Source organism: Thermobifida cellulosilytica TB100, assembly GCF_001517975.1.
GTDB lineage: Bacteria > Actinomycetota > Actinomycetes > Streptosporangiales > Streptosporangiaceae > Thermobifida > Thermobifida cellulosilytica.
This window is the reverse complement of the sequence record NZ_KQ950182.1, coordinates 1-55,984: the sequence shown is the minus strand read 5'-3', so window position 1 is coordinate 55,984 and position 55,984 is coordinate 1. Positions and strand designations below refer to the sequence as shown.

General features: G+C 70.7%; 53 protein-coding genes, 1 tRNA gene and 1 riboswitch (1 of these 55 cut by a window edge). Of the genes, 18 read left to right on the top strand and 36 right to left on the bottom strand.

Annotated features, from left to right (window positions below; genetic code table 11):
• The 13 genes from AC529_RS10365 to AC529_RS10310 form a co-directional block, all read right to left on the bottom strand.
• A protein-coding gene (locus tag AC529_RS10365) for a winged helix DNA-binding domain-containing protein (protein ID WP_068756099.1) crosses the window boundary here: on the bottom strand, nucleotides 1-365 show its start. The gene continues 745 nt to the left of window position 1, outside the view; 365 of the gene's 1,110 nt are visible here — the first part of the coding sequence; its start codon is at nucleotides 363-365; the stop codon falls past the left edge of the window.
• 112 nt (nucleotides 366-477) lie between these two features.
• Nucleotides 478-2,112: a thiamine pyrophosphate-binding protein gene (locus tag AC529_RS10360; protein ID WP_068756097.1), complete on the bottom strand. Its 1,635-nt coding sequence runs from the start codon at nucleotides 2,110-2,112 to the stop codon at nucleotides 478-480.
• 15 nt (nucleotides 2,113-2,127) lie between these two features.
• Nucleotides 2,128-3,228 (bottom strand): crotonyl-CoA carboxylase/reductase, encoded by a 1,101-nt coding sequence (gene ccrA / locus AC529_RS10355; RefSeq protein WP_269745542.1) that lies wholly within the window; start codon nucleotides 3,226-3,228, stop codon nucleotides 2,128-2,130.
• A gap of 12 nt (nucleotides 3,229-3,240) precedes the next feature.
• The gene (locus tag AC529_RS20495; RefSeq protein WP_198156388.1) at nucleotides 3,241-3,387 is read right to left on the bottom strand and encodes a hypothetical protein; all 147 of its coding nucleotides are present in this window, start codon (nucleotides 3,385-3,387) and stop codon (nucleotides 3,241-3,243) included.
• A gap of 89 nt (nucleotides 3,388-3,476) precedes the next feature.
• Nucleotides 3,477-4,853: an aminotransferase class III-fold pyridoxal phosphate-dependent enzyme gene (locus AC529_RS10350; protein ID WP_068756095.1), complete on the bottom strand. Its 1,377-nt coding sequence runs from the start codon at nucleotides 4,851-4,853 to the stop codon at nucleotides 3,477-3,479.
• Nucleotides 4,854-4,860: 7 nt separating this feature from the next.
• Nucleotides 4,861-5,424, bottom strand: coding sequence for an amino acid synthesis family protein (locus AC529_RS10345; protein ID WP_232306686.1), 564 nt, complete (start codon nucleotides 5,422-5,424; stop codon nucleotides 4,861-4,863).
• Between the two features lie 249 nt (nucleotides 5,425-5,673).
• Nucleotides 5,674-7,212, bottom strand: coding sequence for an ABC transporter substrate-binding protein (locus AC529_RS10340; protein WP_157080182.1), 1,539 nt, complete (start codon nucleotides 7,210-7,212; stop codon nucleotides 5,674-5,676).
• 449 nt (nucleotides 7,213-7,661) lie between these two features.
• Nucleotides 7,662-9,143, bottom strand: coding sequence for an aldehyde dehydrogenase family protein (locus tag AC529_RS10335; RefSeq protein WP_068756091.1), 1,482 nt, complete (start codon nucleotides 9,141-9,143; stop codon nucleotides 7,662-7,664).
• A 40-nt stretch (nucleotides 9,144-9,183) separates the two neighbouring features.
• Entirely contained in the window at nucleotides 9,184-10,299 is a 1,116-nt protein-coding gene (locus AC529_RS10330) for a Zn-dependent alcohol dehydrogenase (protein WP_068756089.1), read from the bottom strand.
• A gap of 232 nt (nucleotides 10,300-10,531) precedes the next feature.
• On the bottom strand, nucleotides 10,532-11,392 hold the full coding sequence (gene purU / locus AC529_RS10325; protein ID WP_068756087.1) for a formyltetrahydrofolate deformylase: 861 nt from the start codon (nucleotides 11,390-11,392) through the stop codon (nucleotides 10,532-10,534).
• An 18-nt stretch (nucleotides 11,393-11,410) separates the two neighbouring features.
• Nucleotides 11,411-13,858, bottom strand: coding sequence for a GcvT family protein (locus tag AC529_RS10320; RefSeq protein WP_068756085.1), 2,448 nt, complete (start codon nucleotides 13,856-13,858; stop codon nucleotides 11,411-11,413).
• Between the two features lie 227 nt (nucleotides 13,859-14,085).
• On the bottom strand, nucleotides 14,086-15,195 hold the full coding sequence (locus tag AC529_RS10315; protein ID WP_068756083.1) for an ABC transporter ATP-binding protein: 1,110 nt from the start codon (nucleotides 15,193-15,195) through the stop codon (nucleotides 14,086-14,088).
• Nucleotides 15,195-16,214, bottom strand: coding sequence for an ABC transporter ATP-binding protein (locus tag AC529_RS10310; RefSeq protein WP_068756081.1), 1,020 nt, complete (start codon nucleotides 16,212-16,214; stop codon nucleotides 15,195-15,197). The genes AC529_RS10315 and AC529_RS10310 overlap by 1 nt, the downstream gene beginning before the upstream one ends.
• A gap of 208 nt (nucleotides 16,215-16,422) precedes the next feature.
• Here AC529_RS10310 and AC529_RS10305 point away from each other — a divergent pair, with 208 nt between their 5' ends.
• On the top strand, nucleotides 16,423-18,555 hold the full coding sequence (locus tag AC529_RS10305) for an acetate--CoA ligase family protein (protein WP_068756079.1): 2,133 nt from the start codon (nucleotides 16,423-16,425) through the stop codon (nucleotides 18,553-18,555).
• Between the two features lie 261 nt (nucleotides 18,556-18,816).
• Here AC529_RS10305 and AC529_RS10300 read toward each other — a convergent pair whose 3' ends face one another.
• From AC529_RS10300 to AC529_RS10280, 5 genes are all read right to left on the bottom strand, one after another.
• Nucleotides 18,817-19,608 (bottom strand): IclR family transcriptional regulator, encoded by a 792-nt coding sequence (locus tag AC529_RS10300; protein WP_198156387.1) that lies wholly within the window; start codon nucleotides 19,606-19,608, stop codon nucleotides 18,817-18,819.
• A gap of 486 nt (nucleotides 19,609-20,094) precedes the next feature.
• Nucleotides 20,095-20,982 carry an ABC transporter permease gene (locus AC529_RS10295; protein ID WP_083948110.1) on the bottom strand — a complete coding sequence of 296 codons (888 nt, stop codon included), beginning with the start codon at nucleotides 20,980-20,982 and terminating at the stop codon, nucleotides 20,095-20,097.
• Between the two features lie 6 nt (nucleotides 20,983-20,988).
• Nucleotides 20,989-21,909: an ABC transporter permease gene (locus tag AC529_RS10290; protein WP_068756073.1), complete on the bottom strand. Its 921-nt coding sequence runs from the start codon at nucleotides 21,907-21,909 to the stop codon at nucleotides 20,989-20,991.
• 56 nt (nucleotides 21,910-21,965) lie between these two features.
• Nucleotides 21,966-23,507, bottom strand: coding sequence for an ABC transporter substrate-binding protein (locus AC529_RS10285; protein ID WP_083948109.1), 1,542 nt, complete (start codon nucleotides 23,505-23,507; stop codon nucleotides 21,966-21,968).
• 121 nt (nucleotides 23,508-23,628) lie between these two features.
• Nucleotides 23,629-24,444 carry an enoyl-CoA hydratase/isomerase family protein gene (locus AC529_RS10280; RefSeq protein ID WP_068756069.1) on the bottom strand — a complete coding sequence of 272 codons (816 nt, stop codon included), beginning with the start codon at nucleotides 24,442-24,444 and terminating at the stop codon, nucleotides 23,629-23,631.
• Between the two features lie 483 nt (nucleotides 24,445-24,927).
• Between AC529_RS10280 and AC529_RS10275 the strand changes: the two genes are divergently transcribed.
• From AC529_RS10275 to AC529_RS10265, 3 genes are all read left to right on the top strand, one after another.
• Nucleotides 24,928-26,286: a dihydroorotase gene (locus tag AC529_RS10275; RefSeq protein ID WP_157080180.1), complete on the top strand. Its 1,359-nt coding sequence runs from the start codon at nucleotides 24,928-24,930 to the stop codon at nucleotides 26,284-26,286.
• Between the two features lie 61 nt (nucleotides 26,287-26,347).
• The gene (locus AC529_RS10270; RefSeq protein ID WP_083948107.1) at nucleotides 26,348-27,250 is read left to right on the top strand and encodes a carbon-nitrogen hydrolase family protein; all 903 of its coding nucleotides are present in this window, start codon (nucleotides 26,348-26,350) and stop codon (nucleotides 27,248-27,250) included.
• A gap of 26 nt (nucleotides 27,251-27,276) precedes the next feature.
• Nucleotides 27,277-28,284, top strand: coding sequence for an LLM class flavin-dependent oxidoreductase (locus AC529_RS10265; RefSeq protein ID WP_068756063.1), 1,008 nt, complete (start codon nucleotides 27,277-27,279; stop codon nucleotides 28,282-28,284).
• Between the two features lie 76 nt (nucleotides 28,285-28,360).
• Here the strand turns inward: AC529_RS10265 and AC529_RS10260 are convergent, their stop codons facing one another.
• From AC529_RS10260 to AC529_RS10250, 3 genes are all read right to left on the bottom strand, one after another.
• The gene (locus tag AC529_RS10260; RefSeq protein WP_068756061.1) at nucleotides 28,361-29,134 is read right to left on the bottom strand and encodes a thioesterase family protein; all 774 of its coding nucleotides are present in this window, start codon (nucleotides 29,132-29,134) and stop codon (nucleotides 28,361-28,363) included.
• A gap of 85 nt (nucleotides 29,135-29,219) precedes the next feature.
• Entirely contained in the window at nucleotides 29,220-30,305 is a 1,086-nt protein-coding gene (locus tag AC529_RS10255) for an acetate/propionate family kinase (protein WP_068756059.1), read from the bottom strand.
• Complete coding sequence (locus tag AC529_RS10250; protein WP_068756057.1) at nucleotides 30,305-32,683, bottom strand: phosphoketolase family protein; 2,379 nt, start codon at nucleotides 32,681-32,683, stop codon at nucleotides 30,305-30,307. Before AC529_RS10250 ends, AC529_RS10255 begins: the two co-directional genes overlap by 1 nt.
• 153 nt (nucleotides 32,684-32,836) lie before the next feature.
• Here AC529_RS10250 and AC529_RS10245 point away from each other — a divergent pair, with 153 nt between their 5' ends.
• The 3 genes from AC529_RS10245 (at nucleotide 32,837) to AC529_RS10235 (ending at nucleotide 35,075) form a co-directional block, all read left to right on the top strand.
• Nucleotides 32,837-33,676, top strand: coding sequence for an SDR family oxidoreductase (locus AC529_RS10245; RefSeq protein WP_068756055.1), 840 nt, complete (start codon nucleotides 32,837-32,839; stop codon nucleotides 33,674-33,676).
• A 138-nt stretch (nucleotides 33,677-33,814) separates the two neighbouring features.
• Nucleotides 33,815-34,429 carry a hypothetical protein gene (locus AC529_RS10240; RefSeq protein ID WP_068756052.1) on the top strand — a complete coding sequence of 205 codons (615 nt, stop codon included), beginning with the start codon at nucleotides 33,815-33,817 and terminating at the stop codon, nucleotides 34,427-34,429.
• A gap of 82 nt (nucleotides 34,430-34,511) precedes the next feature.
• Nucleotides 34,512-35,075, top strand: coding sequence for a hypothetical protein (locus tag AC529_RS10235; protein ID WP_157080179.1), 564 nt, complete (start codon nucleotides 34,512-34,514; stop codon nucleotides 35,073-35,075).
• Between the two features lie 25 nt (nucleotides 35,076-35,100).
• Here AC529_RS10235 and AC529_RS21335 read toward each other — a convergent pair whose 3' ends face one another.
• Both AC529_RS21335 and AC529_RS10230 read right to left on the bottom strand, forming a co-directional pair.
• Nucleotides 35,101-35,256, bottom strand: coding sequence for a hypothetical protein (locus tag AC529_RS21335; protein ID WP_394326444.1), 156 nt, complete (start codon nucleotides 35,254-35,256; stop codon nucleotides 35,101-35,103).
• A complete protein-coding gene (locus tag AC529_RS10230; protein ID WP_068756048.1) occupies nucleotides 35,184-35,822 on the bottom strand; it encodes an aldehyde dehydrogenase family protein in 639 nt (212 codons plus the stop codon). Before AC529_RS10230 ends, AC529_RS21335 begins: the two co-directional genes overlap by 73 nt.
• 223 nt (nucleotides 35,823-36,045) lie before the next feature.
• On the opposite strand from AC529_RS10230, the gene AC529_RS10225 reads away from it, so the two are divergent.
• Both AC529_RS10225 and AC529_RS10220 read left to right on the top strand, forming a co-directional pair.
• Complete coding sequence (locus tag AC529_RS10225; protein WP_068756046.1) at nucleotides 36,046-36,327, top strand: GlsB/YeaQ/YmgE family stress response membrane protein; 282 nt, start codon at nucleotides 36,046-36,048, stop codon at nucleotides 36,325-36,327.
• Nucleotides 36,328-36,739: 412 nt separating this feature from the next.
• A complete protein-coding gene (locus tag AC529_RS10220; protein WP_068756855.1) occupies nucleotides 36,740-37,234 on the top strand; it encodes an ATP-binding protein in 495 nt (164 codons plus the stop codon).
• A 69-nt stretch (nucleotides 37,235-37,303) separates the two neighbouring features.
• On the opposite strand, the gene AC529_RS10215 is transcribed toward AC529_RS10220, so the two are convergent.
• From AC529_RS10215 to AC529_RS10205, 3 genes are all read right to left on the bottom strand, one after another.
• Nucleotides 37,304-37,903 (bottom strand): hypothetical protein, encoded by a 600-nt coding sequence (locus AC529_RS10215; protein ID WP_068756044.1) that lies wholly within the window; start codon nucleotides 37,901-37,903, stop codon nucleotides 37,304-37,306.
• A 10-nt stretch (nucleotides 37,904-37,913) separates the two neighbouring features.
• Nucleotides 37,914-38,498: a TasA family protein gene (locus AC529_RS10210; protein WP_068756042.1), complete on the bottom strand. Its 585-nt coding sequence runs from the start codon at nucleotides 38,496-38,498 to the stop codon at nucleotides 37,914-37,916.
• 72 nt (nucleotides 38,499-38,570) lie between these two features.
• A complete protein-coding gene (locus tag AC529_RS10205; RefSeq protein ID WP_068756041.1) occupies nucleotides 38,571-39,197 on the bottom strand; it encodes a TasA family protein in 627 nt (208 codons plus the stop codon).
• Nucleotides 39,198-39,624: 427 nt separating this feature from the next.
• Between AC529_RS10205 and AC529_RS19620 the strand changes: the two genes are divergently transcribed.
• The 5 genes from AC529_RS19620 to AC529_RS10180 all read left to right on the top strand — a co-directional run bounded on the left by AC529_RS19620 (nucleotide 39,625) and on the right by AC529_RS10180 (nucleotide 44,061).
• Complete coding sequence (locus AC529_RS19620; protein WP_232306685.1) at nucleotides 39,625-40,098, top strand: hypothetical protein; 474 nt, start codon at nucleotides 39,625-39,627, stop codon at nucleotides 40,096-40,098.
• Nucleotides 40,085-40,870, top strand: coding sequence for a hypothetical protein (locus tag AC529_RS10195; protein ID WP_157080178.1), 786 nt, complete (start codon nucleotides 40,085-40,087; stop codon nucleotides 40,868-40,870). The genes AC529_RS19620 and AC529_RS10195 overlap by 14 nt, the downstream gene beginning before the upstream one ends.
• 294 nt (nucleotides 40,871-41,164) lie before the next feature.
• Entirely contained in the window at nucleotides 41,165-41,800 is a 636-nt protein-coding gene (locus AC529_RS10190) for a signal peptidase I (protein WP_232306684.1), read from the top strand.
• Nucleotides 41,801-41,846: 46 nt separating this feature from the next.
• A complete protein-coding gene (locus tag AC529_RS10185) occupies nucleotides 41,847-43,313 on the top strand; it encodes a sensor histidine kinase (protein ID WP_068756035.1) in 1,467 nt (488 codons plus the stop codon).
• 70 nt (nucleotides 43,314-43,383) lie between these two features.
• A complete protein-coding gene (locus tag AC529_RS10180) occupies nucleotides 43,384-44,061 on the top strand; it encodes a response regulator (RefSeq protein WP_068756033.1) in 678 nt (225 codons plus the stop codon).
• Between the two features lie 211 nt (nucleotides 44,062-44,272).
• Here AC529_RS10180 and AC529_RS10175 read toward each other — a convergent pair whose 3' ends face one another.
• Nucleotides 44,273-44,629, bottom strand: a complete 357-nt coding sequence (locus tag AC529_RS10175) for a hypothetical protein (protein WP_068756031.1) — start codon at nucleotides 44,627-44,629, stop codon at nucleotides 44,273-44,275.
• Nucleotides 44,630-44,653: 24 nt separating this feature from the next.
• Complete coding sequence (locus tag AC529_RS10170; protein WP_232306683.1) at nucleotides 44,654-45,106, bottom strand: hypothetical protein; 453 nt, start codon at nucleotides 45,104-45,106, stop codon at nucleotides 44,654-44,656.
• A gap of 311 nt (nucleotides 45,107-45,417) precedes the next feature.
• Between AC529_RS10170 and AC529_RS10165 the strand changes: the two genes are divergently transcribed.
• From AC529_RS10165 to AC529_RS20490, 3 genes are all read left to right on the top strand, one after another.
• Nucleotides 45,418-46,659: an LCP family protein gene (locus AC529_RS10165; RefSeq protein ID WP_068756029.1), complete on the top strand. Its 1,242-nt coding sequence runs from the start codon at nucleotides 45,418-45,420 to the stop codon at nucleotides 46,657-46,659.
• A gap of 523 nt (nucleotides 46,660-47,182) precedes the next feature.
• Nucleotides 47,183-47,608 (top strand): hypothetical protein, encoded by a 426-nt coding sequence (locus AC529_RS10160; protein WP_068756027.1) that lies wholly within the window; start codon nucleotides 47,183-47,185, stop codon nucleotides 47,606-47,608.
• A gap of 238 nt (nucleotides 47,609-47,846) precedes the next feature.
• Nucleotides 47,847-48,308: a hypothetical protein gene (locus AC529_RS20490; RefSeq protein ID WP_068756025.1), complete on the top strand. Its 462-nt coding sequence runs from the start codon at nucleotides 47,847-47,849 to the stop codon at nucleotides 48,306-48,308.
• A 54-nt stretch (nucleotides 48,309-48,362) separates the two neighbouring features.
• Here AC529_RS20490 and tenA read toward each other — a convergent pair whose 3' ends face one another.
• From tenA to AC529_RS10135, 4 genes are all read right to left on the bottom strand, one after another.
• Nucleotides 48,363-49,070: a thiaminase II gene (gene tenA, locus AC529_RS10150; RefSeq protein ID WP_157080177.1), complete on the bottom strand. Its 708-nt coding sequence runs from the start codon at nucleotides 49,068-49,070 to the stop codon at nucleotides 48,363-48,365.
• Nucleotides 49,055-49,161: riboswitch (TPP riboswitch) on the bottom strand. Its footprint overlaps the gene before it by 16 nt.
• 606 nt (nucleotides 49,162-49,767) lie before the next feature.
• Entirely contained in the window at nucleotides 49,768-50,205 is a 438-nt protein-coding gene (locus AC529_RS10145) for a pyridoxamine 5'-phosphate oxidase family protein (RefSeq protein ID WP_068756024.1), read from the bottom strand.
• A 40-nt stretch (nucleotides 50,206-50,245) separates the two neighbouring features.
• A complete protein-coding gene (locus tag AC529_RS10140) occupies nucleotides 50,246-50,911 on the bottom strand; it encodes a response regulator (RefSeq protein WP_068756021.1) in 666 nt (221 codons plus the stop codon).
• Nucleotides 50,912-51,565: 654 nt separating this feature from the next.
• The gene (locus tag AC529_RS10135) at nucleotides 51,566-53,035 is read right to left on the bottom strand and encodes an NAD-dependent succinate-semialdehyde dehydrogenase (protein WP_068756019.1); all 1,470 of its coding nucleotides are present in this window, start codon (nucleotides 53,033-53,035) and stop codon (nucleotides 51,566-51,568) included.
• A 179-nt stretch (nucleotides 53,036-53,214) separates the two neighbouring features.
• On the opposite strand from AC529_RS10135, the gene AC529_RS10130 reads away from it, so the two are divergent.
• Nucleotides 53,215-53,287, top strand: a tRNA-Arg gene (locus AC529_RS10130).
• Nucleotides 53,288-53,330: 43 nt separating this feature from the next.
• Here AC529_RS10130 and AC529_RS10125 read toward each other — a convergent pair.
• From AC529_RS10125 to AC529_RS10115, 4 genes are all read right to left on the bottom strand, one after another.
• Nucleotides 53,331-53,738 carry a tyrosine-type recombinase/integrase gene (locus tag AC529_RS10125; RefSeq protein WP_232306682.1) on the bottom strand — a complete coding sequence of 136 codons (408 nt, stop codon included), beginning with the start codon at nucleotides 53,736-53,738 and terminating at the stop codon, nucleotides 53,331-53,333.
• The gene (locus tag AC529_RS20920; protein ID WP_232306681.1) at nucleotides 53,635-54,534 is read right to left on the bottom strand and encodes a site-specific integrase; all 900 of its coding nucleotides are present in this window, start codon (nucleotides 54,532-54,534) and stop codon (nucleotides 53,635-53,637) included. Before AC529_RS20920 ends, AC529_RS10125 begins: the two co-directional genes overlap by 104 nt.
• Complete coding sequence (locus tag AC529_RS10120; protein WP_068756014.1) at nucleotides 54,534-54,728, bottom strand: helix-turn-helix domain-containing protein; 195 nt, start codon at nucleotides 54,726-54,728, stop codon at nucleotides 54,534-54,536. The genes AC529_RS20920 and AC529_RS10120 overlap by 1 nt, the downstream gene beginning before the upstream one ends.
• The coding region (locus tag AC529_RS10115; RefSeq protein WP_068756851.1) for a replication initiator at nucleotides 54,725-55,984 on the bottom strand (1,260 nt) is incomplete at its 5' end. The genes AC529_RS10120 and AC529_RS10115, both read right to left, overlap by 4 nt.

Genomic DNA, 55,984 nt, shown 5'->3' with positions numbered 1-55,984 from the left:
ACGGCGGCGAGGTCCACCCCGGCCAGGTCCCTGCCGTAGACGTTGCGGTGGCCGCGTTCGACCACCGGCTGGACCAGCGGGCGCAGCCACAGCGCGTCGCCCGCGGTCACCAGGTGGAGGGTGGAGCGCATCAGCACGGTGCGCACCAGGCTCCGGTCGGTCAGCATCCGGGAGGTGTCCTCGGGGGTGTAGTCGGCGAGGCGGCTCCACAGTCCGACGTACCAGGTGTGGGTGGTCTGCGCCTGCAACCCGGCCAGGCGCTCCAGCGCCTCGGGGACGGTGGCCGCGGCGCGGCGCAGCAGCAGTTGCCGGTCGAGGAGGGCGTGGTTGAGCGCGCGCCGGTCGAGGATGCCGGTGGTTCCCATACCGGACAGCATTCCCGAAAATGCGGCCAGTTTCCGTCCGCAAAGCGGAAGACGGAGGCGGATTCCGCGCGTTCGCGGAGCTCCGCCTCCGTCCCCACGGGACCGCCCGGGGTCAGTCGACGATGTCGACGGTCGGATCCGTCCGGATCTCGATGACGAACGGGACCTGCGGCGCCGCACCCAGCCGTACGACCGCCGCCTCCAGTTCCGCCATGGTACGGACCGTGACCCCGTCCGCGCCGTAGGCCCTCGCCACGGCCGGAAAGTCCGGCCAGCTCAGCAGCGAGGGCGTCGGGTCGGCCCCGGCCCGCTCCAGGGCCCGGTACTCCATGCCGTAGGCGCCGTCGTTGCAGACGACCACGACGAGCGGGAGTCCCGAGCGGACGGCGGTGACGAGTTCGACCATTCCCATCATTCCTCCGCCGTCGCCGACCACGGCCACGGTCAGCCGGTCCGGTGCGGCGGCCGCCGCACCGATCGCCGTGGCGATCCCCAGCCCGATGGACGCGAAGTTCAGCGTGTGGGTGAACGCGGTGGGCTCCGGGACGTGCAGGTAGCGCCAGGGCGCGTAGACGAACCGCCCGGTGTCGGTGACCACCACGCGGTCGGCGGGCAGCAGCTCGTCGAGGCGGATCAGCGCCGTCCGCGGGTCCAGGGTGTCGGCGCCGCTGCGGTCGACGAACTCCTCCCGCGGGTCGTAGGCGGCCAGCTCGGCGGCGAGGCGTTCGCTGCGGAACCCCCCGGGCCGGTGGCCGACCGCGCGCAACTGCTCGACCATGGCGCGGGCGGTGGTCCGGGCGTCGCCCACCACCAGGACGTCGACCTGCGCCGTGCACTCCCAGCGGTGCGGGTCGACGTCGACCCGCACCACCGCCTTGTCCGCCAGCAGCGAGCCCTCGGCGGTGGTGTAGTCGTTGAGCCCGGCACCGAACGCGATCACGCAGTCCGCGGCGAGGATCGTCTCGGTCGAGACCCGGGAGCCCAGGGTTCCCGCCACTCCGAGGTCGAACGGCTCCCCGCGGAACAGGTCCTTGCCGAGCAGCGTGGTGGCCACCGGGGCCCCGATGAGCTCGGCCAGTTCCAGGAGGTCCTCCCGCGCCCCGGAGAGCGCCGCGCCGCGCCCGGCCAGCACGACCGGGCGCCGGGCCGACGCGACGACCCCCAGCGCCCGGTCGAGCGCGTCCTCGTCGGGGCCGAACGCCTGCCGCAGCGGTCCGCCGTTCCTGCGCGGCGAGGTGTCCTCCACCTCCTCGCCGTGCAGGTCGACCGGGACGTCGAGGAGCACCGGGCGCCGGGTGACCGACACCCGGTGCAGCACCTCGGCGACGTCGCGGCTGACGTCTTCGGCCCGCAGGACGCGGCGGTACTCGGCCCCCGTGAGGTCGGCGACCCCACGCAGGTCGAACCGCTGGAGGTGGTTGGGCCGGGACGCGGTGTCCCCGGTCACGACGACCAGGGCGCTGCGGGCCCGCACCGCCTCGGTCAGCGCGGTGACGACGTTGGCCACCCCGGGTCCGTGTGTGACGGAGGCGACGCCGACGCGGTTGCCCACCCGGGAGTACCCGTCGGCCATGCTCACCGCACCGCCTTCGTCCACAGCGCTCACGAACCGGCCTCCGGCGCCGACGAAGTCGACGAGGAAGCGCATGTTCGCGTCACCCATCAGTCCGAACACCGTGTCTGTCCCGAAGTCGCGCAGTGCCTTCGCGACGGCGGCGGGGACCTTCACCGCACCCTGCCCTTCCACCCCGTTCTCCTGCCCCTACTCGTCCTTGGCGCCGACGAGGGCGACGGAGTTGCCGAACACCTGCTCGCCGCGTCCCATCTCGGCGTGGACCCGGGGCAGGTCGGCGAACTGGACGACCCGGCCCAGGCAGGGGTCGATCTTGCCGGCGATCACCAGGTCGTTGTAGGCCCTGGCCTGCTCGTCGTTGGTGCCGTGGCTGCCCTGGAAGCGCTTCTGGCGGGTCCAGTGGTAGCGCAGGTCCACGACCGCGTCGAAGCCGGTGGTTCCGGCGCAGATGACCACCATGCCGCCCTGCTCGCAGACCAGGATGCTGGTGGGGACGGTGCTGGCGCCGGGGTGCTCGAAGACGATCGCCGGGTCCTGGCGGTGGCCGACGATCTCCCAGATGCGCTTGCCGAAGGCGCGCGCCTGGCTGAGCCACTCCTTCTGCGCGGCCTTGTCGTCCACGCGCGGCGGGATGCCCCAGTGGGTGAAGTCGTTGCGGTTGATGTAGCCGATGGCACCCTTGCTCATCGCGTACTCGCCGCGCTTGTCGTCGGAGACGACCGCGATCGGCTTGGCGCCGGCCAGGGCGGCGAGCTGGCAGGCCTGGGTGCCGAGGCCGCCGGAGCCGCCCCAGACCAGGACCACGTCGCCCTCCTGGACGGTGTTGCCCTGGAAGCCGTGCAGCATCCGGTAGGCGGTGGTGCCGACCAGGGTGGGGGCGGCGGCCTCGGCCCAGGACAGGTGCGGGGCCTTGGGCAGCACCTGGTGCGCCTGGGCTCGGGCGAACTGCGCGAAGGAGCCGAAGTTGGTGTCGTAGCCCCAGATGCGGGCGGACGGCGCCATCATCGGGTCCTTGCCGCGGAGGATCCACGGGTCGTTGGCGTCCCAGTAGCCGGGGTGGATGACGACCTCGTCGCCCACGGAGACGTTGGTGACCTCCGAGCCGACGGCATAGACGATGCCGGAGGCGTCGGAGCCGCCGATGTGGAAGTCGTAGGGCTCGCCGGCGCGCTGCCGCATCGCGATGACGTCGACGGGGTAGCCGCGGGCCGCCCAGACGTTGTTGTAGTTGACGCCCGCCGCCATGACCGCGATGAGGACCTCGTCGGGGCCGATCGGCGGAACCTCGATGTCGGTCTCGATCTAGAAGGCCTGCTCCGGGTCGCCGAACCGGTCCTGGCGCACCACCAGGGCGGTCATGGTCTTCGGAATCTCTCCGAGCGGCGGCAGTTCTCCCAGCGGGACGGTCCTGTAGGTCGTGCTGACCGACTGTCGCTGCACCTCGGACATGCGTTTCCCTTCGTTTGCTGCGGTCGAAAACAGCGGGGTGGTGGAGTGCGGCCGCGGGCACGGCCGCACCTCCGCGTAGCGGGCGGGCCTCAGCCCGGTTCGGTGGCCTCGTCGGCGTGGACCAGCGCGTTGTCCAGCGCCTCCAGGGCGAAGTCGATCTCCTCTGGCTTGATCACGAGCGGCGGGGTCAGCCGGATCACGTTGTTGTTCGCCGAGAGGTAGAGACCCTGCTTCTTGGCCGCGGCGATGACGGCGTTCATCGGCGCGGCGGCCGGGCCGGCCGGGTTGAACGGCACCAGCGGCTCCCGGGTGTCGCGGTTCTTGACCAGTTCGAGCCCGTAGAACAGGCCGCGTCCGCGGATGTCGCCGATGCTCGGGTGCTTCTCCGCCAGGCGGCGCAGCCCGGCGTCGAGGCGCCGGCCCATCGCCCGGGCGTTGTCCAGGACGTTCTCCTCCTGCATGGCCTTGATGGAGGCGACGCCCGAGGCGCAGGCCAGGGGGTGTCCCGCGTAGGTGAGGCCGCCCCAGAACTTGTTGGTCATCAGCCACTCGGAGATGCGCTCGTTGACGGTCATCGCGCCGAGCGGGACGTAGCCGGAGTTGAGGCCCTTGGCGGTGATCAGGATGTCGGGGGTGACGTCCCAGTGGTTGCAGGCGAACCACTCGCCGGTGCGGCCGAAACCCGCCATCACCTCGTCGAGGATGAGCAGGATGCCGTACTTGTCGCACACCTCGCGGATGGACTTGAGGTAGCCCTCCGGCGGGTAGATGAGCCCGTTGGTGCCGGTGACGGTCTCCAGGACCACGGCGGCGACGGTCTCGGGGTTCTCGTACTGGAGGATCTCCTCCAGGTGGGGGCCGCCCGAGCAGACCGGGCAGGGGTCGGGGTGGCCCACCGGGCAGCGGTAGGTGTAGGGGTCGAACATGCGCACGACCCCGAAGTCGTTGGGCTCGGCGTACCAGCGCCGCGGGTCGCCGGTGAGGGCGATGGCGCCCGCCGTCGCACCGTGGTAGGAGCGGTAGCGGGTGATGATCTTGCGGCGTCCCGTCACGTGGCGGGCCAGCCGCACGGCGTTCTCGTTGGCCGCGGCACCGCCGGTGGTGAAGAAGGTCATCCGCAGGTCGCCGGGGGTGAGCTGGGCCATCAGCTCGGCCAGTTCGGCGCGCGAGCGCTCCGCGTAGCCGGGGCCGATGTAGCACATCCGGTCGGCCTGCTCCTTGATCGCCTCGACGATCCGGGGGTGCTGGTGGCCGAGGTTCATGTTGACGAGCTGCGACTGGAAGTCCAGGTAGCGGTTGCCCTCGTAGTCCCAGAACCAGCTTCCCTCGCCGCCCGCGATCGGCACGGCGTTGACGGTTCCCTGGGTGGACCAGGAGTGGATGACGTAGGCCCGGTCGGCCGCCCGGATCCGGTCGGCGGTCCACGCGTCCGCGGCGCTCGTGGCCGTGCTGTCGGTAATGGTCATTCTCTGCCTACTGTCCTGAGGTTTCCGCACCGAAGACCGCCAGCCGGGCGAGCGGGCGTCCGGCGTTGGCCGCGACGCAGCCCACGAGGATCTCGTCGGGCAGGGGGGCGCCGGGGACCTGGATGGTGATGGTCTGGTGGTGCGAGCGGGTCTTGGAGTCGGTCTTGTGCTTCAGCGGCACGTCGATGGGGGCTCCGGGCAGGCCGACCTTCTCGGCTGCGGGCAGCAGCTCGGTGCCTCCGGCGGCCTTGCGGAAGACGTTGCCGAAGCGCAGGTTGTGGATGAGCGCCGAGCCGTGCTCGACCTCTCCGTCGATGCCGACCAGCGCGACCTTGCCGAAGGCCTCGACCTCGTCGCCGAGAAGGTCGACACAGGGCGGTCCGACCAGTTCGCCGATCTGCTCGCCGACCGCGTCGGCCAGCGTGACCAGGTCCTCCACGTATCCGCTGCCGTAGGGGTTGGCGATGACGATGCCGACGAACGCCACCCGGTGCACCGGGTCGACCGGCCGTCCATTCTCCGACCTGGTCTCCTCCAGATGCCGGACGACCTTGCGGATCTTGATGTCCACACTCACTCCAATCGGTTCACTGAACGAACCAGCGGTCCACATAGTACATCGGTTCTCCCCGAGAGTGTCAAGAAACCCCCCTCGTTTCCGGATTTCTCATTCGAAATCCGCATGCAGGCCCCGGGAGGAAAGCTCCGGAGCCGTGGAGCTTCCCTCCCGGGATTAAGGGATTCCGTCCCCTCTGGAGACCGGGCGCGGAAACGACGGGAAAATCGCCCTCTGCCGCGTTTCCGCGCCCGGACACTTTTTTTATTCCGCGACCGTGACCTCGCTCAGGTCGATCAGTTCCGTCGGCGTGGTGTGGACTCCCTGCACCCCCGATCGGGCCGCGTAGAAATTGGACATCTGGTAGACCGGCACGACCACGACGTCGTCCTCGACGACGATCTGCTCGATCTGCTGGATCACCTGGTTGCGCTGCGCGCTGCCCACCTCCAGCTCGCGCAGCCGGTCAAGCAGCTCGTCGACCTCCTCGTTGTCGTACTGGGACATGTTGTTGAGCTCTTCGGAGTGGAACACCCGGCGCAGCATCTCGGCGGGGTCGCCGGAGCTGAGGCCCCAGCCCAGCCAGTAGAGCTGGGTCTCGTGGTCGAGCAGGGACTGGAACCACGTCCCCGGCTCCTGGACGTTCAGCCGGACCGTGACCCCGATCTCGGCGAGCTGGTCCTGGATGACCTCGGCGATCTCCTGGTCCTTGAGGTAGCGCTCGGTCGGCAGGACGAGCTCCAGCTCCAGGTCCTCGACCCCGGCCTCCTCGAGCAGTCGGCGCGCCTTGTCCGGGTCGTGGCCCAGGCCGACCGGGTCGTTGCCGGAGACGTACTCCGGCGGGGTCAGGCTGGTGGTGGCGGGACGGCCCACGCCCTCCAGGACGTTCTCGACGATCGCCTCGCTGTCGATGGCGTACGCGATGGCCCTGCGGACCTCGACGTCGGGGATCTCCTCGAGGTTGAAGCCGAGGAAGACCGAGCGGGCCTTCGGCTCGATGATCGAGTACAGCTCCTCGGACGCCTCGATGCTGGCCAGCTCGGAGGGCGGCGGGTTCTCGATGACGTCGACCTCGCCCGACTGCAAGGCGCTGTAGCGGGTGCCCGCCTCGGGGATGGGCACGAACGTGACCCGCTTCAGCGCGGCCGGGGCGCCCCAGTAGTCCTCGTTCCGCTCGAACACCATCGAGGTGTTGGGCTCCCACTCCACGAACGTGTAGGGGCCGGTGCCGACCGCCTCGAACTGGATGTCCTCGCCCTTGGTCTCCAGCGCCCGGGGGCTGATGATCCCCGCGACCGGGACGGTGAGGTTGTTGAGGATGCTCGAGTTGGGCTCGGACAGCACGATGCGCGCGGTGTACTCGTCCGGCGTCTCGACCTTCTCGATCATGCCGAGGAAGGTGCTGGCCTGGCCCTGCTCGGCGGCCCGCTCCAGACTGATCCGCACCGCCTCGGAGTTGAAGGGGGTGCCGTCGTGGAACGTGACTCCCTCGCGGAGCTGGAACTCCCACTCGGTGTCCGACACCTGCTCCCAGGAGGTCGCCAGCGCCGGCTGGACCTCTCCGTCGGAGGAGAGCGAGACCAGCCCCTCGTAGACGAGGCTCGTCCGCACGAAGTCACCGGCCAGCACGAAGTTCGGCGGGTCCAGGCTCTGCGCGTCCGAGACCATGCCGATCGTGAGCTCGGCGTTCTCGCTGTCCTGCACGGTCGGTTCGCCGTTCGAGGAAATTCCGCAGCCGACCAGCAGCACGGAGGCGGTGAACACCACCGCCGCCAGCCGGCAGACCTTTCCCGTTCGTCGCACTGTAATCTTCTCCTTCGGGGTCGAGGGCTCTCGTCGAGCCCCGAAAAGAATCGTTTTCCCCCGTGTGCGCCGCTCCGCCGGAGCAGCGCGGACCAATAGGAGACAGATCCGGCCATCGGAATCGTCCGCGTCGCCTCCGTCCTCCTGCTTCCGGGCGCAGCCGCAACGGACTGCCCACCCGAATGAGGACGGACCGACGACCGCCTATCCGACGAGCGTTCTCTGGTCCCGAAAACCCCGTGTCGAAATGGTTCTCCTGTGGTTTCCTGAGCGCGTTCTGCACTGGCCTCCCCCAGGCCCGGCCTCACCCTCCCTCGTTCATGAACCACTGGTTCACTCAAGGTGAACCACTGGTTCGCCTGCGGTGTGCACCCGTGCCGGACGTCCTCTCCCCACCTCTCGGCGTGGAAGGGGTCCGGCACGGGCGGGTCTCGGCCGCCGTCAGCCGGTCACGCCAGCTTGACGACGGTGCTCTTGCCCTCGGTGTAGTGCCGCATGACCTCGTAGCCCATCTCGCGGCCCCAGCCGGACTGCTTGAACCCGCCGAAGGGCAGGGCCGTGTCGAAGACGCCGTAGCAGTTGACCCACACCACGCCCGCGCGCAGCGCCCGGCTCATCCGGTGCGCGCGCGAGACGTCGCGGGTCCAGACCCCGGCGGCCAGGCCGTAGGGCGAGTCGTTGGCGGCCTCCACCACCTCGTCGACCTCGCGGAACGGGGCGGCCACCACGACCGGGCCGAAGATCTCCTCGCGGACGATCCGCATCTCGGGGGTCACGTCGGTGAAGACGGTGGGCTGTAGGTAGAAGCCCTTGTCCCCGACCCGCCGACCGCCGCTGGCCACGGTCGCGCCCTGCTCGACGCCGGACTCCAGGTAGCCGACGACGCGCTTCAGGTGCTCCTCGCTGACCAGCGGTCCGACCTCGGTCTCCGGGTCGAAGCCGTCGCCGATCCGCATCGCCGAGCCGATCTCCGACACGCGCGCGACCACCTCGTCGAAGACCGACTCCTCGACGTAGAGCCGGGAACCGGCCACGCACTGCTCCCCCATGTTGGAGAAGATCGCGGCGGCGGCGCCCGTCGCGGCGGCGTCGATGTCGGCGTCGGCGAAGATGATGTTGGGGCTCTTGCCGCCCAGCTCCAGGGTGACGCGCTTGAAGTTGCCCAGCGAGGCCGAGGCGATCGCCCGGCCGGTCTGGGTGGAGCCGGTGAACGACACCTTGTCCACGTCGGGGTGGGCCGACAGCGCCGCGCCCGCCGTGGGGCCGTAGCCCGGCAGCACGTTGAACACGCCCTCGGGCACCCCGGCCTCGATCGCCAGTTGCGCCAGCCGCAGCGCGGTCAGCGGCGTGGCCTCGGCCGGCTTGAGCACGCAGGTGTTGCCCGCCGCCAGCGCGGGGCCGGCCTTCCAGGCGGCGTTGGACAGCGGGTAGTTCCAGGGCACGATGAGCGCGCAGACGCCCAAGGGCTCGCGCTCGGTGTAGGCGTGGTACTCACCGGGAGTGGACAGCGAGATCGTCTCCCCGGTGATCTTGGTGGCCCAGCCGGAGAAGTACTGGAACGCCTTGACGGAACCGCCCACGTCGATCCGCATCGACTGGGCGTAGGGCTTGCCGTTCTCCAGCGTGGTGAGCCGGGCCAGCTCCTCGGCGTCGCGCTCGATGAGCTCGGCGAGGCGCCACAGGATGCGGGCGCGCTCGTTCGGCTTCATCCGCGGCCAGGGACCCGAGTCGAACGCCTTGCGGGCCGCCGCCACCGCGCGGTCGACGTCGGCTTCGCGCGCCTCGGCCACCGAGACGAAGACGTCGCCGGTCGCCGGGTTGACCACGGGGATCTCGCCGCTGTCCACGGCGTCGGTCCACTTGCCGTCGATGAACAGCCGGGTGTGCTCGATCGGCTTGCGCTGCTGGATCTCACTGTTGGTTTCGGCCATCACGGTCCTTCGTGCAGGGGTGGTACGGACGGGGCGGGCGTCAGTGCTCGTGCAGGATGACGCCGCGGATGTTCACCCCGGCGTGCAGGTCGTCGTAGGCCTCGTTGATCTGGTCGAGGCTGTAGGTGCGGGTCACCAGCTCGTCCAGCTTGAGGCGGCCCGCCGAGTACATCCGCAGCAGGCGCGGCACGTCCGCCACCGGGTTGCAGTTGCCGAGGAGGGAGCCGGTCATCGTCTTGGTGAGGTTGGAGAACGACCGGGGGTTCACCGCGATGTGCTTGTCGGTGGAGCCCAGGGAGGCCACGACGCAGGTCCCGTCCTTGCCGGTGAGGTCGAAGGCCTGGCCGATGATGTCGCCGTTCACCCGGCCCACGGTGATGACGGAGACGTCCGCACCCCTGCCGTCGGTCAGCTCGGCGATGCGCTCGCCTGCCTCCTCCAGGGAGGAGAAGACGTCGGTGGCGCCGAACGTGGGCGCCTGGCTGCGGGCGAACTCGGAGAGGTCGACCACGACGACGTGGTCGGCTCCGGCGTGGCGGGCCCCCTGGACCGCGTTCATGCCGACGCCGCCCGCGCCGAGGACCAGCACGGTGTCGCCCGGACGCACGTTCCCGGCGTTGACCGCGGCACCCCAGCCGGTGAGGACGCCGCAGGACACCAGGCAGGCGGCGACGAAGTCGGTGCCCTCGGGGACGACGGCGAGCTGGGTCTCGTGGCACACCAGGTAGTTGGCGAAGGTGCCGAGCCGACTGGTGGCGGTGACCTCGCGGCCGTCCTCCAGGAAGAACCGGGCGCTGCCGTCGGCGGCGAGCCCGCTGCGCGTGGCGGCGGCGCTGTCGCAGAGGTAGGAGCGTCCGGTGGCGCAGTAGCGGCAGGTGCCGCACACCGGGACGAAGAGCGTGGCGACCCGGTCGCCGGGGCGGACCCGGGTGACCCCGGGGCCGACCTGCTCCACGATGCCCGCGCCCTCGTGCCCTCCGACCTGGGGGAACTGGGCTCCGATGTCACCGCGGACGACGTGGTCGTCGGAGTGACACAGCCCCGTGGCCATGACCTTGACGAGCACTTCCCCCTCGGCGGGCTCACCCACTCGGAGGTCTTCGACGCGCCACTTCTCGCCGACTCCGTGGATGACCGCTCCCCGCGCTCTGACCATCACATCCTCCACAAAATCTGAACCATTGGTTCATCGATAAGGCGTCTCGGCCCGTGCCCTCCTCGCCACGGACCGAGACGCGGTCTTTCCCCGTGGAAAAGCGGTGGGTGGCTCCCCCCGACATCACGGCCCCGGCCGGCCACTCATCCGGGACCGCGGACGCAACCGGACTGCCCCGCCCAGAGGCGTCGGCATCCGCCACCCACCGCGGCCTGTGTTCCTCCGGCGGGGATCAGGTGAAGACGATCGTGCGCCGACCGTTGAGCAGGACGCGCCGCTGCACGTGCCACAGCACGGCCCGGGCCAGGGTCCGCGACTCGATGTCGCGGCCCAGGGTCACCATGTCGGCCACCGACGCCGAGTGGTCGACCCGGATGACGTCCTGCTCGATGATCGGACCCTCGTCGAGGTCCGAGGTCACGTAGTGCGCGGTCGCGCCGATCAGCTTGACCCCCCGCTCGTGCGCGCGGCCGTAGGGGTTGGCCCCCTTGAAGCCCGGCAGGAAGGAGTGGTGAATGTTGATCGCCCGGCCGTCCAGGTGCTTGCACAGGTCCTCGGAGAGGATCTGCATGTAGCGGGCGAGGACGACGAGGTCGATCCGGTGCTCCTTGACCAGGGCGAGCAACTGCCGCTCGGCCTCGGGCTTGGTCTCCTTCGTCACCGGGATGTGGTGGAAGGGGATGCCGTGCGCCTCCGCGAGCGGGGCCAGGTCCGGGTGGTTGGAGACGATCACCGGGATGTCGACCGGCAGTTGTCCGGAGCGCCACCGGTACAGCAGGTCGTGGAGGCAGTGGTCGTACTTGGACACCATGATGAGCAGCCGCGGCCGGACGGCGAGGTCCGTGAGCTCGAAGCTCATCTGGAACTCCTCGGCGACCTGGTTGAACTCCTCGCGGAGCGCGGCCACCGGCGGCGTGTCCGGACCGGTGCCCAGGTGGACCCGCATGAAGAACAGTCCGGAGTCGGTGTCGCCGAACTGGTGGCTCTCCCGGATGTCGCAGCCGCGGCGGTAGAAGAAGTCCGCGACGGCACGGACGATGCCCGGGCGGTCCTGGCACGACAGCGTGATGACGACGGAGTTGCTGGTTTCCACTGACTTCTTCCTCTCCGGTTACGCCTTCATCCGTGCACCGGTCGGGTCGAACGGAGCGCGCAGGCTCACCTGCGCCTCGACCAGCTCGCCGGCCACGTCGAGCTGGTAGGAGCCGCCGGTGATGTAGTCCTTGTCGACCACGTGGTCCCGCTCGATGCAGGCCAGGCCGACGCCCTTGCCGAGGGTCGGCCCGAAGGCCCCGGAGCTGACGAAGCCGACCGGCTCTCCGTTGCGGAGCAGCAGCTCGCCGCCCCACAGAGCCACGTCGGGGTTGTCCACGGTCACGGACACGATGCGGTTCACGACCCCGTTCTGCCTCTGCTTCTCGACCACCTCGCGTCCGCGGAACGCGATGTCGGTGCCGAGCTTGCAGGTGAACGTCATCCCCGCCTCGACCGGGGTGCGGTCGGGGGTGAGCTCGCGGCCCCAGGCGCGGTAGCCCTTCTCCAGGCGCATGCCCTCCACCGCGTAGTGGCCCACCAGGGTGAGGCCCAGCTCCTCGCCCGCGTCGGTGAGGTACTCGTAGGCGGTCACCGCGTACTCGGTGGGGATGTAGAGCTCCCAGCCCAGCTCGCCGATGTAGCTGACCCGGGTGGCCCGGCAGGGGACCGGACCCAGCTCGATCTCCTGGCTGGTGTAGAAGGGGAAGTTCGCGTTGGTCAGGTCCGTCTTGGTCAGCCTGCCGAGCAGGTCCCGCGAGTTGGGGCCCATCACGCCGAGCACGGCGTAGGCGGAGGTGACGTCGACGATCTCGACCCGGCGGCCCGCCAGCCCGGTGCTGAGCAGGTGGTGGTCGCGGGTGGCCTGCGCGCTGCCGGTCACCAGCAGGTACTCGTTGGGGGCGGTGCGGGTGACGGTGACGTCGGACTCGTATCCGCCGCGGTCGTTGAGGATGCCGGTGTAGACGGTGGTCCCCGGCTGGACGGCCATGTCGGCGGTGCACAGGTACTGCAACGCCTCCTCGGCCTCCTCGCCGCGGATGAGGAACTTCGCGAAGGCCGTCTGGTCGAGCAGGGCGACCTTGCTGCGGGCCGCCTGGGCCTCGGCGTTGACGTAGGGCCGCCAGTTCTGGTGGCCGAAGGAGTACTCCACCTCCTTGGCCACGCCCTCGGGCGCGTACCAGTTGGGGCGCTCCCAGCCCATCCGGCTGCCCATGACCGCGCCCCTGGCCTCCAGGAGGTGGTGCACGGGCGAGCGGCGCAGCGGGCGTCCGGTCTCGGCCTCGTGGTTGGGCCACGGGATCGCGTAGTGGCGGCCCAGGGTCTCCTTGGTCCGCTCGCGCAGCCACATCTCGTTGCTGTGGAACTTCGCGAAGCGACGGATGTCGACCGGCCACAGGTCGCGGGTGGGCTCGCCCTCGATGATCCACTCGGCCATGGCCAGGCCGGCGCCGCCCGCGGAGGCGATGCCGGTGGAGTTGAAGCCCGCCAGCACGTACATGTTGGGGACCTCGGGGGTCTGGCCCATGATGAAGTGGTTGTCGGGGGTGAAGCTCTCCGGACCGTTGTAGAACTTCCGGATTCCCGTGGTCTCCAGCTTGGGCACGCGGATGATCGCGTTGTCCATGAGGATGGAGAACTGCTCCCAGTCCTCGTCGAGGAGCTGGAAGACGAACGGGTCGGGGATGTCGTAGGGGCCGACCCACGGCTTGGCGTCCGGCTCGAAGCCGCCCACCACCAGGCTGCCGACCTCCTCCTTGAAGTAGACGTAGCCGTCCTGGTCGCGGAGGACGGGGAGGTCGGGGGTGACGCCCTCGATCTGGTCGGTGACGACGTAGAAGTGCTCGACCGAGTGCAGCGGGACGGTGGTCCCGGCCATCGCGCCCACCTGCGCGGCCCACTGGCCGGCACAGTTGACGACGATCTCGCACTCGATGGTGCCCGCCTCGGTGCGCACACCGGTGATCCGGCCGTCGACCACGTCGATGCCGATGACCTTGGTCTTCTCCAGCACCTTGGCGCCGCGGCTGCGGGCGCCGCGGGCGAACGCCTGGGTCAGGTCGGTGGGGTTGGCCTTGCCGTCTCCGGGCAGCCAGACCGCGCCGACGATGTCGTCCACCCGCATCAGCGGCCACTTCTCGGCGGCCTCGGCGGGGGTGATCACGTGGGCCTCGACCCCGAAGGCCTGGGCGGTCGCCGCGGTGCGGCGCAGCGACGCCATCCGCTCGGGGGTGCGGGCGACCGACATGCTCCCCGACTGCTTCCACCCGGTGCCGTAGCCGGTCTCCTCCTCCAGCGTGGCGTAGAGCTCGGTGGAGTACTTGATCAGCTCGGTTATCGCGCTCGTGGCACGCAACTGGCCGATGAGTCCGGCAGCGTGCCAGGTGGTGCCGCCCGACAGACTGCCCTGCTCCAGCAGGACCACGTCAGTCAGGCCGAGCTTGGTGAGGTGGTAGGCGACGCTGGTACCGACGATGCCGCCACCGATGATGACGACCCTGCTGCGCGTTGGCTGTGCTGTGTTCATGACTTCCCAGGAGAGCAGCGGTTCGTTTAATGAATCTTCGGTTCATTAAACGAACCGAAGGGTGTCCTGTCAATGTTCTGCAATGGCTACCTAAAGTGAGCCCCAACTCCTCCGTCCGGCTCCCACCTGCCGGGCAGGCCCCACGGACCCCCGTGCGAGCAGGGACGATGCCCCGGCGACGCTGCCGGGGGCGGTTGGGGCGGCGGGTCGCCCCGGAGCGGGGCGGCTCAGGCAGTGACCGTCGCAACAGCCTCTCTGCTCAGGGGGAAGTGGCAGGCGGACCAGTGCTTCGTGGCGTCCTGCGTGACCAGCACGGGCTGCTTCTCGGCACAGGTGCGCGGCACCCTGCGTCCGTCCTCCAGCACGGTGACCTCGCTGTCCCCGAGCTTCTGGGCGACCAGCTCGGCCTGGAAACAGCGCCGGTGGAAGGCGCAGCCGGGCGGCGGGGAGGCGGGGTTCGGCGGGTCGCCGAGCAGTTGGATCCGCTCCCGGGTGCGCTCCACGTCCGGGTCGGGCACGGGGGCCGCGGACAGCAGCGACGCGGTGTAGGGGTGCCGGGGGGCGGTGTAGAGCTCCTCCTTGGGCGCCATCTCGACGACCCGTCCGAGGTACATCACCATGACCCGGTCGCTCACGTGCCGCACGACGGAGAGGTCGTGCGAGATCAGGATGTAGCTGAGCCGGTACTCGTCCCGCAGCTCCTGGAGCAGTTTGAGGACCTGCGCCTGGATCGAGACGTCCAGCGCGGACACCGGCTCGTCCAGGAGGAGCACCTTCGGGGTGACCGACAGCGCCCGGGCGATGCCGATGCGCTGGCGCTGGCCGCCCGAGAACTGGTGCGGGAAGAGCCGCGCCTGGGCGCGTTGCAGGCCCATCCGCTCCAGCGTCTCGTGGACGATCCGCAGCTTCTCGTCGCTGGAGAGCTTGGAGTTGGTGAGGGGTTCGGCCACGCTGGCCGCCACGCGCTGGCGCGGGTCCAGCGAGGCGTACGGGTCCTGGAAGACCACCTGGACGCGCTGGCGGAACTCGCGGAGCTGCCGCTTGCTCAGCCTGGTGACGTCCTTGCCCTCGACGATCACGCGGCCGCTGGTCGGCTCGATCAGCCGCAGGATCAGCCGGCTCAGCGTGGTCTTGCCGCACCCCGACTCGCCCACGAGCCCGAGGGTCTCGCCGGGCGCGAGGTCGAAGGACACGTCGCTGACCGCCTTGACCGCGGTGGTGGGGCGGCCGAGCCGCTTCTTCACGAAGTGCTTGGTCAGGTTCTCGACCCGCAGCACGGCCTCGTCCCCGGCGATGTAGGGGGCTGCGGTCGTCGGTTCCACGGTCTCCGCGACCATCACTTGCTCACCTTCTGCAGGGCCATCTCCTCAGCGTGATGGCAGGCGGTCAGTTGGCTCTCGGGGCTCAGGGAGCGCAGCAGGGGGATGTCCCGGGAACACTCGGGACGCCCGTTGGCCCGGTGGCAGCGGGGATGGAAGCTGCACCCGCTGGGCACAGCGAGCAGGTTCGGAGGCTGCCCGGGGATCGGCGACAGTTCGCCGACGTCGGCGTCGGGCCGCGGGCTGGACCGCAGCAGCGCCTCGGTGTACGGGTGGACCGTGTTCTTCAGCACCTGGCGTGCCTCGCCGTGCTCGACGACGCGTCCGCCGTACATCACGGCGACCTCTTCGGCGTAGCGCGCCACGACACCGAGGTCGTGGGTGATGATCACCAGGGACATGCCCAGCTCCCGGCGGAGCCCGTCCAGCAGTTCCATGATCTGGGCCTGGACGGTGACGTCGAGGGCGGTGGTGGGCTCGTCGGCGACGAGGACCTGCGGGCGCAGCGCGACGCCCATGGCGATCATCACGCGCTGGCGCATGCCTCCGGAGAGCTGGTGCGGGTAGTAGTCGGCGCGCTCGCGCGGGTTGGGGATGCCGACCAGCCCGAGGGTCTCGATCGCCTTCTCCTTGGCCTTGGCCCGGGACACCCCCTCGTGGTGGCGCACCACGTCGGCGATCTGCTGGCCGACGGTGAACGAGGGGTTCAGACCGGCCAGGGCGTCCTGGAAGATGATCCCGATCGCCTTGCCGCGCAACTGGCGCGCGGCCTTCTTGTCTGTGGGATCGATCTCTCTGCCCTGGTACCGCACGGTTCCCGACTCGATGGTCCCTCCCGCCGGCAGCAGGCCGAGCACCGACATGAAGGTCATGCTCTTGCCCGAGCCGGACTCGCCGACCACCGCGAGGGTACGTCCCCGGCGGCACTGCAGGGAGACGTCGTTGACGGGATGGACCACACCGCGGGGGGTTTCGATCCGGGTCCGGAGACGCTCGATGTCGAGGACGACGTCGCTGCGGTCACTGTTGACCGTCATAGGAACTCCTCATACTTGTCCCCCTACTGCCAACGATCCGGTTCATCTGGTAAACCATTGGATCAAATAGTGCACCCATGCTACTGACGCAAGGGGCCAAGTCGCCAGCTTGTGGCAAGAATTCATCTCAAAATCCCCCAAGGCAGGCAAAACACCGTCGCCGCAGCTCGGGGCTGACATCCCACAAGACGACCGAACGGTAACCACCATGTCTTCTGCTGCCTTCCGCAACCTGCGACCCCTGCTGCGACCGCGCTCCATCGCGGTCGTGGGCGCCTCCCAGCGGCGCAACCGCGGCACCCGGATCATCGAGAACTTGCAGCGGTTCGGCTTCAAGGGGGAGATCCACGTGGTCAACCCCAAGTACGACGAGGTGCTCGGCTTCCCGTGCGTCCCGTCCGTCAACGACCTGCCTGACGGGGTGGACCTGATCGTCGCCGCGGTCGGCGCCGACGCCGCGCTCGCCGCGGTCCGCGACGCGGGCGCCCGCGGCATCGGCGCCGCCGTGCTCATCGGCAGCGGCTTCGGCGAGGGCACCGCGGGCAAGGAGCGGGCCGCCGAGCTGCGCCGCGTCCTCGACCGGTACGGCATGGTCGCCTGCGGCCCCAACTGCTACGGCACCGCGGACTTCGTCAGCGGCGCGACCGCGTTCTCCGGCCGGATCGTCGACCCGCTGCCGTTGGGCAATGTGGCACTGGTCATGCAGTCCGGTGCGCTCTCTCACGCCGTCACCGACCCCGCGATGGGCCGCGGCTTCGGCCTGTCCGCGCTGATCACGACCGGAAACGAGCTGTCGACCACCGTCTCCGACTACGTCGCCTGGTACGCCCAGGACGAGACCACCCAGGTGATCGGCGTCTTCCTGGAAGGGCTGCGCGACGCCGACAAGTTCGCCGAGGCGTGCCGCCTGGCCCGGGCCAACGGCAAGGCGGTCGTCGTGGTCTCCGGCGGACGCTCCTCCCTCGGCCGCCAGGCCGCCATGGCGCACACCGGGGCGATCTCCGGCTCCGCCGCCGCGCTCGACGGCCTGCTCGCCTCGGTCGGCGCCATCCGCGTCAACGACCTCGACGAGTTCCGCGAGACGCTGCTGCTCTTCTCCCACCTGCGCCGCACGAAGCCGCATGCCGAGGAGGTCGCCGTGCTCTCCATCTCGGGCGGCGCGAGCGGCCTGGTGGCCGACGCCGCGGAGGCCACCGGGCTGCCGATGACCTCCCTGGAGCCCGCCGCCGTCGAGCAGTTGACCGAGATCCTCCCCGACTTCAGCATGGTCAACAACCCCCTCGACGTCACGGGCTCCGCCGTCGAGGACCCCACGATCCTGCTCCGCTCCCTGCGCGTGGTCGCCGCCCAGCCCCGCGTGGGCGTGGTCGTGTTCGCCATGAACGTCGGCCTCAGCGGCCCCGGGCAGGAGGAGATCTACCGCACCCAGGCGGAGCTCCTCGCCGAGGTCGCGGCCGAGACCGACACCCCGATCGTGCTGCTCACCATGGCCGCCGGCCCCCTCGACCCGGTCGTCCACGCCACCACGGAGAAGGCGGGCGTCGCCGTCGTCATGGGGCTGCGCTCGGGCGTGCAGGCCCTCAAGGCGTGGCTGGACTGGCCGAAGTTCACCCTCGAGCAGCGCCCCGAGATCGCGAAGGTCGAGCAGTGGCCCTCGCCGCACCCCGTCGCCTCCGGCACCGACGCGTTGCAGACGCTGGCCGACTCCGGCGTCCCGGTGGCCCCCTTCGGCCTCGCCGCCACCGCCGAGGAGGTGGCCGAGGTGGTCGCGCGGATCGGGACCCCGGTGGTGCTCAAAATCGAGTCTCCCGACATCGCGCACAAGACCGAGGTCGGCGGCGTCCGGCTCGGCCTCGCCTCCCCGGAGGAGGCCCAGGCCGCGGCGCGGACGATGCTCGACTCGGTCCGCACGCACGCGCCCGAGGCCCGCATCAACGGCTTCCTGGTGCAGAAGATGGTCGACGGGGACCGGTTCGAGTGCCTGATGGGCGTCGTGGCCGACCCGCAGGTGGGGCTCGTGCTGTCGGTCGCGCCCGGCGGCGTCCTCGCCGAGCTGATGGGTCCGGCGGCCTCGCGGCCGGTGCCGCTGAGCGCGCGGGACGCCAAGGAGCTCATCGACTCGGGCGTCCTCGGCACCCTGCTGGCGGGCTACCGGGGCGCACCGGTCTACGACCGCGCGGCCCTGGTGCAGACGCTGGTGCGCTTCTCCGAGATGGCGGCCTCGCTGCCCGGCCTGGCGGCGGCCGAGGTCAACCCGCTGCTGGTGCTCCCCGAGGGACAGGGGGTCGTCGCGGTGGACTGCCTGCTGATCAACGACCAGGCCGCGCCCGAGGAGCACTGACCCGGGCGGCTGCCGCCGTAGTCGCGGGGAAAAGAGCGGAGAGTGCCCGTCGCGCCGCGGCGGGCGCCCTCCGCTCTGCGTCTCCCGTGCCCCCCGCAGCGCGGGCGGCGGACGGCGCGCCCGCGGCCGGGCACCGCACCCGGCCGCGCCCGGGCACCGCGGACAGCGAAAAGCGCCGCACGGACGGGGAGCCGTCGTGCGGCGCGGAGTCCACCGCGGTCCGGACCGGCAGGAGGAGGGGGACGCTGCCGGGCGGACGCGTCAGCCCTGCGGGAAGCCGTTCTGGAACTGTAGGTCGGTCACGCTGAGCAGGTTGCTGAGCCGGTGGGCCGACTCCAGCAGGATGTGCACCTTCTCCTCGACCCACTCCTCGGTGAGCCGGAAGGTCGGGCCGCCGATCCACACGGCGTAGGGGTACTTGTCGCGCACGCGGACCACGGTCGCCACGGACGCGGCGCCCGGTTCGAGCTCGTCGGTGGTGTAGGCGTAGCCGCGTTCCCGGATCTCGTCGAGCCGTTTGAGGAAGTCCTCGAAGCTGCCGGTGTGCTCCGGCGCGTTCTTCTCGTACTCCTCCGCGTACTGGTCGATGACCTCCTGCCGGTCCATGGCCGCCAGCAGCACCTTGCCCGTGGAGGTGGCCCACACCGGCTGGGTCCGCGGCACCGGTTTGGGCGTCTGCCCGATGAGACGCGGACCGGAGACCTGGGCCACCACCATCACGTTGGGCGGCAGCAGCACGTCGAAACCGCAGGTCTCCTTGGTGCTCGCGGCCATCTCGCTGAGCACCCCGCGCATGTGGCTGTAGGCGCCGTCGCTGTCCAGCAGGCCGCCGACGATCGACAACAGTCCCAGCGACACCCGGTAGCGCCGGGTGTCCGGGTCGAGCGTCAGCCAGCTCTCCCGTTCCAGGACGTTGAGGACGCGGTAACACGTGGCTTTCGGAATGCCCGACTCCCGGGCCACCTCGCTGAGCCCAATCCCTTCAGGATGCGCCGCGACGGCACGCAGCACCCAGATGGTGCGACGTACCAGACCCGACTCACTCGCCGCCATTCTTCCTCCGAAGAGATCCGTCAATCGGCTGAACTCCGGCGGGAAACCCTGAGTGGTGCCCGGGGTTCTTGGGCTGCCCGAAAAGGGAGTTCCTATCGGCAATATGGGACTGGTCCACCGTGCTGCGGTGCGCTGCCGTGTTTCCGGAGAGATCCCGCCTTGTTCACCGGAGACGAGGCGAAATTCTCTCACCAGCGAAGACTCTCTGCCAGGAGAGCAACCCCCCGGGGGGAGAGCTGTGGCCGCCGACGGCATTTTCCTTCCCCCGAGACGAGCACCGGATCGTCACGCGGGATACGAGCATCACAGAAGGGAGGTCCAGTTAGACAAACGTTTACATCGTAACATTAGCGGGAGGCCAACGAGCTGACGATGGCCTCCCGCCTTTGCACGCATTCCCTCCGACAGTACTCGGAGGCGTGTTCACCAGCGCAGACAGCCGGTCGCATTACCCCGGAACCGGGGCTGCTATTCGGTGCCGCGGCCTCACCGCATGGTGGGGTCGAAAGTGTCGCGGAAGCCGTCGCCCACCAGGTTGAGCGCCAATACCGTCACCAGGATGACCAGGCCCGGGAAGATGCAGATGTGCGGCGCCGAGGTGACGTACTCGCGTCCCGCGGCGAGCATGGCCCCCCATTCCGGGCTGGGCGGCTGCGCCCCCAGGCCCAGGAAGCTCAGCGACGACACGCCCACGATGGCCAGCGCCAGCCCGACCGTGGTGATGACCGTGATCGGCGCGACGACGTTGGGCAGCACGTGCCGGATCGCGATGAGGAAGCCGTGGACCCCCGAGGCGCGTGCCGCCTCGATGTACTCCTTGCCCACGATCTCCAGCGCCGCGCCGCGCACGACCCGGGCGTACTGCGGGATGTAGGTGATGCCGATGGCGATGGCCGCGTTGCGCAGGCTCGGCCCGGCGACCGCCACGATGAGGATCGCGAGCAGGAAGTAGGGGAAGGCCAGGATGATGTCCATGGCCCGCATGAACAGGCTGTCCACGACCTTGCCCTGGTAGGCGGAGAGGATGCCGATGACGGTGCCCACGACGCCGCTCAGCAGGATCGCCCCGGCCGCGGCCAGCAGGGTGGCGCGCGCCCCGTACATGAGCCGGCTGAGGATGTCGCGGCCGAACTCGTCGCGGCCGAACCAGGCGTCCGCGCTCGGCCCCTCCCGGCGCAGCTCCAGGTGCTGCGCGGTGGGATCGTGCGGGGCGATCCACGGAGCGAAGAGCGCGATCAGGACGATCACGGCGAGAATGATCAGACCGGCGAGCGCCGCGCGGTTGCGGGTGAACGCGCTCCACATCTCCGCCCAGGCACTGCGGTCCCGGAACGTGGTCTCCTGCTGTGGAGCGGCGGCTGTTGCTGCACTCATGTCTGGCTAGGCTCCTCGCTGCCGGGGGTCGACCCACTGGTAGAGGATGTCGACGACAAGGTTGATGACGACGAAGACGATGGTTCCGAACAGGACGACCCCGCGGACCACCGGGTAGTCGCGCCCCTCGATGGCGGTGACCATGAGGCGTCCCATGCCGGGGATGCCGAACACCGTCTCCGTGAGGACCGCGCCGCCGATGAGGCCGCCGAATTGCAGGCCGATCACCGTGATCACCGGAATGAGCGCGTTCTTCAGAGCGTACTTCATGACCACCGTGCGCTCCGGAATGCCCGCGGCCCGGGCGGTGCGCACGTAGTCGCTGCTCATGACCTCCAGCATGCTGGAGCGGGTCAGTCGCGCGATGACCGCGAGCGGGTAGGTGCTCAGCGCGATCGCGGGGAGCACCAGGTGGTTGTAGGTTCCCCAGCCGAAGGAGGGGAAGATCGGCCACTTCACCGAGAAGCCGATGATCAGCAGGATCGCCAGCCAGAACACCGGCAGCGACACCAGGGCCAGGACCCCGACGCGGGTGATGTTGTCGATCAGCGAGTACTGCTTGACCGCGGAGACGATGCCCACTGTGACGCCGACCAGCACGGCCAGGACCATGGCGGTCGTCGCGAGGGTGACGCTCGCACCCGAGGTGCGCGCCAGCTCGTCGATGACCGCGCGGCCGCTGCGGTAGGACACTCCGAGGTCGCCCTGCACTGCGTGTGCCACGAAGTTCAGGTACTGCGTGAACAGCGGCTGGTCGAGTCCCAGCTCAGCACGCTTCGCCGCGACCGCCTCGGGCGAAGCGTTCTGGCCGAGCAGCAGGGTGACGGGGTCGCCGGGGGCCATTTCCAGGGCCACGAAGACGATGAACGAGATGATCAGTAGTAGCGGCACCAGCCCGATGAGCCGCCTGCCCACATAGGCCAACATTTCTCGTATCTCCTAAACCAGGACCGGGAAAGGACTCCCCGGCGCCCTTCACACGGTCACTGCTTGAGGGTGACCTCGGTCAGGTCCCAGAGGGTCGACCTCGTGGTGTGGAATCCCTCGACACTGCTGCTGGTGGCGTAGAAGTTCGTCGAGTAGTAGATGGGCACCACCACGACGTCCTCCTCGACGATGCGGCGCTGGATCTCGTTGATCGTCGCCTCGCGCTCCTCGCTCTTCACGGGAAGCACGGCGAGCTCCTCGATCTCCTCGTCAGCACCCGAGTAGCCGGACATGTTGTTGACCGCCTCGGAGTGGAAGACCCGCTTCAGCATGTCGGCCGGGTCCCCGGCGGTCATGCCCCAGCCGAGCCAGTACATCTGGGTCTCGTGCTCCAGCAGCGAGGTGAACCAGGTGCCCGACTCCTGGACGACCAGGTTGGCGGTGACGCCGACCTCTTCCAACTGCGACTTGATGACCTGAGCGACCTCTTCGTCCTTCAGGTAGTACGAGCTGGGCAGGACCAGGTCGAAGGTGACCTCGTCGACTCCGGCCTCCTTGAGGAGCTTCTTGGCCTCCTCGGGGTCGTAGTCGATGTTGATCGGGTCGTCCTCCTGGGTGACCAGCGCCGGCGGGACCAGGCCCTGGTTGGCGACGTCGCCCACGCCCTCGAGCACGTCCTCGACGATCGCCTCCTTGTCGATCGCCATGGCGATCGCGCGGCGGACGTCGACGTCCGGGATCTCCTCCAGCTCGAAGCCGAGGAAGACCGGCTGCGCCTTGGGCTCGATGAGCTCGGTGAGCGCGTCGGACTCGCGCATGAAGTCCAGCTCGGACGGCGGCGGGTTCTCGATGACGTCGACGTCGCCGGCCTGAAGCGCGGAGAAGCGGGTGCTGGCCTCGGGGATGATCGAGATCTCCAGGGTCGACACCGTGGGCTTCTCGCCCCAGTAGTCCTCGTTGCGCTTGAGGACCATGAGCTCGTCGGGGTCCCAGCTCTCCAGGGTGTAGGGGCCGGTACCGACCGGGTTGGAGCCCAGTCCCTCCTCGTCCTCGTCGATGGCCTTGGGGCTGACGATGCCGGACACCGGCACGGACAGGTTGTTGAGCAGGCCGGAGAACGGCTCGGAGAGGTGCAGCTTGACCTCGTAGTCCCCGACGACCTCGACCTCCTCGATCACGCCGAGGTAGCCGCTGCCCTGCGCGGACTTGGCGGCGCGCTCCAGGCTCTTCTTGACGGCCTCGGCGTTGAAGTCGGTCCCGTCGGTGAACTTGACGCCCTCGCGCAGCTCGAAGGTCCACTCCGTGTCGGAGTTCTGCTCCCAGGAGGTGGCGAGGCTGGGCTGCGGGCTTCCGTCCTCACCCAGCTCGATCAGGCGGTCGTAGAGCAGGTCGAGGCGGGTGAAGTCCGCGGCCAGGGAGAAGTTCGGCGGGTCGAGGCTCTGGACGTCGACACCCATGCCGACACGCAGGGTGATGTCGTCGGTGGCGGCCTCCTGGTCACCCGAGGAGCTGAGTCCGCAGCCAGTCAGAGTGAGGGTGGTGATCAGGGCCACCGCCGCGGCAGTGCGGGGTGCCCATTTTCCCCTGGTGTAGTCCATGGAGGTGTTTGTCCTTCCTTGGTGCCAGGGTTGTGGGAGGGATGGGCGGCCGACCTCCCGAGAGGTCAGGAGGCAGCCCGGCCAGCGGACCGTGCGGGCGGCCCACTGGAGATCGGTGGGGTCAGGCGTCCTCGCGGTAGGGAGTGTCACGCGCCTGGAGGAACGCCTTCAGTCCGTGCTCGGCACGGATCTCGCGGAGCCGGTCGCGCTCGGGCACGCCGGTGGAGTCGAGCACCAGGGTGTCGGCGAACCGGTGCCCCATCTGGAGACCGCGGAAGCCCTGGGTGTCGTACATCATCCGGACCGAGCGCTTGACCGCCTGGAGGGTCAGCAGCGGGGCGTTGGCGATCCTCTTGGCCATGCGGATCGCCGCCTCGTCGACCTGGTCGTCGGGGACGACCTTGTTGACCAGCCCGATGCGGTACGCCTCCTGCGCGCTCACGCTGTCGCCCGTGAAGTACATGTGGTTCATCACCTTGAAATGCGTGAGCCACGGAAGGAGCAGCAGCGGAGAGAGGGTGCCGTGCCGGATCTCGGGCTCGCCGAAGGAGGCCGACTCACCGCAGACCGTGAGGTCGCCGATGAGGGCCAGGTTGCAGCCGGCGGCCAGGGCGACGCCCTTGACCGAGGTGATCAGCACCCGGTCCAGGTACCAGAGGCGCTCCATCATCCGCGCGTTGCGCTGCGCGATGCGGTCCGTCTCCACGGTGTTCTTGGGGGCGGGGTCGTTCACCAGGTCCACGCCGGAGGAGAAGGCGCGCTCGCCCTCCGCCGCCAGCACGACGACCTTGATCTGCTCGTCCGCCTCGATTTCATCGATGGCGCTGTTCAGCTCGTTGACTGTCTGAGCCCGCAGAGCGTTCAGGGCCTTCGGACGGGCCAGGGTCAGCACGGCCACCTGGCCGTCGCGTTCCAGTCGGATGTCTTCGTAGGCCACACTCGCTCCCATCTCACGTCTTGGTCCAAACACTGAACCATCGATTTGGATAGTGGACCCGAGCGGTACCCGCGATGTCAAGAGGAAGCAAGCCAAGTTCATGCGCACGCAACAAAAGACGGGGTCAGACATACGTTTTCGCAGTTGAACCCCAACGCTCCGCAAACACGGCACCCCCGTCGCACACTCTGCGCACCCGAGTCGACACGCTCCGCCGCGCATGTGATTTCCGGGGCACCGCCCCGCCCTGACCGCCCTCCCGCAAGCCCGGAAATCCCGCACCCCGCCGCAGTTCAGGGCCTCTGACACGCCCGTCCGGAACCCCGCCCCCGAGCCGGGCGCACGCAGGCTCCATTGACAGGGAGCCCCCACTCATCAAAAATGAACTGTCAGTTCGGTCAGTGAACCAACTGGGGTCGGCCGGTGGCAACCGGTCGCCACCGTGTCCCGCCGTCAACCCCCTATCCCACGGAGAGAGGTCTCGTGCGCTTCGACGTTGCTGTGACGGGCGGACTGCTCGTCGACCCGGAGTGGGGCACCCTGCGGGGTGGCCTGGGCATCAAGGACGGTCGCATCGCCGCCGTCCTGGCACCGCACGAGAGGCCCGACGCGGACGAGACCATCGACGCCACCGGCCTGGTGGTCATGCCGGGAGTCATCGACCCGCACACGCACCTGGGGTACGCGCTGCCCTTCGAGGAGGACCTGGCCACGGAGACCCGCTCCGCCGCACTCGGCGGGGTCACCACGGTCATGAGCTTCTACCGCCAGTACAAGGGCGCAGAGCCGGCACCCTACGACGAGATTCCCGAACTGGTCGAGGCCATCAACCGCCGGGCCGTGGTCGACGTGGCGCTGCACCTGGGCATGCTGGCGGAGTCCCAGGTCAACGAGATCCCCCGCTACGCGGCCGCGGGCGTCAGCTCGCACAAGTTCTACATGGCCTACCGGGGTCCCGACGGGGCCACCGTCGGCATGGTGAACGAGTGCGACGACGGCCTCCTCCTGGAGGGCCTGCGGCTGCTCGGCGAGCACAACGGCGTGGCCTGCGTCCACGCCGAGAACACCGACATCGTCAACCGCACGATGCGGCAGGTACGCGAGTCCGGAGCCACCGGTCTACGGGCCTGGTCCGCCGCCCGTCCCGCGTTCGCCGAAGCGGAGAACATCCACCGGGTCGCCTTCCTCGCCCGGCGGACGGACGCCACCGTCTACCTCGTGCACATCGGCTCCCGGGAGAGCCTGGAGGCCGCGGTGCAGGAGAAGAGGGCCGGGGGCCGGGTCAGGATCGAAACCTGCCCGCACTACCTCACCCACACCTACGACAGCCCGGTCGGTTCCCTCGCCAAGATCAACCCGCCCGTTCGCACCGCCGACGACGTCGAGGCGATGTGGCGGGGCCTGATCTCCGGCGACATCGACACCGTGGGCACCGACCACTGCGCGGTTCCGCTGGACCGCAAGCAGAGCGACATCTGGTCGGCGGCGGCGGGCTTCCCCGGCATGGCGACGACGCTGCCCGTCCTGCTCTCCGAGGGCCACCACAAGCGCGGCATGAGCCTCCAGCGCATCGCCCAGGTCCTCTCCGGCAACGCCGCGTCGATCTTCTCCATGCCGAACAAGGGGACGCTGCGCCCGGGGGCCGACGCCGACCTCGTGCTGTGCGACCTCGACGCGGAGCGCGTCGTGGACCACGCGGCACTGGGCAGCTCGGCGGAGTACAGCATCCTCGACGGCCAGACCCTCAAGGGCTGGCCGGTGCGCACGATCTCGCACGGGCGGACCGTGGCCCTCAACGGGGAGATCGTCGGCGAGCCGAACGGCCGTTTCGTCGCCCGCTGACCCGACGGACCACCCACGCCCACTTCCTCAACACACGACAAGAAAGCGGGGACACCCTCCGATGAAGGCGAAAGTGCTTCTGGTCCAGAACGGACCCGCGACCACCGACACCGAGAAGAACGTCGAGGAGAACCTGGCGCTGGTCGCCGAGGCGACCAAGGACTACTCTCCTGACTTCGTCCTGTTCAGCGAGCTGTCCAACACCCAGTACTTCTGCGGCTTCAACTCCCCCGAGCACTTCAAGCTCGCCGAGCCGATCGACGGCCCCTCCGTCAAGCGGTTCCAGGAGCTGGCCAAGCAGCTCAACAGCTACGTCCTCTTCCCCTTCTACGAGAAGGGCGAGGTCAAGGGTGAGTTCTACAACAGTGTCGCGGTCATCGGCCGCGACGGCGAGCTGATCCCCGGCGACCTGCCCGACGGCCGCCAGGTGCGGGTGTACCGCAAGAACCACATCCCGGACCAGTGGAGCTACTCCCCGGGCCTGAACGAGCGCTACTACTTCAAGGAGGGGCCGGGCCTGGCCACCTTCAACACCGAGTACGGCAAGATCTCCATCCTGATCTGCTACGAGCGCTCCTTCCCCGAGGCGTGGCGGGTGCTCGCGCTCCAGGGCTCCAAGATCATGTTCGTCCCGGTCGCCGCGTGGGGCCCCAACCGCGCCGACTCCTGGGGCGGGGAGCTGCGCACCGCCGCCATCCAGAACGGCCTGTTCGTCGTGGCCTCCAACAAGGGCGGTGTGGAGCACACCGAGGGTCCGCGGCACTTCTTCGGCGCGAGCCGGATCATCAGCCCGCTGGGCGAGGAGCTGGCCGCCGCCCCGGCCGGTGAGGGACCGCACATCCTCAAGGCCGAGCTGGACCTGGACGAGATCGAGAAGCACGGAGTCCGCTACACGTTCTTCCGTGACCGTCGTCCCGAGCTGTACCGCACGCTCAGCGACGACATCGCCCGCGGCGTCCTGTAACCCCCTCCACAGTTAGGAAGAAGAACATGGATGTAGGGGTCTTCCTCGGGTCGCAGTACGGGCCCCAGCAGGACATCTACGCGGCCTTCCAGGGGATGGTCGAGCAGACCAGGCTCATCAGGGACAACGGTTACGACGCCATCTGGCTGGGCCAGCACTTCCTGAGCGCTCCCGAGCAGTACCTCCAGACCACCCCCCTCCTGGGGCGGCTGGCCGCGGAGGCCGGGGACATGTGGCTGGGCACCAACCTGCTGCTGCTTCCGCTGCTCAACCCGGTCGACGTCGCCGAGCAGTACGCCACGATGGACATCATCACCGGCGGCAAGCTCATCCTCGGCGTGGGCCTGGGCTACCGGGACGAGGAGTTCAAGGCCTTCCAACTGAACAAGAAGGACCGGGTGGGCCGCCTGGTCGAGGGCGTGGAGATCCTCAAGCGGCTGTGGACCGAGGAGAACGTGTCGTTCGAGGGCAAGCACTTCACCCTCGACAACGTCACCATCAGTCCGCGTCCGCTCCAGAAGCCCCGTCCGCAGATCTGGTTCGGTGCCACCGCCGACAAGGCGATCCAGCGGGCCGCCCTCCAGGGCGACGCCTGGATCGCGACGTCGATGACCGAGTGGGGCGAGATGGAGCGCCAGGTCGCCCTGTACCGGAAGACCCGGGAAGAGGCCGGCCTGCCCAACGACAACGGTTTCGCCAAGTGCGTGGAGCTCTTCGTCGGCGACGACAAGGAGAGCGCGCTGCGCGAGGCCGAGCCGTACATCGGCGCGAAGTACAAGGCCTACTACAGTTGGGGCATGGGCAACAACGTGCCCGGCAACAGCGGTGCGGACATCAGCAACTTCGCGGAGCTGACCCGCAACCGGTTCATCGTCGGCGGCGTCGACGACGTGATCGAGGAATGCCTGTACCACCGGGACACGTTGGGCGTGACGCACCTGATCGTCCGCCTCAACTTCCCGGGCATGCCGATGGAGCTCGTCCGCCGCAGCATCGAGCGTTTCGGCAAGGAGGTCATCCCGGCGATTCGCTGATCACTCTCCTCGGTTTTCCTGGATTGGGAGGGCCGCTCCGGACACGGGAGCGGCCCTCGTGCTGTGTGCGCCGCGCTCAGCGCGGCCGCACCAGCAGCGGCTGGCTGACCTCGCCCAGGTGGCCGTCGGGGTCGCACAGCGTGGCGTGGGAGACGCCGATCCCGTCGGCGGACAGGTGGGAGCGGCAGGCCAGGTGCACCCACTCGGCCGCGGGGAAGCGGGCCAGGGTGACGGTGATGGACGGCGGGATGAACAGCCACTCCTCGATCGGCAGGGCCGCGGACAGGCCGTTGGCGGAGTCGGCGACGACCAGGGTGCGGGCCAGGCCGGTGAGCTTCTCGCCCGCGACCAGCGGGATGCGGACCCGGGTCCACACGTCGGCCGAGCCGGAGGCGTCGTTGCCGCCGCCGGTGAAGCGCCACTCGACCGCCTCGCCGTAGCCCCAGCCGCTCAGGTCCAGCTCCTGGCCGGGGCCGGGCAGGGCGGGCGGCTCGATCCGCCGCCCGGAGGACGGCGGTGTCGGCCCGGTCCCGATCGCCCAGGCTCGGGCGACCACGGCCGGGCGGCCGTCGACGACCATCCGCGCCTCGAACAGGGCGATCCGCCGCCCCGGCCGGAGCTCGGCCACCTCGACGCGGAAGGGGCGGCGCGGGATGGCGCCGAGGAAGTCCGCGGAGATCCGGGCCAGGCGCATGCCGGGACCGGCGGCGGCGTCGAGGAGGTGCCCCAGCAGCGCCGTGGGCGGGCCGCCGTGCTGTGCCTGCGGGTCCCAGGGGCTCTCGGTGGCGCGGGTCGGCTCGTACCGGCCGTCCCCGAGGGGCAGGTAGAAGGCTTCCGCCGGTTCGCTCATGGCTCGGTCCTCGCTGGGCGGGGTGGAACGACGACCAGAGATTACCGAACCGGATTCTGTTCTGTGGGGGGTGGGGGCGGCCGGATCAGGCCAGCGCCTCCCGGGTCTCCCCGGCGATCTGGAGGTCCTCGCGGGCGGCGACCACGAACACCCGCACCCGCGAGCCCGCGGCGGTCAGCTCCGCGTCCGGCTCGGCGGCCCGGTCGGCCGCCTCGTCCACGCGGACGCCGAGGAAGCCGAGCCCGGCCGCGGCCCCCGACCGCACCGCGGGCTGGTGCTCGCCCACGCCCCCGGTGAACACCAGGGTGTCCAGCCCGTCCAGGGCCGCGGCCATCGCGGCGACCTTGCCGCGCAGCCGGTACACGTACACGTCCAGCGCCAGCCGCGCCGCGGCGTCGCCCGCCCCGGCGCGCTCCACCACCTCCCGCATGTCGGCGGTGCCCGCCAGTCCCGCCAGGCCGCTGCGGTGGGTGAGGCCGTGGTCCAGCTCCTCGTAGGTGACGCGCCCCTCCCGCAGCAGCCACAGCACCAGCCCGGGGTCCACGTCCCCCGCGCGGGTCGCCATCACCAGCCCCTCCAGCGGGGTGAACCCCATGGTGGTGGCCACGCAGCGCCCGTCGCTCACCGCCGCCAGCGACGCGCCCGCCCCCAGGTGGGCGGTGACCGTCCGGCCCGGGTCGCCGCCGGTCAGCTCGGCCGCGCGGCGCGCCGCGTAGGCGTGCGACAGCCCGTGGAAGCCGTAGCGGCGCAGCGTGAACCGGCGCCGCCACTCGGCGGGCAGCGGGTAGGTGGCCGCCACCTCCGGCAGGGTGCTGTGGAACGTGGTGTCGAAGCAGGCCACCTGCGGCACCCCGGGCAGCAGGCGGCGCAGCGCGTCGACGGCGGCCAGCGCCTGCGGCTGGTGCAGCGGCGCCAGCTCCACCAGCGACCGCAGCCTCCGGCACACCCGGTCGTCGATGCGCACCGCCGACCGGTAGGCCGTGCCGCCGTGCACCACCCGGTGCCCCACCGCGTCGCAGGCGCCGAGGCCGCGCAGCGCCTCCGCCAGCTCGTCGACGGGCAGGCGGCCGTCGACCACGTCGAGGTCGCACCGGCCCAGCAGCGTGTCGTCGGAGTCGAGCAGCCGGAGCTTGACGCTGGTGGACCCGGTGTTGACCACGAGGACCCGCATCAGTACTCCCATACCCAGTCGCGGATGTCGGGCGGGTCCTCACCGTACTCGCGGGTGTGGGCGCGGCAGCGCAGCCGCTCGTCCATCATGTGCTGGCGCAGCCCGGCCGCGCGCACGCCCAGCCCCGGCACCCGGTCGACCACGTCCATCACCAGGTGGAAGCGGTCCAGGTCGTTGAGCATCACCATGTCGAACGGCGTCGTGGTGGTGCCCTCCTCCCGGTAGCCGCGCACGTGCAGGTTGTCGTGCCCGGCGCGGCGGTAGGTGAGCCGGTGGATCAGCCACGGGTAGCCGTGGAACGCGAAGACCACCGGCCGGTCCCGGGTGAACAGGGTGTCGTACTCGCGGTCGGTCATGGCGTGCGGGTGCTCGCCCTCGTTGCTCAGCCGCATCAGGTCCACCACGTTGACCACGCGCACCCGCAGCTCCGGCAGGTGGCGGCGGAGCAGGTCGGCGGCGGCCAGCGTCTCCAGGGTGGGCACGTCCCCAGCGCAGGCCAGCACCACGTCCGGCTCGGCGCCGTCCTCGCTGCCCGCCCACTCCCACACGCCCGCGCCGCGCGCGCAGTGGGCGGCCGCCGCGTCCGCGGGCAGGTAGCTGAGCTGCGGCTGCTTGCCCGCGATGACCACGTTGACGTAGTCGCGCGAGCGCAGGCAGTGGTCCATGACGGACAGCAGGGTGTTGCTGTCCGGCGGCAGGTACACCCGGACGATCTCGGGCTTCTTGTTGACCACGTGGTCGACGAAACCGGGGTCCTGGTGGCTGAACCCGTTGTGGTCCTGCCGCCACACGTGCGAGCTGAGCAGGTAGTTCAGCGAGGCCACCGGGCGCCTCCAGGACAGGCCGCGGGAGACCTTCAGCCACTTGGCGTGCTGGTTGACCATCGAGTCCACGATGTGGATGAACGCCTCGTAGGAGTTGAACAGGCCGTGCCTGCCGGTCAGCAGGTAGCCCTCCAGCCAGCCCTGGCACAACTGCTCGTTGAGGACCTCCATGACCCGCCCGTCAGGGGAGAGCTGCCGGTCGACGGGCAGCCGGGCGGCGGTCCAGGCCCGGTCGGTGGCCTCGAAGACCGCGCCGAGCCGGTTGGACTGGGTCTCGTCGGGGCCCATGATCCGGAAGTTGTGCGGGTTGGCGGCGACGACGTCGCGCAGGTAGCCGCCGAGCACCCGCGTGGCCTCCGCCTTCTCCGTGCCGGGGCGCGGCACCTCCACGGCGTGGTCGCGCGGGTCGGGCAGGCGGAGGCTGCGCAGCAGCAGGCCGCCGTTGGCGTGCGGGCTGCCGCTGATGCGGCGCCCGGGGCGGGGCACCACGGCGGTGGTCTCCGGGCGGGGCGCGCCGTCCTCGTCGAACAGCTCCCAGGGCCGGTAGCTGCGCAGCCACTCCTCCAGCAGGCGCAGGTGCTCGGGGTTCTCCCGGACCGCGGCGAGCGGCACCTGGTGGGAGCGCCAGGTGTTCTCCACCGGCTGCCCGTCCACGGTGGCAGGCCCGGTCCAGCCCTTGGGGGTGCGCAGGACGACCATGGGCCAGCGGAGGTTCTCGACGCCGCTGCCGCCGTGCCGGGCGCGGAACCGGATGGTGTCGATGCGCTCCAGGCAGGAGGCGAGGGCCCCGGCCATCGCCTGGTGGACGGTGTCCGGGTCGTCGCCCGCGACCACGTGCGGTGCGTAGCCGTGGCCGCGCAACTGGGCGAGCAGGTCCTCCTCGGGGATGCGGGCCGGTACGGTCGGCCCGGCGATCTTGTAGCCGTTGAGGTGCAGGATCGGCAGGACCGCGCCGTCGCGCACCGGGTTGAGGAAGCGGACCGACTGCCAGCTCCCGGCCAGCGCCCCGGTCTCGGCCTCGCCGTCGCCCACCACGGCGGCGACCACCAGGTCGGGGTTGTCGAAGGCGGCGCCGAAGGCGTGGGCCAGCGCGTAGCCGAGCTCGCCGCCCTCGTGGACGGAGCCGGGCGTCTCCGGGGCGGCGTGGCTGGGCACGCCGCCGGGGAAGGAGAACTGGCGGAACAGCGTGCGCATGCCGTCGGCGTCCCGGCCGACGTCCGGGTAGACCTCGGAGTAGACGCCGTCCAGCCAGGCCGTGGCGACGGCCGCGGGTCCGCCGTGGCCGGGGCCGACGATCCACATCATCTCGGTGTCGCGGCGGCGGACCTGGTGGTTGAGGTGGGCGTAGACGAAGGCGAGGCCCGGCGTGGTGCCCCAGTGGCCGAGCAGCCGCGGCTTGACGTGCCGGGGGGCGAGCGGCTCCCGCAGCAGCGGGTTGTCCATCAGGTAGATCTGGCCGACGGACAGGTAGTTCGCGGCCCGCCAGTACCGGTCGACCTCCTGGAGTTCGGCGGCGGTGAGGCTCTGGCGGGGAACGTGCTCGGTCGCGGTCATCCGTCTTTCCTCCGCTCGGTGGACGTCACCCCGGTTCCACTACCGACGCCGCCGCCGTTCTATGCGGATCCCGCCCGCACCGGGGCGGGCGGCCCGGTGCGGGCGGGGAGAAAAGAGGATGCGCGCGGGGGCGCGGTGTGTGACAGTCCCCCCATGGACAACGACGATCCGGTCCCGGCCGCCCGCCCGTCGGCCGCGGAGCTGGCCCGCGCGCCGCTGCCGCTGCGCGGCCGGGTCGCCCTGGTCACCGGGGTGAGCAGGCGCGCGGGCATCGGCTACGCGGTGGCGCGGCGGCTGGCCGCCTACGGGGCGAGCGTGTTCTGCCACCACTACCGGCCGCACGACGAGGAGCAGCCGTGGGGCGGCGACGACGTGGCCGCGGTGCTCGCGGGGGTGCGGGAGGCGCTGGCCGCCCCCGGCGCGCGGGTGGCCGACCTGTCGGCGGACCTGGCCGACCCGGACGCGCCGCGCCGGGTGGTGGCCGCGGCGGTCGCCGAGTTCGGGCACGTGGACGTCCTCGTGGCCAACCACGCGCTGAGCGGGCGCGACGGCCGCCTGCCCGAGGTGGACGCGGCGATGCTGGACGCGCACTGGGCCGTGAACACCCGGTCCGCGCTGCTGCTGGCCCGGGAGTTCGCCGCGCAGCACGACGGCCGCGCGGGCGGGCGGGTGGTCTTCATGACCTCCGGCCAGGCGCGGCCCATGCCCGACGAGATCTGCTACGCCGCGGCCAAGGGGGCGCTGGCCGCGATCACGCCGAGTGTCGCCGCGGAGCTGGCGCGGCGCGGCATCACGGTGAACACGGTCAACCCGGGCCCGGTGCAGACCGGGTACATCACCCGGGAGCTGATGGACCGGCTGCGGCCGATGCTGCCGTTCGGCCGCTGCGGCTTCCCCGACGACCCGGCGCGGCTCGTCGCCTGGCTGGCCACCGACGAGGCGCGGTGGATCACCGGCCAGGTCATCCACAGCGAGGGCGGGTTCACCTACTGACGCGGGGCGTGCCGGGACGGAGCCGCCCGACGGTCCGGCATCCCCTTCGCCCGGTTCGTACTGTTACTTCTTGACAAGTCACCTCAAGGTGGCCATGCTCACCGAACATCCGTTTCCCCTCCCGCACGGAGCGTAGTCATGAACGATTTCCTCCTCGTCCTGGCGGGTGGCGCCGTCAGTCTGGTGACCAGCGCCACCGTCACCTGGCTCCAGGGGCGCTACGCTCGCCGGGCCGAGGCTCGGGCGGCCTCGCGCACCGCGACCCGCCAGTTGACCAGCCTGCTCATCGCGCAGCGCGACGCCCCCGAGAGCGCCTCGTCGAGGACCGCGCTGGCCGAGGCGGAACTGCTCGCCGCGACCATCACCGCGCGCCGCCCCCGGGAGGCGGTGCAGGAGGTGATCCGCCTGCTCCGCGAGAGCAGCCTGCCGGAGCTGGAGCAGCTCAGCGGGGTCCCCGCCGCGCGGGCCCGGCAGATCCTGTGCGACCACGGCCTGGCCGTCCTCGGCGCGCACCTGCGCGGCGACCGCCTGCCGCAGCCTCCCGAGACCCTGCGCGACATGCGCAGCGTGGAGAACGAGGCGCTGAACATCCGCGCCGGCGGCGCCGCCTCGTCCGAGGACGAGTCGAACGGCTTCCTGCCGCCCGAGGACCCGCTGTCCGCGGGTGCCCCCGAGATCCCCTCCCGCAAGGTGCGCAGCCGCCCACGCACCACCCGCAAGAGCACCGCCAAGAGCCCCGACCTGCTGGACTGAACCGCCGCGCACCCGCCTTGGCCTCCCGACGTTTCAGCACGTCGCCACGGGTAACCGGAAAAGAAGGACCAGGGAGGTGGCCATGGGCGGACCGGCGGAGAACAGGACGGGACAGTCCTTCCTCGGATGGCTGCTGCGACTTCCGTTCCAGGGCAGTACGTGGCGGAGGACGCTGTACGCGATCATCTCCCCGCTGGTGGGGGTGTGTCTTCTCGTCGTGGCGGTCTTCGGTGGCCACCGCACCGCCGCCCGGGTCCGGCGGCAGCTCGCCGTGAGCCTGCTCGACGCCTCGCCGGGCCGCGCCGCTCCCACCTGGCCGAGGGTGGTGGGCCACGGACTGGTCTCGCTGCCCTTCGACATACTCGCCGCGGTGTTCGCCGGCTACGGCTGGGCCATCGTGGTGCTGAACATCGCCTATCCGATCCGGCTGCTCGCCGAGCCCGACGTCGCCACCCTCACGGCCGGCGCGTGGGGCGGCCCCTCGCTGGCGGGGGCGTGGCTGGTGCACGCGCTGGGCGGACTGGTGGCGCTCTGGCTGGTCCCGCTGCTGGTGGTCGCGCTCACCCGGGTGCAGTCGACCCTGGCGTCGGTGCTGCTGTGGCCCCCGGCGCAGCCGGCCACCCTGCGGGGCGCACGAACGCAGTGAGGCGGTCGGTCCCCGGATCGGCGAATCAGTCGATACGCCCCTCGGGGCGCAGGACCCGCTTGCCGACGGCGCGCTCTGCCAGCTCGGGTGCGGCCTCTCCGGCGCCGGTCAGGTCGACGGCGTCGATGTCGGGGTGCGCGGCGAGCAGCGGCGCGAGGTCGGCGGTCGCGCCGGTGAGCAGGGCGACCAGGCCGTCCGGCAGTTCCGCCTCGGCCAGCGCCTCGGGAGGGTCAGCGCGGGCAGCGGCGCGCGCTCGCTGACCGCCACCACCGCGGCGTTGCCGCCCGCGACCACCGGGGCGAGCAGGGACACCAGGCCCAGCAGCGGGCCGAACGGCGGGGCGACGATCGCGGCGACGCCGAGCGGCTCCCGCCCGGCGCACGCGCCCTCGGCGATCCGCTCGGCGTAGTGGGTCCACCGGTCGGCGGCGGTGGCCACCAGGCGTTCGGCCAGGTCGCGGGTGACCCCGTCGGCGTCGACGACCTCCTGGACCAGGCGGGCGCGGCGGGCGCGCAGCGCGTCGGCGATCCGGTCGAGGACCTGCGCCCGCTGCCCGGCGGGGCGCCGTGCCCAGTCCCGGGCGGCCGTGCGGGCCGCGCGCACCGCGCGGTGGGCCTCGGCCTGCGAGGTCCGGGGCACCCGGCCCAGCGGGGTCCCGTCGTGGGCGGTCACCGGGTAGCTGTCCGCGGGGCCGCCCGGACCGGCGGCCGTCTGCGCGGCGGCGTCGCCTCCCGTGTCGCTGGTCATCGCCGTCCTCTCCGTACGGGCACCGCCGACGCGGCCGCAACCGCGGCCGGTCCGTCGGCTCCGCCGAAGAGCATAGTGTCGCACCGCGTCCGCTTCATCCGGTTTCTGCCACCGTTCGGTCACGCTGCGCCCCACCGGCCGCCGCGCGCTCCCGCCGCCCCGGCGCATCTTTCCGGCACCTGCGGGCAGTTGGGGAGTGTCTCAGATAAATCGGGAGGTAAGCATGGAAATCGGCGGCGGTTTCTTCGGCACCATCATCAGCGCGCTCTTCGTGGGCCTGATCGTCGGTGCGCTCGGACGGCTCATCGTCCCCGGAAAGCAGGACATGCCCATCTGGCTGACCATCGTCATCGGCATCGCCGCGGCCCTGGTCGGCACCGCGATCATGGCGAGCTTCACCAGTTCCTTCTGGCTGACCCTGATCGTCCAGGTCGCGCTGGCGGCGGTCGGCGTCTACCTCATCGCGATGATGCGCGGCGGACGCCGTCGGCACAGCCCTGCCTGACGGCAGCGGCGCCCGGACCGCACGGAGCCCGCGTCCCCCGAGGACGCGGGCTTCTTCGTGTCCGCAACCGCGACAAGGAAGATCACGCCTCCCGTTTCTGGAATGTCCCACGACCGGACGGCCGGAGGAACCGGCGGCGCGGGAACCGTCTCTCCCCGCATTCTCCTGCTCTTTTCCGTCGGGGAATCCCCGTGCCTTTCTTCTCCTCCGCTCCGGCCCCGCCGGTGCCCCGCGCTCCCGCGGAGCGCACTCCGCGGGAGCCGACGCGTGCCCGCACTCCTCTTCCCCGACAGGTCATGCGGGCGGAGAACAAAAAAGGAGGACCGGAATACCGTTCCAGGGCGTTAGGGACCGGTTACCGGATAGCCGTCCCCCGTGCGATCCGATGCGACGCCCAGGAATGGTGATGCCCATGAGCGATGACGCCCGAGGCCCGATCCAGGCGACGCGGACCTTCCCGGGGACGGCCGAGAACTGCGGCCGAGTGCGTTCCTGGGTCCGCTCCCTGCTGCTCTCCTATCCAGCCGTCCGCGACTCGGTGGAACTGGTCGCCAGCGAGCTGTTCACCAACGCGATCAGACACACCAGGTCAGGGCAACCGGGCGGGACGGTCCGGGTGGCCCTCACCACCGTGGGCGACCCTCCGACGCTGCTGCGTCTGGAGATCACCGACCAAGGCCAGCAGTCCCAGGTCCCCCGGCAGGCAGCCCGCGCCGTCCTGCCGCCCGAGGAGGCGCAGAGCGGACGCGGCCTGTTCATCGCCTCCGTGCTGTCCCGCGCATGGGGGCGTTTTCCATCGGACGGCGCCCGACCGTCGGACCAGGGCCTCGAAGCGTCCGACGGTTCGATGACCACCTGGGTGGAGTTCCTGCTCGTCCCCGAGATGGAAATGGCCGGGAGCCCGTGATCGGCTCCCGGCCTCCGCCGTCCAGGGCACCGTGGGCCGGGGAAGACCGCTGCGCGGTCCCCGGCCCGCTCAGTGCGCCTGGGTCACCGTGGCGGCCAGTCGGAACGAGACGGTCGCCCCGGTGGAGGCGGTTTCCTCCCCTCCGGTGAAACGCAGTCTGAGATGGACGGTGCGGGTCTGCCCCACGGGCAGGCTCCCCAGGTCGGAGGCGACGACCCGGCCCTCGGGAGCCGCCTGGTCGGCGACCGGCTCCCACCGCAGCGCCGGGTCGTGCCAGTCCTGCCCGGGATCGGTGCTGACCGCCACCTCCAGCGCCCGGCTCAGCGCCCCGGAGCCGGCGGTCCCCCCGTCGACGACCTCCACCGTCTCCAGGGCGGAGATCCTCCCGTCCAGGTCCCCGGTGTTGCGCAGCGACACCGTGAACGCGCCCTCCTCCGGCCACATCAGGTCCGGCCCCGCCTCGGAGAAGTCGACCCGGACCGGGCCCGCCCCGCTCAGCGAGGTGGTGAGCGCGACGTCGAGGCGCCCCGCCGAGACCGGCAGCGCCTCGGTGGCGGTCCGCGCGGTGAACGCCGCCTGAGTGGTCACCAGGACCCCGCACACCGCTGCCGCGGCGGCCGCGACGCTGGCCGCCGCCAACGCGGGTCCGCCGAGCCTCGTCCTCTTCATCCGCCCCCTGTCACGCCTGGCCGAGAGTGATGTCGAACATGAACTCGGTCCCGGCTCCCTGGAAGAGATTGTCGTACTCGGGCGCGCCGTCGGGCCACCGGAGCTGGAAGTGGAGGGCGCTGGACCGGCCCGGCCGGATCGGGGCGGGCCGCCGGGGCAGGCGGTCGAGCACCGGCCCCGGGTCCAGTCCGACCCAGCCGCTGCCCTGGGACCAGTTCGGTCCGTGGTCGCCGGAGACGAGGCTGTACCTGATCTCCAGGGCCTCGCTGAGGTCCGGCCGTCCCTCGCTGGTGACCACCACGTCGATGGAGTCGATCAGCGCGGGAAGCGAACCGGTGTTGGTGATGACCAGGGTGTAGGACTCGGTGGAGGACTCCGGCCAGCGTCCCCCCGGTGCGGCCCCGTCGAGGCCGACCAGGCCGCTGCTCCCGTTCGGACTGCGCTCGTCCACCTCGACCGTGAGGTCGCCCGCGGTGATCTGGCCGGGCTCGGAGACCGCACTCGCGGAGAAGTAGGCGTAGGTACCGCCGACGGTCAACAGCAGCGCCGCGCCGGCCGTGGCGACTCCCAGGGCCAGAGCGGTCCTCTTCCTCATGCTCGCGCCTCATCTCCCCGGATTCCTGCGACCGCCCCGCACCGGCTCCCTTCCGGTGCGGGCGCGCCACGGCTAGTTCCCCTGGTTGACCTGGTCCAGGTTGACCCGGAACTTGAAGGAGGTCGTCGCGTTCATGTACGGGTTGTCCTCCTCCGGGCTGCCGTTGGGCCATTCGATCTGGAAGTAGATGTAGACGGAGTGGCCCGCGGGCACCAGCTTGATCCCGGGGAGGTTGGTCAGCGTGCCGCTGTCCAGCGGCTCGAAGCCGGGGTTGCCGAAGGAGCCGGGCTCGAAGTCGAGCTGTTTGACGACGGCGCGGATCTGCAACCGGTCGGCCAGGTTCGGGGTGCTGCCGGTCAGGTCGACGATCTCCAGGGAGCTGATCTCGCCGTCGATGCTTCCGGCGTTGGTGACCTTCAGCCGGTACCACTTGTGGCCGATGTGGGGAAAGGTCAGGTCCTCGACGTAGACCTCGCCGGGGGCGGCGTTGGTGACGTTGACCGGGCGGTTCGACACCCCCTGGCCGGACTGGTCGACGAGGACCTCCAGGTCACCGGCGGTGATCGCCTGCTCGGCGGTCTGCGCGCTGTCGGTGAAGTAGGCGTAGGTGCCGCCGGTGATCGCCACCGCGGCACCGATCAGCGCCGCCGCGCCCAAGCCCGCGACCAGTCTTTTCCTCTTGCTCATCCTGGTGGCCACAACGGCCCTTCCTTTCACGCCGCATCGGCGAAGCCGGGGGAGTTCGCGAGGGGCAGCAGAACCGGAGGCGGCGGCCCCGAGGGTGCGCCGGGGGCAGGCCGTGCGCCGAACCGTCCCGTTGCGCGCCGGGGATGCCGAAGCGGCGCAGCGGGACCGTCAGGGGGATGTGGCGCGGACCGGCTGCCCGGAGTGCCTCCGCACGGCGCTGCGGAAGCGCCCCGCCGCCGAACTCTCCGGTTCTGCTGTGTAGAGACTCTGCCGATTCGGCGGGTCCGCGGTCATCCCCAAAGTGAACGAAGTCGTTTCCCCCTTTTTGGCGATGAGCCGTCTCTCCGTCTTGGGCAGTCTGGTCGGTGACATCCGTGGTCGTGGGCCGGACCGCCGGAAACAGCCCGCGACGCACCCCGGTTCGAGGATCGAGGGGTTGATGAACCGCGCTGACTCCGACGTCGAGGCTGCGACGCGGCTGCCGGGTCCGCTGACCGCGGCAGGCCGCCTCCTCGGCCTGGCCGCGGTGTTCGCCGGCGTGTCGGCCGCGGTCGTCCTGCCCTTCCTGCCCCTGGAGGGGACGAGCGCCGCCTTCACGGTGCGCGCCACCACCCCGCCCTTCGAGGTGCTCGCCCCGTCGGTCTCCCCGTCTCCGTCTGCCTCCCCGTCCCCGTCGGCACCCGCACAGACGCCCCCCGCGGCGTCCCCCTCGCCCTCCGCACCCCCGACGGAGCCGGACACCGGTCCGGAGCTTCCCCCGGGAGGGGCCGGGGAGCAGACTCCCCCGAGCGGTCCACCCCGACCGGACGGCCAGGACCGTCCGCCCCGCTCCCCCCACGGCGGCCCGTCCCTCTTCGGCTCGGACCCGCCCGCCGTGCGAGAACCGAGAGGCGACCACCTTGTTCAGGAGTGAGCACCACACCGCACGGTCGACCACCGCACGGGTCGCCGCGGCCCTGTTGTGTCCCGTCCTGTTCCTGGCTTCGGGGACCTCGGCGCTGGCCGAGCAGCCTCCCCGGTCCGGAGGGACGCTCCGGGTCGACCGAGAGGTGGACGTGAGCGGCCTGTACGACTTCAGCGTGTCGGACATCGCCCCCGGATACCGCGAGTCCTGGCTGGTCAACGTGGTCAACGAGCGCCCGGAGCCGGTGACGCTCGGTCTGCGGGTGGACAGCCTGCACAACAGCGACAACGGGTGCAACGGCTCCGAGTCCCGCGTCGACGACACCTGCGAGGGCGAGGGCGAACTGGGCGACCACCTGGAGTTACGGCTGGGCATCCCGGGCAACACCCGCCTGTTCAGCTCCCCGCTGAACGAGGCCGTCTCGGGCAGCGGCCAGATCATCACCGTCCCCGCCCGGGGCGAGGCCGAGGTGGTGGTCGGCCTGAGCCTGCCTTTCGGCACCGGCAACGAGGTGCAGACCGACTCGGTGGACTTCGTGCTGGTCTGGCGGGCCGAGGCGATCACGGGCACCGCGCCGGTGGTGCTGGAGGACGGGGTGGAGCTGCGGTCGACCGCGGTCGGCAGCGGCCCCTCCGCGGACCTGGCGCTGACCGGGGCGCGGATCATGCTGCTGGTGGGTCTGGCCGTGGCGTTGGTCGCGAGCGGGGGCCTGGTCTTCTTCCTCGCGACGGGGCGCGGAAGCACACAACAACCGTCGGCGGACCAGACCGCCGATTGCTGATGCTTCCTGACGCCTAATGAGGTATGCCGGGAAAACTCTGAGTCACGTGTTCCATCCCGTTCTTTATCAATTCTCCGTAAAATCGCTGACGTGCAGCACGATCTTGTGCTGCTGCCTCCGTCCGTTCGGCGCGTTGTGCGGGAACGGGCTTTCCGTCCCGCGCGCCCGCGCGGCCCGCGACGGTGACCAGGCCCGCGAGGCACGCGAACGCGAAGGGGAGATCGCATGGACAACCGCCCCGGCCCGCTCGACGGCACAACACCGCCTTCCGGAGAATCCTCCGAGAACGGCCACGTGGCAGAAGAGCCGGGCTCTCGCCGCCGGGGGCGTTCCGTCGTCCTCCGCCTCCTCTCCGCGCTTTTCCAGACCGCGGTGGCGGTCCTCGTGCTCGTCGCGCTGGTGATCGTCGTGTCCGTCGCGCTCCTGCCCCGCATCACCGGAGCACAGGCCCTGATCGTGCTCAGCGGCAGCATGGAGCCCACCCTCCCGGTCGGCTCGGTGGTGATCGCCCGTCCCGTCGACCCGGCCGAGATCGAGGTGGGCGACGTCATCACGTTCACCCACGCCACGCCCGCGCAGACCGAGATCGCCGACCCCGCGGCCGTCCCCCTGGTGACCCACCGGGTCATCGACGTCGAGACGACCGACGACGGCCTGCTCTTCCACACCCAGGGCGACGCCAACACGGTCCCCGACGATCCCCCGGTTCCCGCCTCCGCCGTCCGGGGACGGCTGTGGTACCACATCCCCTACTTCGGCTACGCCCAACAGGCCCTGGTCCAGGGGCCGACCCTCCTCTACGCACTGGCCGGTCTGCTCTTCGTCTTCGGCATCTGGCTGCTTAGCGTGGCGCTCGGCAGCGACGAACCGTCCGAGAGCGACAAGAAGCAGTTGACGCATCCCGGGACAGGGGAAGGGGGCACGTCGTGACGAACCGCGTCGCGCCCCGGTCCCCGCGGTGAAGGACGGTCCATCCGTGCGCAGACTCCTCGTGGAATCGGCCGTGCTCCTGGCGCTGGTCATCGGCAGCGCGTTCACTCTCCTCGCCCTGGAGGCCCAGTTCCGCCTGACGATCGGGGCGATGGCGGCCATGGCGATGTTCGCCGCGGCCGCCGCGGTGGCCGCCGGCTTCTCCGCCGAACTGGTCGCCCGGCTCTCCGAGCAGCGGTCCCTGCGCCGGGTCGCGGCCGCGATGCTGCTCTACGGCATGGTGGTCATCCCGACCACGGCCTCGGGGCTGGCCGCGGCCACCGTCGACACCATCGTGGTGGCCACCGTCCGGCACACCGGGACCCTGCTGACGATCGTCCTGCTGCTGCTCACGGTGGTCCCCTTCGACCGCCCCCACCCCTGGCCGCTACGCCCGCTGCGCACGGGGTCCACCGGACTGCGCGGCCTGCTCCTGGCACTGGTGGCCTCGCTGGCCGCGGGGGCGCTCGCCGCGGCCTTCCCGGAGGTCGCCTACCAGGTGATCCGCTCGCCCTTCCTGCACTACGGCACCGCGCTGCTGTGGTTGCAGGTGGCCCTGACGGTGCTGGTGACCGGGGTGCTGCGGCGCAACCGCATGCTGGTGTGGCTCGGCTTCGGCCAGCTCGCCGTCGCCCTGGGCCACGCCCCCCGGTTCTGGAACGGCGACCCGCTGCTGTACTCGCCGCTGCTGGTGCCGGGGATCCGCGTGGTGGGCACGTCCCTGATCCTGCTGGCCGTGCTCCAGGTGGCCTACCGGACCTACCAGCGGTTCCACCTCGACCGGGAGCGGCTCGCCGAGGCCGAGGCCGAGGCCGTGGAGGCGCGCAGGCGGCTGTCCACGCAGGCGCACGAACTCCGCAACGCCCTGGCCGGGGTGGACGGCGCGGCCCAGTTGCTCGCCATGGACGACCCGGAGGGCACCGTCGACCGCGCCGCCCTGCGCGCCGCGCTCTCGGCCGAGCTGAACCGGATGCGGGCGCTGCTGTCCCCGCAGCCGGAGCGGCACCGGCAGGAGGGCACCCGGCTGCGCCCGCTGCTGAAGCAGATGGTGCTGATCCGGCGCGGCAACGGCACCCTGATCGACCTCACGGTCGAGCAGGACCCGGTCGTGGCCATGCCCCAGGACGCGGTCGCGCAGGTCGTCACCAACATCCTCGCCAACTGCGAGCGGCACGCTCCCGGCGCGCACGTGTGGGTGACGGCGCACCGGCTCGGCGACCGGGTGCGGGTGCGGGTCCAGGACGACGGTCCGGGCATCCCGCCCGGCCTGGAGGAGGAGGTGATGCGGCACGGCGTCAAAGGCAGCGACTCGATCGGCGACGGCATCGGCCTGGCCGTGTGCCGGGAACTGGTCGAGAAATACGGGGGACGTTTGCAAATAGAAGCAAATGATCCAGAACGTCCCGGATGCGTTGTTCTTATTGATCTGCCCGTAAAGTCACGACCAGAGGGGGGACCCGCCGGACAGCCCTGACCAGCGCTGACCACCGGCCGCACCCCTCCGAACCCCCCATTCACGACCGCCACGAGCATCGGGAGCGGCAATGCCGAGACCTCACCGTCCGGTTTCCCCGTCGGTATTCATCGTCGACGACCACGAACTGTTCAGCACCGCCGTCGAGACGATGCTGCGCAGCCGTGGCATCCCCGCGGTACGCGCCCACTCCCTGATCCCGCAGGACGTGCTCGCCCAGGCCGCCGAGCTCCAGCCGTCCCTGGTCCTGCTCGACCTGGACCTGGGCACCGACCCCGAAGGGCGCCCGCTGGACGGGGTGTCGCTGGCCCGGAACCTGAGCCGCGACGGCTGGCAGGTGCTGCTGGTCACCGGAAGCACCGAGCGGCCGCGGATCGCCGAGGCGATCGCCGCCGGGGCCGGGGCCTGGCTGTCCAAGTCGGTGCCCTTCGAGGAGCTGATCTACGCCATCCTGGACGGTTTCGCGGGCCGGCCGATGATGGACCCCAAGGAGCGGCAGAGCCTGCTCGCCGAGCACCGCGCCCTACAGGCCCAGCGGCGCTCCACCAGCCAGATGTTCAACCAGCTCACCAAGCGGGAGCGCCAGGTGCTCGACGCGCTGGTGGAGGGCAAGCGCGCCAAGGTGATCGCCGCGGAGTCCTACGTCTCGATCGCCACGGTCCGCTCGCAGATCCGGTCGATCCTCGCCAAGCTCAACGTGAAGTCCCAGCTCGAAGCCGTCGCCCTGGTGAAGTCGCAGGAGGGATGACCCCCGCCCGCGTCTGCGCAGGTGGCGGGCGGGGCACGGGGAAATTTTCCGGGCTGCGATGTTTGGCGCTCCCCTTCGCGGTCAGCACTGTCAGCGGGGGGGATGGCAAGCGGGCGGTGGTTTCCGGGGGGATGAACCGCCGCCCGCCTCTCTTCAGGTCCGCCCGTCCGAGCCCGGGCGCCTGCGGCTCTGCCCCGGTGCGGGCCCGGGGTCAGGCTCCCAGGTAGTGCTCCCGGGCCGGGCGGGTCAGCACCAGGACGATCACCGCCACCGGCAGGAGGAGCTGGGTGAGCGCGACCGCCTGGGCGGCCGCGAGCAGCGTGGCGGCGACGGCCAGCACCTGCACGAGGAGGGCGACCGCCAGCACCGGCCAGCCGCGGCGGTGCATGAGCAGTCCCAGCACGAGCTGCGCCCCTCCGGAGGTCCCGGCGGCCACCAGGTGGCTGCCCGCTTCCGCCGCGGACACCCCGCCCAGCAACTGCACGGCGGTCTGCACGAACACGAGGCCCGCCATCACGAACACCAGGATCCTGGCCCAGCGGACCGGGCCGGGCAGTACGTCGTGCACCGTTCTCTCCGCTCCTCGTCCTGTTCAGCGGCCTCTGGGAACGTGCGGGCCCGGCCGGGGACCCGCCCCGGGAATCCGCCGGGGCAGCTTCCCGTCCGGGGCGGCCTGCACGCCCGGCGCCTCCGGCCCACCGCGCGCGTCCCGCGCCTCCTGGACGGCCGGTCCGGGCGTCGGCTGCGCCATGCGCTGCTGCTCCTCCTGGTAGCTCAGGTAGGGGTCGTCGATGTCGTCGAACTCGACCAGCACGCCCTCGGGGAGGACGGTGGCCCGGGTCGCACGCTTGAGGTGCTTGCCCGCGACCCGGCCCGCGGCGACGGCGCGCTGCCGGTCCCGTTCGGTGAAGGCGTCCAGGATGACGCGCGGATGGTCGCGCAGCCCCTCCGCGATCCGCTCGACCAGGTCGGGCTGCCGCTCGTGATCGGATACGCCCGGCAGCCGGAAGGGCTCACCGGGAGTGGGAAGGGGGGAGACAGGCATCCAGTAGTCCGGTTCACACGCTGAGTTGCTGTTTGGCTTCTGGGTCGTCCCGCTGAACCCGGGCGGTGGACAGCGGTAACGACCTGACCGCTGAGATTCCCACTCACCCTACGCCACAGTCAACGGTACTCTTCCGCATACCACGGCGTGCCAAGGCCCGCCCCCTGGGGCCACCTCGTCGTGCGATCCCCATGAGGAATCTCATAGGATCATCCTCGGCCCCCTCATCACCCTTTGCACCTTTTTTCACTCGGTGTCCTGGCGTGCCGACTCCCTCGCGGAGTCCGCCTACTCCTTCGCGGAAAGCCCTCATGTCCGACGACGCTTCCAAGCCTGCCGACCCTTCCCCGGATGCCCCGCCGCCGCGCCGCCGCAAGCGACGGGTGATCCTGTGGATCTCTCTGGGCCTGGCCGTCTCCCTGCTCGCCTGCCTCGGCACGGCGTACGCCTACTACCGGTCGCTGCGCGCCAACATGGTCCAACACGACCTGGCCGTCATCCTGCCCGAGGACGAGCGCCCGCCGAAGATCAGCGACGCCGTCAACATCCTCTTCATCGGCTCCGACGGCCGTAAGGGCGGCAACGCCGCCTACGGCGGCCGGGACTTCGTGGGCGAGCGCTCCGACGCCCTGCTGCTGGCCCACATCTCCCCCGACAACGGGGTCATCGTCGTCAGCTTCCCCCGCGACTCACTGGTCGACCTGCCCGACTGCGAACCCTACGGGGAGACCGAGGGCACCTACGGCTACTACGGCATGATCAACGCCGCGCTGTTCCACGGCGGGCCGCCGTGCGTGGTCAAGACGATCGAGTCGCTCACCCAGATCCGCATCGACCACTTCGTCCACGTGAGCTTCGTGGGCTTCCGGGAGATGGTCGACGCGATCGGCGGCGTGGAGATGTGCATCCCCGAGCCGATGCACGACGAGCGCTCCAAGCTCGACCTGGAGCCGGGCACCCAGGTCCTCGACGGGGAGCAGTCGCTGTCCTTCGTCCGGGCCCGCTACGAGATCGGCGACGGCGGCGACCTGGGCCGCATCGACCGCCAGCAGATGTTCCTCGGCGCGCTGGCCTCCCAGATGCTCAGCAAGCAGATCCTGGCCAACCCCGCCAAGCTCGACGCGCTGCTCACCTCGGTCACCCAGTACACCGCGACCGACGCGGAACTGACCCTGGACACCATGCTGTCCATCGGGTTCACCCTGTCCGACGTCAAGCCGCAGAACATCACCTTCTACACGGTTCCGTCCTGGCCCGCGCCGTGGGACCCCAACCGGGTGGTCTGGAACGAGGAGAAGGCCGAGCGCCTGTTCCGCGCCATCAACGAGGACGAACCGGTGGACGACGCGCTGCTGGAGACCGGGCGGCCCCAGACCGAGCCCAGCCCGTCGATCAGCTCCACCCCGTCCTACCCGGCGGAACCCTCCCCCCGCCCCCAGCATCCGGAGCCGACCCCGTCCGCGACCCCCTCCGACGCGATCGAGGGGCGCGACGCGACCTCCAACCCGTGCGTCAACGGCCTCGGCCTGGGCACGGAGAGCGACGAACGGTAGGAGCAGCGCGCGGCCGAGCGGCCGCGCGCACGGAAAAGGCGAGGCCGACCGGGTCCGCGCTCCCGGTCGGCCTCGCTATTGGGCGCTCAACGGCTGTGGAGTCTGCCCGGCACAGCCGAGGTGAGGAGTTCTTCGCGCCCGCCCCCGCGGGGGCATCCCTGGTGGCGGTCGAGGACCGCACTCCCGACCGCCACCTTCAGTCAACTCCAGCCCATGCGAGAGCAACATCGGCACAAAGACCGCATATACCCGGGGCTTTGGTCCCGGGGCACGTCTGAACTCGCAATATTTTCCGCTCAGGGGGTCCCGCTCGGGGCTGAGGTCGTGCTACGGTCGCTGATCACAGCGAGTAGTCACTTTCTGCAAGCAAAGAATTACTCAAAGTGTTCACATGTTGGCGTCACCTGCGGAGGGCACCATGGCGTGGAGGAGGCGAGCGGCGCGCGCGTCGCTCCTGCGCGGTCCCGGCCGCGCAGCCCGGCCCCGCCCGGAACGCCGCGCCGTGCTCCTCGGTGGGTTTACCGTGGCCACCCGGACGCTCGGGGCGACGGCCCCGACGCTCACCGACCCGCCCGACCTCCTCCCCGCGACCGTCCCGGCCGCCGCGGAAACGGCCGAGAAGGCCGCCGCCCTGACCGGAGCCGCCCCGGCCGCCCGCCCGGAACCGCCCACCCTCCCCCACGACTCCACCGGAACCGCCCACGGCTGCGCCCCGATCCCCCAACCCCGAATCTTCCCGAGCGCCGAGACCGCCCGGAACGGCGGCTCCACGCGACCGTCCCCGCCCGCGGCCCCCGCCCTCTCCCCGTCCGCACCGGCCCGGCAGCGGGAATCCTCCACCACCGCGGCGTCCGCCGTCCCCCTCCCCCACCGGTCCGCCACGGCCGTCCCGGCCGCCGCGCCGCCGACACGGCACCAGGCGGCCGCCCCCTTCTCCTCCCCCGACTGACGCCCGCCCGGGCCGGCGCCGCCCCGCACGACGACACCGCCGTTCCGCCCGGTCCGCGATCCCAGCCCGCCCTGGGAGCTGTCCTGAGCTCCGCCCGCCGCGGGGTTCAGGTCAGCCGAGCGGTCCGTCACTCCCTCGGCTGACACACCGGAACGGCGAGCCGCGGCCCGTACCCGCGGCTCGTGCCCGGTCACACGTCCCGTGCTTTCCCCGAACACCGATTCAGTGAGGAAGACCCATGTTCGCAAAGATCCGCATCACCGCGAAGACCCTGATCCTCTCCCTGGGGACCGCCGGCCTGTGCGTCCTGGGCGGCGGTGTCGCCTTCGCCGCCGCACCGGCCGTGGGCCTCACCGGCATCGGCTTCAGCCTGCCCGGCGAGCAGCCCGCCGCGGAGCCCCTGCCGAGCGGCCGGACCGCCGAGCGCGCCCCGATCACCGGGACCTCGGACAGTCCCGCGGTCTCGGGTGACCTGGCCGTACTGCCCAAGGGTCCGGACACCGTGCAGGAGCTGGTCGACGAGCTCGACCGCCAGACCATGCGCGACGGGGGCGACCTCGGCCTGCTGCTCGACGGAACCGCGGGCGTCGCGCCGGACGTCGTGCCGCAGCGCGGCGTCGCCGACCCCACCGAGCAGTTGGGCCTGTCCACCGAGGGCCTGCTCGGCAAGGGCCTGCTGGGCAACGGCCTGCCGCTGTAGCCGCGGAAAGCACCGGGGCCGACCGGTCCGCGCGACCGGTCGGCCCCGCTCGGGTCAGGAGCCGTCCGGCGGAGTCCAGTCCTCCAGGGACCAGGCCATCTCCCAGAACCGGACCTCGTAGTGGCAACTGGTCACGAACGCGCGCTCCATCCGCTCCCGCTCGGCGGGCCCCGCCTCGGCGGCCACCCGGTCCAGCAGCTCCCGCGTCCGGGCCAGCTTGTCCGACTCGTACGCCCCGGCGTAGAAGGACCACCAGCCGTGGAAGGGGTGGTCGGGGTCCAGGGGCGCCTCCCCGGTGAACCGCGCCGCGGCCCACAGGTAGGTCCACGGGCACGGCAGCAGCGCGGCCAGCAGCACGCCGAGCGTGTCGTGGCCCGCGGCCGTCATGTGGTTGATGTAGGCCTGCGCACTGGGCGCGAGCCGGTCGGCCTGGGCCTCCTCGTAGGACACCCCCGCGTACGCGCACAGCGCCTCGTGCGCGTGGCCCTCCTCGGCGAGGATGACCGAGACGCCGTCGTGGAAGAACCGCATCCACTCCCGGTCCGGGGAGAGCGCCAGCCCCAGCCCGTAACAGCGGACGTAGGCGGTCAGGTACTGGTAGTCCTGCCCGACGTAGTGCAGCACCTGCTCCCTGGCGAGGCTGCCCTCGCGCAGGCCCTTGAGAAAGGGGTGCTCGTAGAAGGCCTCGAACAGGTCAGCGTGCCGACGGCCCAGCTCCGCGGTGAAACCGGTCTCACCGGGGGCAACAGGGAGTACACCCACCGTTCCTCCGCTCGAATTACCGAGATCAGGTTCAACGGGTTCGGGCCCTCGGCCCATCTCAGTCCCGCATGGGACACCCCGCGTGGTCACCGTCACTCTAGCCCCGCCCCAGCGCAAGGAGACACGGCCGGGTAGCAGGATCCGCCGCACTGCCTGCCCACCTGCACCGTCTGGCTGAGGGCGGTGAGCCACCTCCACCAGCCTGGGCCGGGCCGCGACGTTGCGGCACCGCGTCACCGTCTTCCATGGCCCTGGGGGCACAGCAAGCGTCTGTTCTGTCCCTAGGGCCATGATCGTCAAGGCCGTGCCGGGGAGCGTCCGTGGCGTCCGGCGACAGGAGGGCTCCGGGCCGGTTCCGCGGTCCAGCGGGCAGGACACGAGCAGCCTGTGGGACTGCGGGGGCGTTGCCGACGGCTGGGGTGCCTGCCCAGGTTTTCCCGAGTGAAGGAAAACCGCCCGGGCCGCTGGTAAAGTCCCAGGTCGCCAAGGGTGCTCCCCGCGCACGCGGGGGTGGCGGTGACCCTCTTTGCCCGTGCGGTGGTCTGTTCAGGTTCGGGTGACGTGGGTGGGGCGGGCGGTGGTGTTGCCGGAGAGTCGGAGCATGGGCGGCAGGCCCCGGGAGTCGGTGTAGGAGGATCCGCCGCGCCGCTCCCGGGCAGCAAGGGGGACAGGGGGGCCGGGGGCGGCGCGGCGGAGGTCAGGAGTGTTCCGGGATGCGGCGTCCGGTCACGATGTCGGTCATGATGCGGATGTAGTGCGACCGGGGCCCCGGCGCCCAGGTGTCCAGCGGCAGCGTCTCCAGCAGCGACCGCTCCTCGGGGTCCTCGACCGCGTGGCCCACGCCGACCACCATCACCGACCAGCCGGTGCGCGCCTCCTCGTCGTAGTCGTCCACCTCGAACGCCACCACCGTGTCACGGGTGGCCTGCGCGAGCTTGGACTCCGGGGACGTGCGGATGACGATGTCGGTGCCCAGCATGGTGAAGTTGACGGGCTGGACCGCGGGGAGCGCATGGTCGGTGAAGACGATGCGGCCGATCGGGGCCTGGGCCAGCAGCCGCAGGCACTCCTCCCGGGTGAGCACCTCCAGCCCGGCCTTGTCGGTGACCGCCGTGTCATGCCCATCCACGTTCATGCGCCTCTCTCCTGGACGTTTCGCTTCCTCCCGGGAAGGGTCAGATCTGGCTCTTCGCGCGCAGTTGCGCGACGAGCACCGCCGCCTGGGTGCGGCGCTTGAGGTCGAGTTTCCCCAGCAGGCTGGAGACGTAGTTCTTCACGGTCTTCTCCGCCAGGAAGAGCCGCTCCCCGATCTGCCGGTTGGTCAGCCCCTCCCCGATCAGGTCGAGGATCTGCCGTTCCTGCGGGGTGAGCGCGGCCAGCGGGTCGGGCTTGCCGCCGTTGCCCCGCAGCCGCTCCAGCATGCGCCCGGTGCTGCGCGGGTCGAGCAGGGAGCCGCCCGCCGCGACCGTGCGCACCGCGCCCACCAGGTCGGAGCCGTGGATCTGCTTGAGCACGTATCCGGCGGCACCCGCCATGACCGCTTCGAAGAGCGCCTCGTCGTCGGCGAAGGAGGTGAGCATCAGGCAGGCCACCTCGGGATGGGAGGACCGGATCTCCCGGCACACCTCCACCCCCGAGCGGTCGGGCAGCCGCACGTCGAGCACGGCCACGTCCGGCTTGACCGCGGGGATGCGGCTGAGCGCCTGCTCCGCGGTGCCGGCCTCGCCGACGACCTTCAGGTCGTCTTCGTCCTCCAGAAGCGCGGCGACCCCCCGGCGCACCACCTCGTGGTCGTCGACCAGAAACACCCTGATCGGGCCGGGCGCGTCCGCCTGCGGCATGTCAGCCTCCCTGCTTCTCTCTCCTCTCTTCGACCGTAACGGCCGCGCTGTCGGGGCGCCTCGCCGAACGGCTCGATTACCCCTGCCGAAAGTCCCGAATCCGACGGGCTGCGGAAGCCTTCGCCCCTCCCGGCGGAGTCCGTGGGGGCGGCGAGAAAAGAGAGAAAAAATCCACTCAACGGGAATCCTGCCGGGGCGCCCTCCGTTACACAGGGCGTGGGTCGGTGCGGTAGCAAGTGTCCCCCGGGCTCCACTCACAGCCTTCGCGGAATACCGCGCTCGGACACCACCTCGGTGGTGGCCCGGGCGGTCCCGGAGCCGCGTTGCGCACCGCGCCGTGAGGCGACCGCCGTACCGACCCGCACCGCAGTCGCGTCCCGAGGTCTCCGGACCGCGGAAACACTCCGCCCGGGAAGTGACTGACGTCCCGCCCTGGTGTATACAGGGTGTGGATCGGTGCGGTAGCAAGTGTCCCCCGGGCTCCACTCATAGCCTTCGCGGAATACCGCGCTCGGACACCACCTCGGTGGTGGCCCGGGCGGTCCCGGAGCCGCGTTGCGCACTGCGCCGTGAGGCGACCGCCGTACCGCTCCGCAGACGTCGAAGCCCTCGCCGGGCCCGCCCCGGCGGGGGCTTCTGCGTCGCCGCAACGGATCAGAACCCGCCGATGCCGACGTACTTGACCTCCAGGTACTCGTCGATGCCCACGCTGCCGCCCTCACGGCCCAGCCCGGACTGCTTGACCCCGCCGAACGGCGCCGCCGGGTTGGAGACGACGCCCTGGTTGAGGCCGACCATGCCGCTCTCCAGGTTCTCCGCCATGCGCAGCGCCCGCCCCAGGTTCTCCGTGAACACGTAGCTGACCAGGCCGTACTCGGTGTTGTTGGCTTCGGTGAGCACCTCCTCCTCGGTGCGGAAGGAGATCACCGGGGCCACCGGCCCGAAGATCTCGGTGCGGGACACCTCGCTGTCCTTGGGCACGTCGGCAAGCACGGTGGGCTGGTAGAAGTAGCCGGGGCCGTCCCCGGCCTCCCCGCCGAGCAGCACCCGCGCCCCGCGGGTCACCGCGTCGTCGACCAGTTCCTGCACCTTGCCGCGGGCCTTGTCGTCGATGAGCGGCCCCACGTCCACCCCCGCCTCCGTGCCGCGGCCCACGCGCAGCGCCGCCATGCGCTCGGCGAGCCGGGCCGTGAACTCCTCGGCCACCCCGGCCTGCACGTACAGGCGGTTGGCCGCGGTGCACGCCTCGCCGATGTTGCGCATCTTCGCCTGCATCGCCCCGGTCACGGCGGCGTCCAGGTCGGCGTCGTCGAACACGATGAACGGCGCGTTGCCGCCCAGCTCCATGGAGGTGCGCAGCACCTGGTCGGCGCTCTGCTTGATGAGCGCGCGGCCCACCGGGGTGGACCCGGTGAACGACAGCTTGCGCAGCCGGCCGTCGCCCAGCAGCGGCCCGGTCAGCCCGCCCGCGTCGGTGGTGGGCAGCACGCTGAGCACCCCGTCGGGCAGCCCCGCCTCCTGGAGGACGTCGGCGAGCGCCAGCGCCGACAGCGGAGTCTGCTGCGCGGGTTTGAGGATCACGGTGCAGCCCGCCGCCACCGCCGGACCGATCTTGCGGGTGCCCATCGCCATCGGGAAGTTCCACGGGGTGATGAGCAGCGACGGCCCCACCGGCTGCCGCATGACGACCAGGCGGCTCTGCCCGTTCGGCGCGACCGAGTAGCCGCCGCCGATGCGCACCGCCTCCTCGGAGAACCAGCGGAAGAACTCGGCGGCGTAGGCGATCTCCGCCTTGGACTCGCCCACCGGCTTGCCCATCTCCAGGGTCATCAGCAGCGCCAGGTCGTCCTGGCGATCCACGAGCAGCTCGTAGGCGCGCCGCAGGATCTCCCCGCGGTCGCGCGGCGGGTACCCCGCCCAGAAGGGCTGCGCGGCGGCCGCCGCCTCCAGCGCGTCCAGCCCGTCGGCCCGCCCCGCGTCGGCCACCTCGCACAGCACCGACCCGGTCGCCGGATCCTCCACCTTGAACGTCGCCCCCGACCGGGCGTCCCGCCAGTGCCCTCCGACACACAACTGCTTGGGCACCCGCTCGACAACCCGCGCCTCGCGTTCCGTCGTGGCCATGACCGGACTCCTCTCGGTCGCGTCGGTCCTGCTCACCGTCTCGCGGTACGCCTGCCCTCCAGTCCTCACGGCTAACGGCCGCCCGGGACGGTCCCGGATTAATCGGTCCAGGCCATCCCCGGCGCTGTGCTACAGTTTTTCGTGTCGGCGAGCGGAGCAGCGCAGCCACACACAACCCAGCACTCGTAGCTCAACGGATAGAGCATCTGACTACGGATCAGAAGGTTGGGGGTTCGAGTCCCTCCGAGTGCGCGCACGTCAAAGGGCCGTTCCTCATCGAGGAGCGGCCCTTGTGCTAACGCTCTTGCTCACAGCTCTCCCGCACCGCCTGGGCGAAGGCGTCGGCCACCGCGGCCATCTGCTCCCGGACCACGTGCGCGTACACCCGCAGGGTCACCGACGGGTCGGCGTGCCCGAGGCGAGCAGCGACCAGGTGCACGGGCACCCCGGCCAGCAGCAGCGTGGTCGCGTGGACGTGCCGGAGATCATGCAGCCGTGCCGGCGGAAGCCGCTCAGCCGGTCCCGGTCCCTGCGCCGGTTCGTTGTACCTGCGGATCAACTGCCTCATCAATGAGGACACCGTGTCGGGGTGAATCGGCTCACCCCATGCCGTGGTGAACACGTAGCCGTCGGGGTCGCCTTTCCACGCCTCTCCCAGGACCTGACGTTCTCTGTCCTGTTCGGCACGGTGACGACGGAGCACGCCCACCGTCTCCGCGTCGAGGCCCACCACCCGGGACCGCCCGCTCTTGGGTGGAGCCTTCCACTCGCCTGCCGTCGATGACGGAGACCGAACGGGCGATGCGGACCTCCGCGGAGTCGAGGTCGACGTCCGGCCAGCGCAGGCACAGCAGTTCCCCGCGCCGAGCCCCCGTGTAGGCAGCCACGTGGAAGAACGCCCACAGCCGGTGGCTGCGTGCCGCCTCTTCCAAGAACACCTTCAGTTGGGCAGGTGTCCACACCTCCCCCGGCTCCGAACGCTTCTTACGAGGCCGCTTGGCCCGCTCCACGGGGTTGCTGGGGAGGAGCTGTTCAATCTCCACGGCGTCGCGGAACGCCTTGCGCAGCACGGCATGGACGTACTCGACCGTACGCGGCGACAGTCCTTTGCCGTCGCGCCCACCACTTGCCGAAAGATCTCGGTAGAGCTTGGTGATGGTTGCCGGACGGACCGCTTGCAACCGCATCTCCCCGATGCGGGGAACGACGTACCGATCAACGAGGAACCGGTACATCTGCAACGTTTTCGGCTTGATCTGCACAGAGTGCGTGTCCAGCCATTCGGTCAGATAGTCGGTCACGGTGACCTGGTTGCGTTCGATGTATTCGCCGCGTCGGGCTTTGACTCGTGCTTCGTCGCGGGCGGCTTTGGCTTCGTCTTCGGTGGCGAAGCCGCCGACCCACTTGGGTTTGCTCACTCCGGTTTCCGGGGCGGGGACGCGGATGACGTAGGACCAGGTCTTGCCGCGTTTCATCACGCCGTCGCGGAGCTTGCCCATCAGGCTGCCTCCTCCTGGTCGAGGAGGCCGGAGACGTAGTCGTCCAGTGCGGAGACGGGGATGCGGCGGGAACCGCCGATGCGCAGCGAGCGCACTGCCCCGGAGGCGAGCAGTTCGTAGAGCTTGCTTCGGGAGATCGCCAGCACGCGTGCGGCTTCGGGAACGGTCAGGAGGAGGCGTGGGGGGGTGGTCATGCTGCCCTCTGTTCAGTTGCTGAAAGAGTGGTCTGTTGTGCCGCGTGGAGTGCTGCGCGGCGTTTCAGCGTCTCGCCGACGGCCCGCAACAGGCGGTGTTCGCGGGGTGGCACGTCCGGGTCGGTGGGTCGGGCCAGTTCCCAGGCGATGCGGTCGCCGTCGCCGAGGAAGCGCAGCGGGAAGGCTGCGGGGTGGGTGTTCTCTCGGTCGTTGGTGGGGTCGAGGCCGAGGGTGCGCAGGACCCAGGCCAGGCGGTCGGCCTTGTGGTCGGCCAGGGTCTTGCCGGACCACTTGCGCGAGACCAGGACGCGCCGGCCCGCATAGCCCAGGTACTCGCGCCGGTGGGCTTTGGAGGCACAAAACCCCGGGCGCAGTCCTGGTTTGGCTGCTTGGGGTTGGATGCCGTAGCGCAGCCAGTTCGCACACCTCGGCGAACACGGCTCGAACCGCAGCGCGTCCAGGAGGCGTTCGACGTGCTGTTCCTGCGCCACGGTTTCGACGGTGTGGCATTCGGCGATGTCCTTGGTCAGGTACTTGGCCAGGTACCGGATGCACCGGTCGGCGTCGGGTGATCCGGCGAGCACGCCTTTGGCGTCGACTTGGGGGCCGAAGCGGACCACGTGCAGGGGTTGGGCGTGGGGGTCGGCGTCCAGGGCGTCGAGGGCTTGGTCCCAGGTGGGCAGGATTTCCCCCGTGGCCGGGTCGAGGTAGGAGCTGGTTGCTTCGTCCCAGATGGGCAGGTGGTCGCCGTCGAAGACCACCCGATCAGTCGGAGGCCACCACACCTGGTGGTAGGTGGCCGCCGCGATCTGCCGCAGCTCCGCACGCGGGATGGTGCCGCGGATCGCCATGTGCAGATGCGGAGCAAGACGCCGTTGCGGCTCCACGGTGGCGAAGTACTGCACCTCGAACCCGGCCACCCGGCGGAGGTTCTGCACGAACCGGTCCACCAGCTTGGAAAAGTGCAGTGCGTCGCGTGCGGCCCGCCGGTAGTCGTAGGAGGCCGGGTCCACCGGTGTGCCGTCGGAGCGCACCCGCCCGTAGGAGTCACAGGTCAGCGTGAGGAACAGCGACGGCCGAAACACCCTGCCCGACTCCGGGTCGGTGAAGGCCCGGCCCACGGTGCGGCGCACCATCGGACGCTTGGGCAGGTCGGGCGCGTCTTGGCGTCGCCGGGTCGAGCGCACCCGCCGAGGCCTGGTCTTGGCCACCGCCGAGGCAGGGGGTGGGGCGATTCGGCCGCGTAGCCCCGAGGC

What these genes read in the sequence shown, in the direction of transcription:
- AC529_RS10165 (WP_068756029.1), top strand. Translation starts at nt 45,418, where the DNA reads ATGTCCGACGACGCTTCCAAGCCTGCCGACCCTTCCCCGGATGCCCCG.
- AC529_RS10295 (WP_083948110.1), bottom strand. Translation starts at nt 20,982, where the DNA reads ATGAGTGCAGCAACAGCCGCCGCTCCACAGCAGGAGACCACGTTCCGG.
- AC529_RS10300 (WP_198156387.1), bottom strand. Translation starts at nt 19,608, where the DNA reads ATGGCGGCGAGTGAGTCGGGTCTGGTACGTCGCACCATCTGGGTGCTG.
- AC529_RS10180 (WP_068756033.1), top strand. Translation starts at nt 43,384, where the DNA reads ATGCCGAGACCTCACCGTCCGGTTTCCCCGTCGGTATTCATCGTCGAC.
- AC529_RS10120 (WP_068756014.1), bottom strand. Translation starts at nt 54,728, where the DNA reads ATGACCACCCCCCCACGCCTCCTCCTGACCGTTCCCGAAGCCGCACGC.
- AC529_RS10215 (WP_068756044.1), bottom strand. Translation starts at nt 37,903, where the DNA reads ATGAAGAGGACGAGGCTCGGCGGACCCGCGTTGGCGGCGGCCAGCGTC.
- AC529_RS10270 (WP_083948107.1), top strand. Translation starts at nt 26,348, where the DNA reads ATGAAGGCGAAAGTGCTTCTGGTCCAGAACGGACCCGCGACCACCGAC.
- AC529_RS10265 (WP_068756063.1), top strand. Translation starts at nt 27,277, where the DNA reads ATGGATGTAGGGGTCTTCCTCGGGTCGCAGTACGGGCCCCAGCAGGAC.
- AC529_RS10310 (WP_068756081.1), bottom strand. Translation starts at nt 16,214, where the DNA reads ATGACGGTCAACAGTGACCGCAGCGACGTCGTCCTCGACATCGAGCGT.
- AC529_RS10135 (WP_068756019.1), bottom strand. Translation starts at nt 53,035, where the DNA reads ATGGCCACGACGGAACGCGAGGCGCGGGTTGTCGAGCGGGTGCCCAAG.
- AC529_RS20490 (WP_068756025.1), top strand. Translation starts at nt 47,847, where the DNA reads ATGTTCGCAAAGATCCGCATCACCGCGAAGACCCTGATCCTCTCCCTG.
- AC529_RS10230 (WP_068756048.1), bottom strand. Translation starts at nt 35,822, where the DNA reads ATGACCAGCGACACGGGAGGCGACGCCGCCGCGCAGACGGCCGCCGGT.
- AC529_RS10320 (WP_068756085.1), bottom strand. Translation starts at nt 13,858, where the DNA reads ATGAACACAGCACAGCCAACGCGCAGCAGGGTCGTCATCATCGGTGGC.
- AC529_RS10235 (WP_157080179.1), top strand. Translation starts at nt 34,512, where the DNA reads ATGGGCGGACCGGCGGAGAACAGGACGGGACAGTCCTTCCTCGGATGG.
- AC529_RS10330 (WP_068756089.1), bottom strand. Translation starts at nt 10,299, where the DNA reads ATGGTCAGAGCGCGGGGAGCGGTCATCCACGGAGTCGGCGAGAAGTGG.
- AC529_RS20920 (WP_232306681.1), bottom strand. Translation starts at nt 54,534, where the DNA reads ATGGGCAAGCTCCGCGACGGCGTGATGAAACGCGGCAAGACCTGGTCC.
- AC529_RS10145 (WP_068756024.1), bottom strand. Translation starts at nt 50,205, where the DNA reads ATGAACGTGGATGGGCATGACACGGCGGTCACCGACAAGGCCGGGCTG.
- AC529_RS10260 (WP_068756061.1), bottom strand. Translation starts at nt 29,134, where the DNA reads ATGAGCGAACCGGCGGAAGCCTTCTACCTGCCCCTCGGGGACGGCCGG.
- AC529_RS10170 (WP_232306683.1), bottom strand. Translation starts at nt 45,106, where the DNA reads ATGCCTGTCTCCCCCCTTCCCACTCCCGGTGAGCCCTTCCGGCTGCCG.
- AC529_RS10240 (WP_068756052.1), top strand. Translation starts at nt 33,815, where the DNA reads ATGAACGATTTCCTCCTCGTCCTGGCGGGTGGCGCCGTCAGTCTGGTG.
- AC529_RS10350 (WP_068756095.1), bottom strand. Translation starts at nt 4,853, where the DNA reads ATGACCATTACCGACAGCACGGCCACGAGCGCCGCGGACGCGTGGACC.
- AC529_RS10315 (WP_068756083.1), bottom strand. Translation starts at nt 15,195, where the DNA reads ATGGTCGCGGAGACCGTGGAACCGACGACCGCAGCCCCCTACATCGCC.
- AC529_RS10290 (WP_068756073.1), bottom strand. Translation starts at nt 21,909, where the DNA reads ATGTTGGCCTATGTGGGCAGGCGGCTCATCGGGCTGGTGCCGCTACTA.
- AC529_RS10285 (WP_083948109.1), bottom strand. Translation starts at nt 23,507, where the DNA reads ATGGACTACACCAGGGGAAAATGGGCACCCCGCACTGCCGCGGCGGTG.
- AC529_RS20495 (WP_198156388.1), bottom strand. Translation starts at nt 3,387, where the DNA reads ATGTCCGAGGTGCAGCGACAGTCGGTCAGCACGACCTACAGGACCGTC.
- AC529_RS10210 (WP_068756042.1), bottom strand. Translation starts at nt 38,498, where the DNA reads ATGAGGAAGAGGACCGCTCTGGCCCTGGGAGTCGCCACGGCCGGCGCG.
- AC529_RS10335 (WP_068756091.1), bottom strand. Translation starts at nt 9,143, where the DNA reads ATGGCCGAAACCAACAGTGAGATCCAGCAGCGCAAGCCGATCGAGCAC.
- AC529_RS10140 (WP_068756021.1), bottom strand. Translation starts at nt 50,911, where the DNA reads ATGCCGCAGGCGGACGCGCCCGGCCCGATCAGGGTGTTTCTGGTCGAC.
- AC529_RS10245 (WP_068756055.1), top strand. Translation starts at nt 32,837, where the DNA reads ATGGACAACGACGATCCGGTCCCGGCCGCCCGCCCGTCGGCCGCGGAG.
- AC529_RS10220 (WP_068756855.1), top strand. Translation starts at nt 36,740, where the DNA reads ATGAGCGATGACGCCCGAGGCCCGATCCAGGCGACGCGGACCTTCCCG.
- AC529_RS10250 (WP_068756057.1), bottom strand. Translation starts at nt 32,683, where the DNA reads ATGACCGCGACCGAGCACGTTCCCCGCCAGAGCCTCACCGCCGCCGAA.
- AC529_RS10305 (WP_068756079.1), top strand. Translation starts at nt 16,423, where the DNA reads ATGTCTTCTGCTGCCTTCCGCAACCTGCGACCCCTGCTGCGACCGCGC.
- AC529_RS19620 (WP_232306685.1), top strand. Translation starts at nt 39,625, where the DNA reads ATGAACCGCGCTGACTCCGACGTCGAGGCTGCGACGCGGCTGCCGGGT.
- AC529_RS10225 (WP_068756046.1), top strand. Translation starts at nt 36,046, where the DNA reads ATGGAAATCGGCGGCGGTTTCTTCGGCACCATCATCAGCGCGCTCTTC.
- AC529_RS10255 (WP_068756059.1), bottom strand. Translation starts at nt 30,305, where the DNA reads ATGCGGGTCCTCGTGGTCAACACCGGGTCCACCAGCGTCAAGCTCCGG.